Origin of the sequence: Pontibacter saemangeumensis, assembly GCF_039541895.1 — a bacterium.
Taxonomy (GTDB): Bacteria; Bacteroidota; Bacteroidia; order Cytophagales; family Hymenobacteraceae; genus Pontibacter; species Pontibacter saemangeumensis.
The window spans coordinates 579,065-635,308 of sequence record NZ_BAABHC010000014.1 but is presented as its reverse complement, the minus strand read 5'-3'; the positions used below and the strand labels follow the sequence as shown (position 1 = coordinate 635,308).

Below are 56,244 nucleotides of genomic sequence, written 5' to 3'. Positions count from 1 at the left end.
AGCTTTTGCTGCTGCCCCTGGCGCTGCTGCTGTTTTTCTGCAACGGCACCAGCAACTCCGCTCAAACCACAAAAAGCCCGGACCAGGTGGAACAAAGCAAGGCACAGGAGCAACAGGCTCCCTTAGAACAAGGCATCGCCGGAAAGGTGCTGTGGCAATCCGGTAACCAGATGCCGTCCCCGGATGCACCGCCCAGTAAAGGCAAAGGCGTACAGCGCACGGTATATGTATACCAACTCACCAATGGCGCCCAGGCCAGCACCACAGACGGTGTTTTCCATACCAACATCCAAACTGATTTAGTGACCCAGGTGCAGACAGACGCGAACGGCAATTTTGCGGTTAGCCTGAAGCCCGGCAGGTATAGCCTTTTTACGAAAGAAGAGAAGGGATTATACGCCAACCTGTTCGACGGGGAAAACAACATTTACCCGGTGGAGGTGGAGGAGGGGCAGGTAACCAGCGTGGAATTCCTCATCAACTACGAGGCAAGTTACTGACAGGCGTTGCCTATAAAGCGTTTCTGTTGATTCTTCCCCCCCCCTTTTTATATATCATAGTAAATCTATATTTATATCCGCCACGCGTTATATATAAGTTCATATCCCTATATTTGTGCGGCGCGTGATGAAGGGCCTTTGGCTGAAGAAGTTACGCCTTAAGATATTGCTGTCGCCCGCGAGATGTTATTTTCGAAGCCGAGCGACTACCGTTTTAGATATTACTCAGTTAATTTATCACCTGCAATGTGTGTTATTCAGGATGACTTCATGGAGATGGCGTATGAAGGCGCCCGGAATATACTGAGCGTGAAATGGTCGGATGAGCTGAGTGTGGAGTCTTCCCGTTTCTTCCAGACCATTGTCTCCCTGTTTGCCGTCATTCAGGAAAGGAAAGTGACGAACCTGATGATCGACTCCGGCATCCCGGCCGGCGGGGTGCTGACCGAGGAAATCATCGAGTACTTTATCCAGCACATCCCCCACACCCCCCTGAAGAACATCGCCATCCTGGAGTCGCCGGATTATCTCTGGGACAACAACCTGTACCAGGTCATCAGCCTGCTTATCACGAGCTACCAGCTGCCCATTGGCCTTAAGCTGGTAAAGAGCCGTGCCAGTGGCCAGGAGTGGTTTGCCCGGCCAGTGCCGTCGAAACCTCCGAAGAAGAAAAAGGTCTAAGGCTATATATAGCAGTAGTATTTTTCGTTTGGCCCAGGAACACCGGCTTCCTACCCGAGCCTTGTGCTCGGCATATAGCCTGCTTTTATTTCCCGCCCTGTAGCGGCGGGGCCTTGTCTCCCTCCGGTATTCCATATTAACCAACGCTTTCTAAATCAGTTGCTTCGCGGTTCTGCCTTTCTTAACCAAACATGTTGTACCTTTGCAGGCCGGTAGCCGAAACGAACCATTATGGTCTGCTGAAGGTTGTTAATCGATTGTAGCGTATTTCAATAAACAGATAGAAGTAAGTGAAAGTAAGAACACTTAAGAAAGATAAAGTAAACGTCATCACGCTGGGTTGCTCCAAAAACCTCGTGGATTCGGAAGTGCTGATGGGGCAGCTGCGCGCCAACGAGTTCGAGGTGGCGCACGAGTCGGAAAAAGACGATTCCAACATCATCATCGTGAACACCTGCGGCTTCATCGACAATGCCAAGCAGGAGTCCATCGACACCATCCTGCGTTACGCCGAAGCCAAGGAAGCCGGCCAGATCGACAAATTATATGTCACCGGCTGCCTGTCGCAGCGCTACAAGGAGTCGCTGGAGGAGGAGATCCCACAGGTGGATGCCTACTTCGGCACGCTGGAGTTGCCGCAGCTGCTTAAAAAGCTGGAGGCGGACTATAAGCACGAGCTGATCGGGGAGCGCCTGCTCACCACGCCTTCGCATTACGCTTACTTCAAGATCGCTGAAGGCTGCAACCGCCCCTGCTCATTCTGCGCCATCCCGTTGATGCGCGGTAAGCACGTGGACCGTCCAATCGAGGATTTGGTGAAGGAGGCGAAGCGTCTGGCCAGCATGGGCACGAAGGAACTGGTGCTGATCGCGCAGGACCTGACCTATTACGGCTTGCAGCACTACGGTGAGCGCAAGCTGGCGGACCTGCTCCGCAACCTGTCGGATGTGAAAGGCATTGAGTGGATCCGGATGCAGTACGCGTACCCGTCGCAGTTCCCGATGGAGGCTTTTGACGTGATGAACGAGCGCGACAACATCTGCAAGTACCTCGACATGCCGCTGCAGCACATCTCCGATAACATGCTGAAGACGATGCGCCGCGGCATCAGCAAGCGCCGCACTATTGAGCTGGTGGACCAGATCCGGCAGCGCGTGCCGGACATCGGCTTAAGAACCACTCTGATTGCCGGCCACCCGGGCGAGACAGACCAGGATTTCCGGGAGCTGTATGACTGGGTGGAGGAGACCAAGTTTGACCGTTTGGGCATCTTCACCTACTCCCACGAGGACAACACACACTCCTATACCCTGGAGGACAACGTGCCGGACGAGGTGAAGCAGGAGCGCGCAGACGCGATCATGGAGCTGCAGCAGGGGATTTCGGTGGAGCTGAACGAGGCGAAGATCGGCCAAACCTACAAAGTGCTCTTCGACCGCAAGGAAAGCGGCTATTTCGTGGGCCGCACCCAGTACGATTCGCCGGAGGTAGACAACGAGGTGCTAGTTGCCGCCGATACCACCTATATTCGCCTCGGCGATTTCGCCAACGTGAAGATCACCGGCTCCTCGGATTTTGATCTGTATGGGGACGTGGTAGCGTAAGACCTCCCCCTGCCCCCTCCTAAAAACAGGAGGGGGTGTAGAAAAAATCAAATAGCAGAAGCCTTGCTCTAATAAAGAGCAAGGCTTCTGCTATTTATGGAACAGACTTGATGTACAAAGATGTTAGCTTGCAAAACTCAAGCTTATGCGGAAGGACCAGTTACACAGCATCCCAATCTTACGGCAAGAACGGGCAGCATTGCGCAGTGATATGACGCCCGCAGAAGAAGAGCTGTGGCGGCTTCTTCGAAAGCATAAGTTGAGCGGCCGTAAGTTCAGGAGGCAGCATAGCATTGGCAGCTACATCGTAGACTTTTATTGCGCTTCTGATAAGTTAGTGATCGAGGTAGATGGCGCTGTGCACGATACAGCGGAAGCCAAAGCAAATGACCACGTGCGAGACGAAACGCTACAACGCTTAGGATATAAAGTTGTTCGCATCAGGAACGGCGAGGTGTTTGAAGAACCGAAACTGGTGCTACAACGAATAGCCGCAGCTTTCAATCAATCCTGAATCACCCCCTCCTGTTTTTAGGAGGGGGCAGGGGGAGGTCATTTCAGCACAAACCGGCTCAGCACCCGATAGGCCTCGTTGATGTTGTCGCCCTTGCGGAAGTCCTGTTTGATGGTGGGCGTGGTCTCGCCGGTCAGCCATATCTTCAGCTCCGCATCCAGGTCGCCGATGCCGGCGCTTTCCATGGAGAAGGTTTTGATGCTGCCGTAGGGGATGCTCTGGTAATCCACCTTGGAGCCGGTGAGGCCCTGCTTGTTCACCAGGATGAGGCGCTTGTTGGTGAACACCAGCATGTCCCGGATCAGGCGGTACGCCCGCTCAATGCGTTCCTCCTCTACCATGATCGGTTGAAATTCCTTTGTGATCTTCTCGATAGACACTTCCGAGGCGTGTCCCATCATGCCGCTTAATAATCCCATAGTTTTAAGGTGTTGGTTGTGACTACTTATGTACGTTTAACTTCGGATATGTTTAGGTATAGGGCCGTTGCTTGCTGCGAGCGGGCCTCCCGCACCGGCAGCGCACACTACTACGTCTGTAAAGGGGTTGTAGCGCCTGCCTGTATATACTGCCGCTTATCCTTTGCTAGCTGCTTTCTATCGCATCATCTGCAAATCAGGAAATAAAGCCGTTACTTTGTGCCGCAGCGGGCAAAATGATAGCCCACTGCAACACATTTCCGGGATAGCTGTTTAAGAGGCTATACCCCAGGCAAACACCCAGATGGACGTTTCTACCATGAAGATCACCAAGATGGACTACGCCGCCACCGGCGCCTTCTCTCAAACGATAGCAGATTACCTTAGTCGCGGCGAGCAGCTGCGCGCTTTTTATAATCACTTCCCGACCGTAGCGGCCTTTGAAGCCCAGATCAAAGAGAAAAGCTTCAGCGAGGCACAGCGCCACACCCTGCACCAGGCGCTGCAGGAGCAGTACCAATCCGTGGCCGACATCCATCCTAAGGTGCAGCAGAACCTTGACCTGCTGCGGCAGCCTAACACCTTCACCATCATCACCGGCCACCAGCTCAACATCTTCACCGGCCCGCTGTACTTTATATATAAGATCATCACGGCCATCAACACCTGTGCCCAGCTAAAGGAGAAGTACCCGGACTACAATTTTGTGCCGGTATACTGGATGGCCACTGAAGACCACGACTTCGCCGAAATCAACCACTTCAGCCTGTTCGGGAAAAAGTATAGATGGGAGACGGCGCAGACGGGTGCCGTCGGCCGGTTCACAACAGAAGGCCTGGAGCAGGTGCTGGAAGAGTTGCCGGAAGCCTATCCCATGTTTGAGGACGCCTACCGCCACAGCAAAAACCTGGCGGATGCCACCCGTGTCATCACGCATGCGCTGTTCGGGGCATATGGCCTGGTGAGTGTGGACGGTGACCACGCGGAACTGAAAAAGGCGCTGACACCGGTAATAGAGAAAGAACTGACCGAGCAGCTGTCGAACAGGCTGGTGGAGGAGGTGAACGCGCAGCTCGAAAAGCTGAACTACAAGCAGCAGGTGTACTCCCGCGAGATCAACCTGTTTTACCTGACGGACAGGCTGCGGGAGCGCATTGTGCAGGAGGACGCTATATATAAAGTGCTCAACACGAACATCAGCTTTACCCTGGAGGAAATACGGCAGGAGGCCGAGGAGCACCCGGAGCGTTTCAGCCCGAACGTGATCCTACGCCCGCTCTACGAAGAGCTGATTTTGCCGAACCTGGCCTATATAGGCGGCGGGGCCGAGGTGGCGTACTGGTTCCAGCTGAAGAAGCTGTTCGAGGCATATAACGTGGCGTTCCCGGTGCTGATGCTGCGTAACTCGGGGCTATATATAAACAAGGGCAACGCAAGCCGCATGCACAAGCTGGGCCTGCAGCCGCAGGATATGTTTATGGAGTACCAGGAGCTGAAGAAGCACCTGTCGGACCAGCTGCACGAAGAGGAGATAAACCTGGAGCCGCAGCGCACTACCGTGGCCGCCGCCTTTGCCGAGGTAGAGAAGCTGGCTGGGGACGTGGACCCGACGCTCGTGAAAGCCGTGGGGGCCGAGGCGCAGAAAGCGCTTAACTCGCTGCAGATGCTGGAGAAGAAGATCGCCAAGGCCCGCGACAGCAAGCACGAGCAGACGTTTAAGCAACTGGAGAACCTGAAGGACAAGCTGTTCCCGAACGGCACGCTGCAGGAGCGCCACGACAACCTGCTCACCTACAAAACCAACAACCCCGATTTTATACCGGCCCTCGTGGATGCTTTTGATCCATTCGAGTTCAAGTTCACGATACTGGAGGAGGAGTAATGCATAAGGCGGAGCTACGCAAACAGATGCTGCAGCAGCGGCGGGCGCTGCCGCCGGAGGAGGTGCAGCTGCGGAGCCAACGCATCGCCGATCAGTTTTTCCGGCACTTCCCGCTACAGGCGGGCCAGACAGTGCATGTGTTTCTGCCCATCCTCAAAAACAACGAAGTAAATACCTGGCTCATCATCGAGCGGCTGCGCCGGGAGCACCCGGAGGTGCGGGTGGCCGTGCCGGTGACGGATGCGGCGCAGCACGTGCTGACGCACCACCACCTGACCGACAAAGCCGTGCTGGTGGAAAATGCGTGGGGCATACCGGAGCCGCAGGATGCACACATCATATATGCCGAGGAGGTGGACGTGGTGCTGGTGCCGCTGCTGGCTTTCGACAAGGCGGGCCACCGCGTAGGCTACGGCAAAGGCTTCTACGACCGCTTCCTGGCCGAGGCGCGCCCGGATGTGCTGAAAGTCGGGTTATCTTTGGAGCCGCCCGTGGCGCATATAGCGGACCCGAATGTATTTGACGTTCCGCTGGACGCCGTGGTGATGCCGCAAGGGGTGTGGCCCGAAAAGCCGTAGTTATTTATTCTTCTCCCGGGCCTCTTCAAAACCTTCCTCTATCATTTCGGAGGCTTCCTCCTGCGTGTCTTCGTCGGCCTCAGGCTCTTCCTGCTCGTATTTGTTTTCCGGGGCGAAGCTCAGCCTTATGAAAATAGGGAAGTGGTCTGATTCCACATCAGGTAGCCTTTCTATCTGCACCAGCTTAAAATGATCGGAGTGGAAGATATGGTCGAGGGGCCAGCGCAGCAACGGGTAGTTGGCGTTAAAGGTGTTGTAAAACCCCCTGCCTACCCGCGGGTCCAGCAGGCTGCTGACCTCCTGGAAAAGCTCCGTGGTGCGCGACCAGGCCACGTCGTTGAAATCACCGGCTACCACCACCGGGTACTTTGATTCAGCAATGTCCCTGGCTATCATCACAATCTCGGCGTCCCTTTTTTTGGAGTTAGGGTCTTCGGTGGGCACAGGAGGCTTGGGGTGTACCGCATGCAGCGCTACCCATATGCCGCTCCGTAGTTTCACAAACGTTTTAATGGAAGGGATATCCTCGTCAAGCAGGTAACTTACTTTTTTCTGGCGCAAAGGCAACTGGCTGTAGAGGTGCATGCCATAGGTGTTTGAAAGCGGTATCTCTACGCGGTAAGGGTATTTCGTTGTAACAGGTGCCAGGGCCTCCTGCCATACCGCGTCAGACTCCAGCAGCAGCAAAATGTCCGGGTTCTTTTCCTGGGCAAGGGCAATCAATCTGTCGTGTTTTTTATTTGTCATGAGCACGTTCGAGACCATGATGCTGAGCTCGTTCTCCTGGGTGCTGTCCTGCTCTGCCTGTTTCACCTGCACAGGTGCCAGAAAGGTATAGGGGAAAATACTGATAGCCTGATAGGCGATCGCAACAACTAACCCGGCGAGGAGGGCCTTGTCGCGCTTGCGGTGCTTGGTGCCCAGCCATATATAAAGTAGCAGGCTGAGCAGCGCTAAAGAAATAAGCTGCACGCGGGGGTAGTCAAACACACGTACGTACCACTCTTGCAGGGTAAGCAGTGGCAAAGCTGTGGCAAGTATAGCGAAGGTTCCTAATGCTTGTACAACAATGATGGCTGCTTGCTTCATGTACGCGGGTCGATTATAGGATGCAGAAGATATATAAATATAGGTGAAGGTAGTTATTTCTGTTGTAATAGTACACGCCGCAGGCAGTGTAGTTGTGCTCTGTAAGTATAGGAAAGTCTCAGCGTAAACTGCTTAAAGCAAAAAAAGGCAGCCCCTATATATAGGGGCTGCCTTTTTATATATATCATGCCGGGTTTACACCTTCTCCGGTTTCACCAGTTCCAGTTTGTTCAGCTCTTCGGTGATAAAGCTGATCTCGTCCGGGCTCAGTTTCACTTCCAAAGCCTTGGCATTCTGGGTGGCCTGCTCCGCGTTGCGGGCACCGACCAGCGCGATGGTGATGCCGGGCTGCTCCACGGTCCAGCGGATGACCAGCTGAGACAGCGAGGCCTTCTTCTCGTCGGCCAGCGGCTTTATCTTCTGCAGAAACGCGTTGGTGCGCTTCAGGTTCTCGTCCTGGAAGAAGTACAGGTTCGCACGGTGGTCGCCTTCCCCGAACTGGTAGCCGGGCTTCATCTTGCCCGTGAGCAGGCCCCGCTCCAGCGGGCTGTAGGCTAAGATAGACTTGTTATGCTCCAGGCAGTACGGCACCACGTCCTTTTCGATGTCGCGTTTCACCATGCTGTAAGGCACCTGGTTCGAAACGAGGTTCACATACTTCTCCGCCTCCTGCATCTGCGCCACGTTGTAGTTGCAGACCCCGGCGTGGCGCACCTTGCCTTCCTTTATCAGCTGGGCCACGGTCTCCATCGTCTCTTCAATCGAGGTGGTCACGTCGGGCCAGTGAATCTGGTACAGGTCGATGTAGTCTGTGCCCAGGCGGCGCAGGCTGTCTTCGCACTCCTTGATGATGCTCTCCCGGCCGGCATATTTATATATGTCAATGTCTTTGCCGCTGTTGTCCTTGCTCTTGAAGCCGAAGTCGCCTTTGGCCACGTCCCAGCGCATGCCGTACTTGGTCAGGAGCTGCACCTTGTCGCGCGGCAGGCCTTTGATAGCCTCGCCCACGATTTCTTCGCTTTCGCCCTGGCCATATATAGGCGCCGTGTCGATAGAAGTCACGCCGAGGTCATAGGAGGCTCTGATAGCCTGTACGGCGTTTTTTCGCTCTGTTCCGCCCCACATCCAGCCGCCGGCTGCCCAGGCGCCAAACGTCACGACTGATACGCTGAGGTCCGATGTGCCTAATTTTCTGTATTCCATGTTTGTCTTGTATGATAGGTTCTGTCTTTCCCGCTTTTCCTTTACGGAAGCAGGGTAAGGTTAAAAACGCGCACCCGGGCTATAGGGTTGGAGGCGAGAGTACGAAAAGGTGCCTGCAGGCTGTGCGGCAAGGTGTTAAAGCGCTGCTGATTTTGTGAATTTATATATAAACCGCTGACCAGTGAGGCAAAAAAGAATCGCCTCCCGGTAAACCGGGAGGCGATTGCAAGGCAGGGGTTGCCGCTGCTATTTGTTATATACTATTTTGAATTTCCGGAGATCCTCCACAGGCCCGAACTGGGTCCGCTCAATGGTTTTGTTTCGTAAGTACACGCGGCGGAGGTGCACTTCGGCAGGAGCCAGGTTTCTTGTATAATCAGAAGAAACTACCTTGCCATAGAATTCCTTCGCCTCCCTCGACTCGCCTCTGCCAAAGCTGTGCTTCGACTCATTTTTGCTCACCGGGCGGCCCGGAATGATCTGGTAGGTAGTAAACACAACTTCGTACTTGGGCTTGCAGGCTTTGACAACTTTTCTAAGCAGCGTTTTCATATAGGATTAATTTAGTTAAGGATGCTCTTCCTGCGGATAAAGGAACAGATTTATATATAAAATAACTAATATATGGCTGCTTTAATATGAGTAGTAAACAAGATTCCTTTTGGTATATAAAGTAATATGGGTTATATACTATATAATCTCGCTCTTAAAGTATGAAAGAGAAGGTTATGCCGGGAAAGTGCTATGTGGGTGAGGTTGCTAATCTTTCTCTTCCGCTTTCTCCCTTGCTTTGCCTGCCTCATCTTCCAGGCTCTTGTTGAAGGCGTCGATGAAGGCATGCCGCAGGACGTTCACAAACGTTGTCCAGGTATCCGTGTCGGGGTCATTGATCGAGCCTGAGATGGGCACCTGCGTGGCGATCTGGTCTCTTTTCTGGTTTTCGGCCGCCTCCGCGAAAAGCCCGATCACCGCTTCCTTGGCGGCGTGCAGGAAGCCGTCCTCTTTCTTGTCCTTCTTCCAGTTCAGGATCTTCACCTCTTCCAGGAAAGGCTTCACAAAACCGTCTAACCGGCCGTCTGTCAGGGTTACCTTGCTGTACATGTCCAGGCGGCCCCTTTCCACGTCAAACTTCCCGTTGGCTTTGATAATGTCGTTCAGGCTAGTCAGGTCCACGCCGGTCAGTTGCAGGCGCATATCCAGGTCCGGCAATTTTTTGAGGAAGTTGCCCCGCATATCTACCTTCAGTTGGCCGCCCCCAACCGACCGGCCCGAGGCGGTGACGGCAGAGGGCAGGGCGGTGGTGGAGTCCTCCACATTGGCCAGGTTCAGGGCCACCAACTGCATCCGTTCTATGTACATGTCCACGTTCGGGTCAGCCTTGAAATCGAGGTAAGCCACCCGGCCGTTGTTTACCACGAAGCGGTTGATGGTGATGGGCATCAGGTCCTTCATCACCTTGGTCCAGTCGTCCTGCGTGGCCTGCTGCGCGGTGTCCGCTCCGTCGGGCGCTGCCACAATGTTCATGGTGGGGCGCGCCATCACCACTTCCCCAACCAGCTCCCCTTTCAAAAGCGACTTCCACTCTACAGACAGATCGGTTTGGGGGATGCGCAGAAAGGGGAACCTGGGGTTGCCGTTTTCCTCTACCAGCACCAGGTCGTCGATGGTGTAGGCGCCCCTGTACAGGTGCAGGTCGATGTCGGCCACGTGGCCGGTGTAGCCCGGCAGCTCATCCAGCGTTTTGTTGACATAGTTCTTCACGATATATGGCAGCGCCACCCTGACAGCGATCAGCAGGAGAACGACACCGGCCACCATATAAAACGATCTTGTGAAGCGCATGGCAATACAGCAAAACATGGGCGGCAGCAGGGGCTGTGGGCAAGCCGGAGCTGGCGAAAACCCTGAAACTGCAAATGTTTTTACGTATGCGGGGCGGTGCCCGGTTAAACCTGGCGGTGGGAAAGAGAAGTAGGGGAATCAGGCATTCGTGAAGCCCAGGGCTTAGCTGCGCTGCTTTGCCAAGAGTTCCTCCACGTAGGGTGCCAGTTTTTCTGGTTTGGTGATGGGCGCGAAGCGTTTCACGGGCTTGCCGTTCGCATCGATGAGGAATTTGGTGAAGTTCCACTTGATGCGGCTGCCCAGGATGCTGCCGAGCTCCGACTTGAGGTACTTGAACACCGGATGGGCGTTGTCGCCGTTCACATCCACTTTGTCAAATATCGGGAAGCTGACACCGTAGTTGATCAGGCAGCCTTCTTCTATCTCCTCCTTGCCACCGGGCTCCTGGTTCCCGAACTGGTTGCAGGGGAACCCCAGCACCACCAGGCCCTCGTCCTTGTGCTTGCGGTAGAGCGTTTCCAGTCCTTCGTACTGTGGGGTAAAACCGCACTTGCTGGCCGTGTTCACCACCAGCACCACCTTGCCTTTAAAATCCGCCATCGGTACCTCTTTGCCCTGCAGCGTTTTCGCTGATAAATCGTAAAATTCTGATGTCATGCGTGTGGGTATATAAAAAATGGTACAACAGGTTAGACGAAGCGGGCAGCCGCAGGGTTGTTTACCTGCTGTTGCGGCCACAGGCGTGCCGGGTAAAACAGGGGAAGGGGCGTGTGAAACAGGCGCCGGGTTATATCACCACCGGCTTCACGCCGCGCGTCATCTCGCGTTTGCCCGGAGGGCCGGGCAATGCCTCCACCTCAAAGCCCGCCGCCTTCAGGCTGCGCTTAAAAGAGCCTTTGGCGCAGTACGTCACCAGCACGCCGCCGGGGCGGGTGGCCTTGTACAGCTTCTCGAACATGGCGTCCGTCCAAAGCTCCGGCTGCTTATCGGGGGCAAAGGCATCAAAATAAATAACGTCGTAATACGAGCTCGGCACGAGAAACTCTTCCAGCGTCTCGTGTATCTTCTGCAGCGTGAAGTAGGGGATAATATCCACGGGCTCGTTCCAGGGGCTGTTGTGCAGCTGCCGGAAGTAACCCAGCAATTCCGGGTTCAGGATAAACTGCTCGAAATGCAGCTGCTGCACCACCTCCTCGGTCAGCGGGTGCTTCTCCAGCGTGTCGTACTGGATAAAGGCTTTCTGCGCCAGAGCCACCGGGAAAGTCAGGATGGCGTTGAGGCCCGTGCCGAAGCCGATCTCCAGCACTTTTATATCCTTTTTCTGCTCCAGCACATGCTCCAGGCCGTGCTTGATAAAAACATGCTGCGACTCCTGCAAGGCTCCATGCACGGAATGGTAATGCTCATTCAGGTCGGGCACAAAAAGGGTATTTGAGCCGTCTTTTGTCTGTCGTATTTCGAGGTGCATCTTTTTTATGTTACTTTACAAATGTACGCATTGTACGAGGCTGTCTGCAATAGCTTGCAGCGGAATATGCTACTATTTTCATTTTAAACAGCACTGCTGAGTGGCCAAATGGGTAAATTGCCGGAGGGCGGTTGATTTTTCGCACCCGATCTCCAACCATCGGGCTGTTTACCCATACACGTATCAAGCCGTTTCGCCCTTAAACTAATTATATATATGGCAAGAGTAAAGGTAGACATACCGGCCCATGTGCACTTCGAGGCGCATATTCCCATTCGCATCACCGACCTGAACTACGGGGCCCACCTGGGCAACGATGCCCTGCTCTCGATGCTGCACGAGGCGCGGCTGCAACTGCTGAAGCGCTTTGGCTACGATGAGATGAACATAGGCGGCGCCAGCCTGATCATGGCTGATGTGGCGATCAGCTACAAGGGCGAAGCCTTCTACGGCGACACGTTATATATAAAAATGGCCTTCGATGAGCTGGACAAGTACGGGTTCGACATCACATACCACGTCCTGAACCAGCAGGGCAAAGAAGTGGCGCGCGCCAAAACGGGCATGCTGTGTTTTGATTACAAGGAACGGAAGCTGGCGTCGCTGCCCCAGGAAGTCAGGGCCAAAATCGAAAGCAACGCCTAAAGGAGATATAAAGCGGGGGTGCAAAGCAGAGGTTTTAGCCGGAGGTCAGCGTTCTGCCGCTCTTTGCCCCTTCAGGGATTGAATTTAATGATGCTTTAGTTAAATTGAACAGCAGACCGACCCCGTGTACCAAACGTACACAAGAAATGCCCGCGTTTCGGCGTAAGGGAGTAAGGAACTTAGTGAATTGCCAAAGCATGATGCGACTGATCAGACACCTATTGCTGCTAACAATCCTGCTCCTGGGCTCCTGCGTCACCCCCAAACAGGTGAAGAACTACCTGGCCAAAGAGAAGAACAAGCCTGCCGCCGAAGCCATCGTTACAGAATGGCTGGAGCGGAACAGGGCGTGGTACGCCGCCAAAGCCGCCAAAGATTTTCCGGCCGGGGAGCACCCTGCCATTGCCGACACCGCTACCACAGCGGAGGAAACCGCCGTCGCACCGGCTGAAATACTGCCTCTGCCTCCCACCCGGAAAAGTGATCCTGTCGCTGCCCCCCCTGAGAAGACCCGGCCAAGAACAGCTCAGAAACGAAGCCCTGCGGTGGAATACCCAGATATGTCCGGCTACGAGAAGACGATCAGGGAAAAGGACCTGGTAATACAGGAGAGCACGGCAAAACTGGGCGCCGCGCGCGCAGCACTGCGCGAGGAGCGGCAAGCGCACGGCGCGACAAGGCAACAGTTGAAGGCCACAGCGGCAGACCGCGACTATTACAAGGAGAAGAACCGCAAAAAAGTGTGGGCGCTGGTGGCAATGGGGATTTTTGCCGCGCTATATATTATCTTCAAAGTGGCTGCATCCCGGGTGCGCACGTCATAGCTGCTCGTTGTGCTGGCGCCCAGGCGGTAAAAGCGAGGAGGTAATAAAAAGGCGCTTCAGGGATTTTCGGCGATAAGGCGGGGCGGCGGTGAACGAAAGCCCTTTAATTATGTTTACCTTTGTGGGGGTAAAAGCCACGAATGGCACCGTTTCCCGCAACACTTCGCATGCAATGCGAAGGCGAAACCGGGATCGGTATATACAGGTCGATCGACCACCCGATTAATTTTTAGTGATACAGAACGGTACGTTTGCATATGACGCTGATTGCAGATATAGATATATTGAATAAGAAAGACATCCGGAAGCTGACGCTGGACGACCTGAAGGCGTGGCTGGTGGAGCAGGGGGAGAAGCCTTTCCGGGCGAAGCAGGTGTACGAGTGGCTCTGGAAGCACGCGGCGCAGTCGTTTGCCGAGATGAACAACGTGAGCCTTGCGCTGCGCGAGAAACTGGAGCAGCATTTCGCCATCAACGGCGTGCAGGTGGCCACGCAGCAGCTGAGCAAAGACGGCACCATCAAGTCTGCTTTCAGGCTGTATGACGCCAACATCGTGGAGGGCGTGCTGATTCCGCACAACGAGCGCAAGACGGCCTGCGTCAGCAGCCAGGTGGGCTGCTCGCTTACCTGCAAGTTCTGCGCCACCGGCTACATGGACCGTGTCCGCAACCTGGACGCTGCCGAGATATATGACCAGGTGGTGCGCATCAACGAGCAGAGCCTGAAGCAGTACGGCGAGCCGCTGAGCAACATCGTGTATATGGGCATGGGCGAGCCGCTGCTGAACTACGCCAACGTCATGAAGAGCATCGAGCGCATCACGGCGCACGATGGCCTGGGCATGGCCGCCCGCCGCATCACGGTGAGCACGGCAGGCATTGCCAAGATGATCCGGAAGATGGCCGATGACGGGGTGAAGGCGAACCTCGCGCTGTCGCTGCACGCGGCAAACGACGAGAAGCGCAACCAGATCATGCCCATCAACGAGACCAACTCGCTGGAGGCCCTGACGGACGCGCTGCGGCATTACCACGAGGTGACGGGCCGCAAAGTAACGTACGAGTACATCGTGTTCAATAACTTCAACGACACGCTGCAGGATGCGGAGGAACTGCTGCGCTTTTCGAAGATCATCCCTTGCAAAATCAACCTCATCGAGTACAACCCGATTGAGAACGCGGATTACGAGAACACCAATGAGGACCGCTGGCAGGACTTTATCTACTACCTCGCCGACCGCGGGGTGCAGGTGAACGTGCGCCGCAGCCGTGGCAAGGACATTGACGCCGCCTGCGGGCAACTGGCCGTAAAGGAGAAGCAGCCCGCGTAAAGCAGTCGGCTATATATAAAAAGAGCGCCCTGCCATATATGGCAGGGCGCTCTTTTTATATATAAGCTCCACGGGTTGGCATATGTTGCATCATGCCTTCGGTTCGAAGCGGCCTTGTGGCCTTGGCCGTCCACTGCTGGTGTCATGCGGCTCGTCGCGCACCTCGCGCATCTCCACGAACACCGCGTGCGCCTTCGGCCGGATGTGCTGGCCAAACTTATCGGCGTACTGCTGTGCCAGTTCTGAGCCGAAGAAGATGATCAGCGACGAATAATAGATCCAGACCAGGATCACGATGATGGAGCCTGCGGCACCGTAGGCCGAGCCCGGGTCGCTGGTGCTGATGTAGAAACTGATCAGGAACTTGCCCAGCGCAAAGAGCAGCGCCGTGACAATGGCGCCCACCCAGACATCCTTCCAGCGGATGGTGGCATCCGGCAGGTACTTATAAATCAGGGCAAACAGCACGCTGATGATTCCCGCCGATAACACAAAATCAAGCAGGCGGATAAAAAAGACGCCTATACCGGGAATGATGCTGGTGAGGTAATCGCTGAGGATGGAGATAACGGTGCTCAGCACCAGCGAGACCAGCATCAGGAGCGCGATGCTCAGCACAATGCCGAAGGAGAACAGGCGCACTTTAAGCATTTTCACGATGCTGTTGGTCGGCTTCGGCTTCAGGTTCCAGACGCTGTTCAGCGACTCCTGCAGGGTGGCGAAGAAGGTGGTTGACGCGAAGATCAGCACCCCTATGCTTATCCAGAAGGCTATGCCGCCCGACTCGTTTGTGGCCGCGTTCTGCACAATGTTTTCCACTTCCGTGGCGGCCCCGGCCCCAATGGCGGCTTCTATCTGTTTGGACAGCTCCCCGGAGACGGCTTGCTCGCCCCAGAAATACCCTGCGGCCCGGATAATGATGATCAGGAGCGGAGGGATAGAGAAAATTGCGTTAAACGCCAGCGCCCCTGCCAACCGAAATGAATTGTTATCCATAAACTCGGAAGCAGAAGTCTTGAGCAGGGAAAATATACTACTTACATTGATTTCAGCCATACCATTGCCTGTTGCTTTGTTTGTTTTCCAGACACAACCTTCTGATACGGCTTCCTTTTTATATAGGTTAATACACAGCCCTGGCGAAACGTGCGATAATCTGGTGCAACAGGGCTATCCGCGCCATGAAGGGCAGATGTCAGGCTGCGGATATTAAAAGTTATATATGCAGCGGGCTACGCGCGCTCGGTGCAGGCTTTCGTTGCTTCAGAATATTATTGTGCAGGAGGCCCGGCTTCGCATACCGGCCCCTGCTGAGACCTCTTTGCTGAGAGGCTGGCGTTAGAACGCTACAACTTGTCCACGGTGGCGGTCAGGGTGCCGGTAGCGTTCACCACGGCTTTGATGCCCTCCGGAGTCAGGTAAATGTTTTCAGGGACGATATCCTGTATGCTGCCGCGCAGCAACAGCGACTCGTGCACGCGTGCCTGCTTGTCGAGTGTGGCCTGCAGCATTTTTTTGGTGTTGTTCAGCTGCTGTTGCACCGGTATGTTCACCTGCTGCTGGATTATATCGATAAACTTGTTTTTGGCCATCCAGCTGGCAGTGTTCAGCAGCTTGTCTCTGGTGTCCAGGTCGTAGTCCACGTCGCGCACCCTGATGGAGCCGGTTGCGGCATCGTAGTAGGGCGTGCCGCGCAGGTATATTTTCCCCGCCAGCTTCTTCGTGAAAAGCCCCGCCTTGGTCTTGCCGTCTATGTCCAGCATCAGCACCAGCTGCTCCCCGCTGGGCGTCATGGCCGCATCTTTTATCGTCACCTCACTCTTCCCGTCGTCAAATTTATAGGTCTGGCCAGCCACCTGCCCGTGCAGCAGCTGGCTGGCCTGCGCGTATGGTGTCACAGTCGTTAAACCCACCTGGATGTCATCTGAAAGGCGCCTGTCTATGATCAGCCTCGGCAAGTGTCTGTTCAGCTCCACCTGGGGCCTGCCATCTGTTGTTACGGTTATATAGGATGTGATGCCGAGGCGGGTGCTCAGGCTGCCGTCCCGGGCATGCAGCGGCGCCATCCGCACTTCCTGCGGCACCACCGTGAGCCAAGCGTCCATGGCCTCGTCCAGCTTCACGGGCTCCTGCAGCAGCACCCAGGCGTCGGCCACATATTTCTTCATGTTGAGGTGCTGTTGCAGCTCCTTGTCCAGCTGCTTGGAGAGGACACCCATCTGCTGGCGCAGGGCCGGCTCCACGAAGCGGGCCAGGCCAATCCTCAGCGGGCCCAGTTCGATCGTCGGTTTAGTGCTGCCCCACTCGAAGTCGCCGCTCGTGACGGTGCTGATGCGGTAATCCTCCGTCAATCCGATTGTGCTCTCCGTTTTGATGACCATGTCGAAGCTGGTGTCCTCTGTTTTGTCGATGGCGGGGCACAGCTTGCACGGGTCCCATTTCCAGCGGCCTTTGGCATATATATGCAGCGGCACACTGAAGTAGATTTTGTTCTGCCCGGCGCTCACGGTCATCCGGCCCTTCTTCGTGACGGTGACGGCCACGTTGTCGTCGTTCAGGTTTGTGTCTTTATAGAGCACCCCGGCCACCTCCTGGTTCAGCCGGCTTTCCAAGGCGGCGATAGAAACGGAGATGGGCACCGTAATGGAGGAAAGCTGCGGTTTATAGAGAGGCGCTGCCGAAGCGGCGGCGGCAGGGGCCTCCGTATGCAGTTTTTTTGTGCTGGAGCAGCTTTGCAGGGTATAGCCCGAGGTGAGGGTAAACACCAGGAGGGCAAATAATTGTAGGGTCGGTTTCTTCACGGATCCGCTGAATTTCAAAAAGTGGCGCAAGTTACCACACCTTTTTCATATCAGCTATAGCGGGCAGACCAAATACCGTAAATTATAGAGCTGCCGGCTATCTGAGTTGGTCGAGCAGGGCCTTTATCCCTTCTTCGGTTGCCACCACGCCGCACTCGCGCAGGGTTCCGTCGCGGTAGGTGGCAAAAAACGGGGTGCCCGTCAGCTTCACCTCCTGGCTGGAAACCGGGTTCTCAGAGGCGTGCATCCGCACGAACGTAACATCGCTGTAAGTGGGGTCGGAAGAGAACCTGGTGAAGCAAGGGGCCAGTTGCCGGCACACAGCGCAGGCCTCGTCCACGAATTTTACGATTACCTTCTCTTTCTCAAATATCAGCTGCCTCAGTTCGTCGTCGTTCGATTCTTTGATGGTCATAGGCATCGGGTAAAAGGTGTGTTCATGCTCTCAATATAGACGGGTATGAAGAGGGTTTGTTTTGAGGAGGCGCTGAAACCAAAGCCAACTGGTTTTGCAAGGCGCTATTTGCCCTATCCGGTATATAGAACTCAGGTAGCGCCCAGCATCCACGTTTTAAATTCGGGCTTCGCCTGGCGCAGCGCCCTGGCCAGTTCCTGGTCGTTTTTGAATTGCAGTTGCTCCAGCACCCGGTACTCCACCTGCACCTGCACCTGCTCCGGGGCAAATGGCCAGGGCTCTGCGTGCAGCAGGCCGTTTTGCAGCTGCTTTATAAAATAGGTCTCACCGTCCGGCCCTGCTGTGATCTCCAGGGCGCGCTCGCCGGCGGGCAGCTCGTTGCGGCACAGGATCAGGGAAAAGCGGTCGCACCACTGCATGATGGCGTAGGCGCGGTCGGCCTCTTTCCGGCTGATGCCCAGGCTCCGGCGGCTTTCCCGCTGCAGCGCCTGCTGTTCGTCCAGGAAAGTGGCGGCGCTTTTCTGTTCTCTGCGGCGGCTCTCATACAGGAAGCTCATGTGCATGGAAGTGAGCAGCGTGACCCAGCGGCCCTGGAAGCGCACCGCGTGCATCAGGTCCTGCGCCTGCTCCAGGGTGGTGGGCAGCAGCGTGAAGTCGGCGGGAGCACCGGCCGGCGTAAGGCCATCTTTCCCGCGCCAGGTCTTCTGCCGGTTGTCGTGGTTGGCAATGGCGATGATGGTCTCCACCCAGTGCCGGCACTGCAGCTCCGGCTTCAGGTGATATGCCAATTGTGCCGCCAGCACGCCGTGCGCCTGCTGATATATGATTTCCCAGCCTTGCGGCACCGTATTCACGATCATAAAAAAATGTGCTGTTCCTGCTATATAAACTGGTTTTCCGGGCGAAGGTTAAGGAGCACCTGCGCTCTTTTGGTTTTCTTCATCTGAAGGAATGTAATATAGGAAACTCCCCTCCTGTATCTAAAAGGAGGCCCTACACCCACAGGAGGGGCAGGGGTGGTTTAGAAGAAGGCCACGAAGCAAAACGGTCGATGCTACTGCATCGACCGTCCTATATATATGCTTTTTAAACCTAAACCGCCTGCGCGGCTTGGAGCTTTTTGAGGTTGGAGAGCATGTCCGCGGTCATCGTGTCCAGGGTGTAGGCAGGTTGCCAGCCCCAGTCTTTGCGAGCCATGCTGTCGTTGATGCTTTTTGGCCAGGAGGCCGCGATCTGCTGGCGGGCGTCAGGCTTGTAGATGATGTTGAAGGAAGGGATGTGCCTGCGGATAGCGGCGGTAATCTCTTCCGGGGAGAAGCTCATGGCTCCCAGGTTATAGGAGTCGCGCACGCTGATCTGCGCGGCCGGGGCATGCATCAGGTCAAGCGTGGCCTTCAGGGCATCCGGCATGTACATCATGGGCAGGTAGGTGTCCTCGTTCAGGAAGCACTCAAAGGTTTCGCCCTGCAGCGCCTTGTGGTATATATCCACCGCATAGTCTGTGGTGCCGCCGCCCGGCAGCGACTTATACCCGATCAGGCCGGGGTAACGGAGGCTGCGCACATCCAGCCCGAATTTGTGGAAATAGTATTCGCACCAGCGCTCCCCGGCCTGCTTGCTGATGCCATACACGGTGTTGGGATCCATGATGGTGTGCTGCGGCGTGTGTTCCCGGGGGGTGTGTGGGCCAAACACCGCGATAGAGCTCGGCCAGTACACCTTCCGCACCTGCTGCTCCAGCGCCAGGTCCAGCACGTTGAAAAGGCCTTCCATGTTCAGGCGCCAGGCAAACTTCGGGTTCTTTTCGCCGGTGGCGGACAACACGGCGGCCAGGTGGTAAATCTGCCTGAACTTATATTTGGAAACCAGGTCCCCGAGCACCTTTTTGTCCAGCACATCCACGAGCTCAAAAGGCCCGGAGTCGCGCAGGTCGGCTTGCTTAGGCGGGGCAACGTCGGCAGCCACCACACTGGCGGCTCCATATAGGTCGCGGAGTGCCAGTGTAAGCTCAGAACCCAATTGCCCGGAGGCGCCAATCACTAGTACCGTTTCAGGGGTGTTTGCCATCGTTTTTGATAAAACTTTGCGCAAAGTAACTTATTTCGGTGCAATCCTAAAAGTGGCGGCTGTTAGAATGGCAGAAGGCGTGCGCCGTGTTTACAGAAGAGCCTCAGTACACGAAGCGAGATTAGCAACCAGATTTTTCCATCCTTGCACCAAAGCCGCGGTGGGTAGTATAGGGATGGGAAAAGAGCCCCGGTCGGGTTGAAAATTTGATAATGCTGCGCGCTCCTGCGGCGGCGAGCGGAATTTCTTATATTTGTAGAGGGCGCGGGCGTTTTTACGGGAGAGCGCTGCATATATGCCCGAAGCCCGTAACTTTGCAGGGCAAAAGCAGGTAGGCAAAGCCTTTACAGCATGACGTTCGAAGAATACCTGATAAAGAAGCGAGTGAACCGGGCGGCCTTCGCAGCCGGCGAGCCGGCGCGCTATGCGGCGTGGCAGGAGATGTACGCGCAGATGCACCAGAACAGCTTTTATATAGCCGTGAAAATGCAGCTCAATAACGTGCGCCTGCGCTACCACCTGGCAGAGGAGGATATCCCGAAGCCTGCGCCGGCTACAGCCACAGAGGCACCGCGGCCTGCCGCCCGAAGGGCAATGCCCGCCCGCCCTGCTGCCCCTGCGCCAGCCGCTCCGCCCGAAGCAAACGTTCCACAGGAAACATCTGAAGAAAAAGAACTTAAGCCAAAACCAAGGCCGGTTATCAGGCGGCCGGCCACACGCCAGGAACCAGCTGCTGAAGGCGAGGCTCCCGCGAAAGCAGCAGAAGAACAGGCTGCGGCACCAGCTGCCCTAGCAAGGCCGGTTGTCAGGCGGCCTGTTATACCCAAGCCTGCCACGGAAGATGCGCCTACGGCAGAAAATGATGCCACGCCACCTGCAGCAGGAGACAAGCCCGCTCCAAGGCCAAGGCCGGTGATAAAAAGGCCGGCGGCGCTACAGCCACCGAAGGAGGAGGAAAGCGGGGAAGAGGCCAGTGCCCCTGCTCCGGAGCAACCCACGACAGAAAGTGCACCGGCTGCCCCTGCTCCGCGCCCAAGACCCGTGATGAAGCGGCCCGCGGCTTTGCAGAAGCCACCGGAGCAGGTAACTGAACCTTCAGAACCCGCGCCAGTCTCTGAAGATGCGCCTAAACCGCCCCGCCCGCGGCCGGTCATCAAAAGGCCTGCTGCGGCGCAGCAACCTCTGGAGGAAAAGCAGGAACCACCACAGGCAACAAAGGCAGGGGAGGCTCCCGCTGTAGCGGAGGAAGCCCCCCGGCCGCCCCGGCCGCGGCCGGTGATGAAACGCCCGGCGGCGCTGCAGAAGCCACCTGCCAAGACACCCGCGCCGGAAGACACGCCTACCGCGGCGCCGGAGGGTGCGGCAGCACCGGACCAGCAGCCGAAGCCACCGAGGCCGCGGCCTGTTATCAAGCGCCCCGCGCCCCCGGCACAAGCTGCAGGGGAGAAGGAGGAGCCGACTACGCCGCCTCCGGCACCGGAGGCCCCTGAAGAGCCGCAGCAGCCGAAGCCGCCGCGTCCTAGGCCCATCATGCGCCGCCCACCGCCAAAGCCGGAGGAAGGCGCTTAGCAGTTTATATCATAGCGAAAAACGAGTAACGAAAAACGATCAACGAACATATGTACGAAACTTTAAAAGCAGACCTGGAACAGCAACTGGCCGAGATCCAGGAGGCGGGTTTATATAAGAAAGAGCGCATCATCACCACACCGCAGGGGGCTGACATCGACACGACGGTGCAGCAGCATGTGCTTAATTTCTGCGCTAACAACTATTTGGGCCTGTCGGCGCACCCGCGCGTGATAGAGGCAGCGAAAGAGGCCATCGATACCCACGGCTATGGCATGAGCTCCGTGCGGTTTATATGCGGCACACAGGACATACACAAGGAACTGGAGCGCAAGCTCTCCGAATTTCTCGGCACCGAAGACACCATTTTATATGCCGCCGCCTTCGATGCCAACGGCGGGGTGTTTGAACCGCTCTTCGATGCGGAGTCGGCCATCATATCGGACGCCCTGAACCATGCCTCCATCATAGACGGCATCCGCCTGTGCAAGGCCCAGCGCTTCCGCTACGAGCACAACAACATGGCCGACCTGGAGGCGAAATTGCAGGAGGCGCAGGGAGCGAAGCACCGCATTATCGTAACTGACGGCGCTTTCTCGATGGACGGCACCGTGGCCCAATTAGACAAGATTGTGGCCTTGGCACACCAGTACACGGCCCTTGTGATGATTGACGATTGCCACAGCTCCGGCTTTATGGGCAAGACCGGCCGCGGCACGCACGAGTACCACCACGTGATGGGCGAGATCGACATCATCACCGGCACGCTGGGCAAGGCACTGGGCGGCGCGATGGGGGGCTTCACCTCCGGCCGCAAAGAGATCATTGAGATGCTGCGCCAGCGCTCGCGCCCCTACCTGTTCTCCAACTCGCTGGCGCCGTCCATTGTGGGGGCCTCCATCGCGGTGCTCGACCTGCTGAGCTCCACCACGGAGCTGCGTGATAAGTTGGAGTGGAATACGAAGTATTTTCGGGAGAAGATTACCCAGGCCGGTTTCGACATCAAGCCAGGCGACCACCCGATTGTGCCCGTCATGCTATATGACGCCCCACTGGCGCAGGAGTTCGCGGCCCGCATGCTGGACAAAGGCATCTACGTGATCGGTTTCTACTACCCGGTGGTGCCAAAGGGGCAGGCGCGCATCCGGGTGCAGCTCTCGGCTGTGCATGACAGGGAGCACATCGATAAATGCATCCACGCTTTCGTGGAAACAGGCAAGGAGCTTGGCGTGGTGAAATAGGCGATACTGCCGCCGAAGCTGAAGCAAAGCCGCTCCCGGATTTGGGAGTGGCTTTGCTATTTTATATCTTGAACCTGCAAAACAGTGAGGGCACAGCGATGAACAATATAAAGATCAAACCGGGGCAAATGTTGATAGGCACGGTGCTGTCGTGGCTGGTGGTCTCTTTCCTGGCTTACTCTACCGCAGGCATGCGCGGCGAGGCATATATAATCGGCACACTGTTGCAGATCACGTTCTACTTCTCGCTGCTGCTGTCGGCGGAGGCTTATATCAGTATGCTGCTAAACCCGCAGTGGACGCGCGTGAACTTCGGCATGGTGCTGCTGCTTTGCGCCCCTGCGCTGCTTTACCTGATGTGGTTCGTAGGCGAGACGCTTTTTTAACCGACAAGCAGCCAACCCTCCCATGGACCTCTTCGAACACAACCCCCTTATCACCTTACTGATCGCGCTGAATTATGCCTTGGTGGCCGTTTCGCTGGTGCACCTCATTTTCCGGACGAACTACACCGTGGGGCAGCGGCTTACCTGGGTGGTGGTGCTGTGGGTGTTGCCGGTGCTGGGGCCTGCCGCTTACTGGTTCTTCCGGCTCCGGGGAGATTGATGTAATCCCCGTATGCTGTGCATGCATATACCTGTCGCCCAAGTAAACGATCCTCCTTCATCCTGTCGCTTCTGCGGCTTTCGTGTTGCTGTACTATATAGCCGCGTTCACTGCCGCTTATATCCTTCCTCAAGGGGAAGCATAACATTTCTGAAAACTGTACCGGAAGGGATGGGGGCTGCAAGTGCCTTTTGTTGGGGCGCGGGCTTATTGGCTGTGCTACCTCCTGCAGCGCCTTGACAGGGAAGGCTATATATAACCGATCCGGGAGGCAATATCCTGCTAAGGCCTCACTGCCTACGCTGCACTGGCTGATTTTTCGGAGGCCGGGGCTGGTGCGGCGCGCTGGTCTGTGTCGAACAGGAACTGGTTCAGTTTGAGGCGCAGGTCAGCGGAGGAGAGGTTGCGGTAGGCTTCGCCGTTGCGTACGAGGGCAATCTGGCCCGTTTCCTCCGACACCACCAACACTATGCTGTCTGTGATCTCGGTGAGGCCAATGGCAGCCCGGTGGCGCAAGCCCATCGAGGCCGGAATGTCCTGGTTCTCGGAGACAGGCAGGATGCAGCGGGCTGCCTTGATGCGGTTGCCCGAGATGATGACGGCCCCGTCGTGCAGGGGGCTGTTTTTGTTGAAGATCGCCATCAGCAGGCGCTTTGAGATCACGGCATCGATCAGGTCGCCTGACTCGGCGTAGTACTTCAGCTCAGAGCTTTTGGAGAAAACAATGAGGGCGCCGGTGTTCTTGCCCGCCAGCGACTTGGCCGCTTCGATAAACGGCGTCAGGCTGAGCTTCTCGGCCTGTTCGCGGCGCCACGGGAAACCCCGGAAAAAGCGGTCGTTGTTGAAGGCGGTGGTCTTCCCGATCATCAGCAGGAAGCGCCGTATCTCGGGCTGGAACAAGATAATGGCGGCCAGCACACCCACGCCCATAAACTGGCCCAGGATAATGCTGAGCAGCTCCATGCCGGCGGCGCGCACCACCAGGTACAGCAGGTAGATAGAGAGCAGGCCCAGGAAAATCTTCAGCGCCACACTGCCCGTCAACAGTTTGTACAACTGGTACAGCAGCACCGTCACCAGCAGGATATCGATGATATCGAGCAGCTCAATCTCTAAAAAACCTATGCTGAATAAAAAGATCAAAGTATTGTTTTCTTGTATAGTTCTACTGTTTGCTTCGTTTCTTTTACGTCGTGCACCCGCAAAATGGCTGCACCCTTCATCAACGCCACCATGTTCAGGGCTATTGTGCCGGTGAGGGCGTCCGCCTGCGCAATGCCCAGCGTTTTATAGACCATCGACTTGCGCGAGAGCCCCGCCAGAACCGGCAGCCCGAACACGCGGAGCTCGTCGAGGCGGCGCAGCAATTCAAAGTTCTGATCCACCGTTTTGGCGAACCCGAAGCCGGGGTCCAGGATAATGTCTTTCACGCCCAACTGCTTTAACCGCGCTACCTGGCCCTGCAGCTCGTCCACTACCTCCACAGCGATGTCATCGTACTTAGCCAACGTCGTCATGGTCTGCGGCGTTCCACGCATGTGCATGAGTATATAGGGTGCCTGTAGCCTGGCCACCGTCGGGAACATGGCCTCGTCTAAATTTCCGCCGGATATATCGTTTATGATCGCCCCGCCAGCTGCCACCGCCGCCTCGGCCACTGCCGCCCTGAAGGTGTCTACGGAGACAACCGCCTCCGGAAAATTCCGCACGATGGCCTCAACGGCCGGGGCCACCCGGTCCAGCTCTTCCTGTACAGGTATATCGGCGGCGCCCGGGCGCGAGGAGTAGCCGCCAATGTCCAGTATATCAGCGCCATCCTGCAGCATCGTTTCGGCCTTCTGCAGCACTGCTTCTACAGTGCTGAGGCGGCTGCCGGCGTAGAAAGAATCGGGGGTAACATTCAGAATGCCCATCACCAGCGGAGCCTCCAGAGACAGGAGCTTTCCGCGACAGTTGACTGTGGTTTTTGTGCTAAAAAGCGTATCTTTCGCTCCCAAAGTTGGCATATACGTCTGTTGATTTTAAAATTAAAGCTAAAAACTTGATTAATCAAACACTTCAGGAATATGATCTGGTAGTGCAGCGCTGCAAAGACACCTTTGTGAACAAAACGAAGGATTATGGCACCGCCTGGCGTATATTGCGGCTCCCTTCCATCACCGATCAGATCTTCATCAAAGCCCAGCGGATCCGCTCCATTCAGGAGAAGGGAACGCAGCTGGTGGCGGACGATATCAACGGGGAGTTTGTGGGCATCATCAACTACTGCGTTATCGCGCTGATGCAGTTGCACCTGCCCGCCGACGCGGATATGAATCTGCCAGCCGAGGAAGTGGAACGCCTGTATACGCACCATATAGAAGAGAACATCAAGCTGCTGAACGCCAAGAACCACGATTATGGTGAGGCGTGGCGCGATATGCGCGTGAGTTCCATCACCGATATCATCCTGATGAAGCTCTACCGCACCAAGCAGATCGAAGACAACGAGGGGCAGACGCTGGTCTCGGAGGGGGTGGAAGCCAACTACCGCGATATGATTAATTACGCTGTGTTCGCTTTGATAAAATCAGGGTTTGCGGGGTGAGAAATATACAACCACCCTTCCTTGTCTGAGGAGGGGTGTCTGCCTTAAATAAGGCAGCGCAAAAGCTCTGTAGCTATAGTTTTGTTTGCAAGAGTTAAAATGCATTAGAGGCTGAGGTAGCAGGGGAAAAGCCCCTCCTTAGACAAGGAGGGGCAGGGGTGGTTAGACCCGGAACTCTGACACTATATTAAAACATCAAACAAACAATGAAGTATATAAGCAAGTTCTGCTGGCTTTTTGTAGGGGTGCTTTTCATCTTTTCGGGGCTGATCAAGATAAACGACCCGGTGGGCACTGCCATCAAGCTGGAGGAGTATTTTGAAGTGTTCTCCACAGACATATCCCCCATTTTTAAATCGTTCGAGCCGTACTCGCTGTTTCTGTCCATCTTTTTGAGTGCGGCGGAAATCGTGCTGGGTGTGGCGCTGCTGGTGCGCTGGCAGCTGAAAGCCGTTATATGGGCGCTGCTGCTGATGATCGTGTTCTTCACCTTCCTCACCTTTTACTCAGCCTACTTCAACAAAGTGACGGACTGCGGCTGCTTCGGCGATGCCATTAAACTAACGCCCTGGGAGTCGTTTACAAAAGACGTTGTGCTGCTGGCCATGATCCTGGTGCTCCTGTTCACACAGGAGCACCTGAGGCCGGTTATGCGGCAGGCGTCGGGGGCTGTCATTACCATCATCACGGCAGCCATCTCCATTATGGTGGGCTGGTACGCCTACGAGCATCTCCCATACATCGACTTCCGCGCCTACAAAACAGGTAACAACATTCCGGCGCTCATGCAGCCGTCGGCCCCGCTGCGCTACAAGTACATCATGGTGAAGGACGGGCAGCAGCAGGAGTTTGAGGAGTACCCGACTGACACGAGTTTCACTTTTAAGGAGATGGTGGCGGTTAACCCGGAGGACGGGCCGAAGATCACGGATTTTAACGTGTGGAACGACACCGCCGACTTTACGCAGGAAGTGTTGACAGGCAAGAAACTGCTGATACTGGTGCAGAGTGCGGAGAAGGCCGAGAGGGCTAACTTCGATGCGATCAACAAGCTGGTGAAGGCGGCAGAGCAGCAGGGCATCACGCCCATGGTGATCACGAGCAGCAGCGGGCCCGATTTTGAAGTGTTCCGACATGAGGTGAACCTGGCCGCCCCCTATTTTTATGGCGACGGCACCGTGCTGAAGACCATTCTCCGCTCCAACCCCGGCATCCTGCTGCTGCAGGATGGCACCGTGAAAGGCAAGTGGCACCACAACGACACACCGGATATTGAGGAGGTGAAGGAGTTGCTGGTTGCCGAGTAACCTTATTGCCTCTGGCGCATTTTATAGCAGGAGGCAAAATCATATATAGCCGTTCGCCTTCCGCATAATTTTTCAGGAGCTGTTCTCCTCTCAAATTCATAATCTTTACTTGAAGAAAATGAGAATTTTCTTAATCGGCATGATGGGCAGCGGGAAAACCACGCTGGGCCGGCAACTGGCGTCCCGGTTGCAGTACGCTTTTGTAGACCTGGACGCATACCTTGAGGAGCGGGAGGGCCGCAGCATTGCCCAATTGTTTGAGCAGGAGGGGCAGGAGCGGTTCCGGGAACTGGAGCGGGAGGCGCTGGAGGCGGTGGTGCAGGAGTACGGGCAGGCCGTTATCTCCACGGGCGGCGGCGCGCCCTGTTTCTTCGACAACATCGGCTTCATGAACAGGCACGGCAAAACTTTTTTTCTGGATGTGCCCGTCGAAGAAATTTCCCGGAGGCTGCTGGCTTCCGATTTGCAGGTCCGGCCCCTGTTGGCGGGCAAGACGGAAGAGGAGGTTAAGGCTTTTCTGCTGAATACCTTAAGCCACCGCAGGCAGTATTATGAGCGCGCCGGAACCACCCTGCATGGGGAGAGCATAAGCGTTAAGCTGTTGCAACAATTACTCAACAATAACTGAGGAGGCGCGTTAATAAGAAGGTATCCGGCGCTGCGACACACCGCGGCATTCAAAAATTCAGTAATTTTGCAGCATATAAAGTAGAGCAAAATACCACTATGAAACCTAACCACAAAGGACGCGCTCAGATTTTTGAGAACCCCGTTCTTGAACGACTAACAAGAACGCATATAGCCCTTCCGATTTCCATTTTCATTGCCATTGCCACGGGCCTGATTTACTATGGCATCATGCATAGTTTTATCGGCGTGCTGGAGGCCGTCACCCTGTTCTTTACCGGCTGGCTGCTTTTCTCCCTGCTCGAGTATATAGCGCACCGCTTCCTTTTCCATATGGAGACGGACACGCCCGCCAAAGCAAAGATACAATACACGTTTCACGGCAACCACCATGATTTCCCGAAAGACAAGGAGCGCCTGGCGATGCCGCCGATCCTGAGCGTTTTCATCTCTTCACTGCTGTTTTTCGTTTTCAAGCTGGTTTTCGGCCAGTTTGTTTTCGGCATACTGGCGGGGGTATTGTTTGGCTATGCTATGTACCTGCTGGTGCACTATGCGGTCCATGCCTATGCTCCGCCTAAAAATTTCCTCAAGACGCTCTGGATCCACCACAGCATTCACCATTACAAAGACCCGAACGTGGCGTACGGTGTTTCGTCGCCGCTCTGGGATTACGTGCTGGGGACGATGCCCAAGCGGTCAAGGTAACGCAATGAACATACAGCTATATAAAACAGAAAGGGAGCCGGTACCGGCTCCCTTTCTGTTTTATATAGCTGTATGTTCTTATATCCGCGGTCCACGCGGGCCTCTGAACTTGCGGAAGAGCCAGAAGAGAAGCACCACCACCAGCACAATAACGATAATGGCAGTATAGGCGCCTGCTTTAAATATGCCTCCGATAACGTCGCAGCTGCTGAGCGTCAGGGTTAGCAGCACGAGCAGCGACATCACGTAAAGTCTTATATTTTTCATTTTCTTAGATGTTAAATTCAGGACTGATCTTTTTTATGAGTGTGGCAAAGTATCGTCAGTCGTTTATATGATAATATTGCCATGTTAGCTATTTACTGGTGCAGCGGCAAAAAGGTTGGGCGTAGGCCGCCGGCAGGCAGTTCGAAGGAACGCCAAAAGTGAGAAACTGCCAGCAGTCCCCTGTTCAGGGGCACCAGTGGGCGGCTGTTACGGCAACGCTCCAGCAAGCTTTGTTGATGCTGCCAATTTCACTTTTTAAGGAAAGGCGGCTGTGAAAAGAAGGCAGTGCAGCAAAGCCCGCAACCCCAGCGACAGGGGCAGCCGTTTACATATAAAAGCAGCGTACAGAAGAAGCGGCCCAGACAAATTTCCCGCCTCCGGAGAGAGCGAAGAAAGGAGCCGTCTGCACCGTTCACCAACCTGAAAGCCAGCTCTTAAATCCGAAGCGGGTAGCCTCCTGCCTGAACATGAAGCAGGAACGGCGGTTACCTTGTATGGTGTTGGCATTTTGCTGCAGGGGGAGTAGGTATATACAGGTTGTAGGCCTCTTATGGGGCCGGGAAAACCTCTTGCTTTTAGCCGCTATGCTTTAAATTTGCTGTTGCAGCGAGCGCAGAATCAGGTGAAATTGTGCGCCGTTCGCGCGCAAAATATCGTACGCTTTTTTATGCTTTGAAATAATTATATCAACTGAATTGTCTTTACGGATTTATATATGATGAACAATAGCAATAACTCTGCAGGCCCTGATGTGGTGTTGATCGGTGCTGGCATTATGAGTGCCACGCTTGGTGTGCTGCTTAAGGAGCTGCAACCTGACCTGACCATAGAGATATATGAGCGGCTGGATATGGCCGCGGCAGAAAGCTCCGACGCGTGGAATAACGCCGGAACGGGCCACTCCGCCTTTTGCGAACTAAACTATACCCCGGAGCTTGCCGACGGGTCCATTGAGACGGCGAAGGCTGTTAAAATAGCGGAGTCCTTTGAAGTGTCGAAGCAGTTCTGGGCCTACCTCATCGAAAACAACCTTATCCAGATACCGGGTAACTTTATCAGGAGCATCCCGCACATGAGCTTTGTCTGGGGCGACGCGAACGTGCGCTTCCTGAGCGAGCGCTATAAGTCTCTCACCGATTGCCATCTTTTTAAGGGGATGCAGTACACAGAGGACCCGAAGCAGTTAAAGGAATGGATGCCGCTGATCATGGAAGGCCGCGATACGTCACAGAAAGTGGCGGCCACCCGCATGGACATCGGCACCGACGTGAATTTCGGGGAGCTGACACGCTGTATGTTCAACCACCTGCAGGCGCTGGATGGCGTATCGATGCATTTCAACCACGAGGTCCGGAAGCTAAAGCGGCAGCCGGATGGCAGTTGGCGGCTTAAGGTAAAAGACCTTGCATCCGGCAACAAGCGTAAAACCTATACCCGGTTTGTGTTCATCGGGGCGGGAGGCGGCTCTTTGTCGCTGCTCGAGAAGTCGGATATACCCGAGGGCAAGGGGTATGGCGGCTTCCCGGTGAGCGGGCAGTGGCTGAAGTGCACAAACCCGGCTGTGATCAAAAAACACCAGGCGAAGGTATATGGCAAGGCGGCGGTGGGCTCTCCCCCTATGTCTGTGCCGCACCTCGACACCCGGATGATCAACGGGAAAAGAGAGCTTCTCTTCGGCCCATATGCCGGGTTCTCCACCAAGTTCCTTAAAAAGGGATCTTACTTTGACCTGGCCCGGTCGATTAAGGTAAACAACCTGCGCCCCATGATGGCGGCGGGCATCAAGAACATCCCGCTCACAAGGTACCTGATAGACCAGGTGCGCCAGTCTCCTGAGGACCGGATGGCTGCCCTGCGGGAATATTTCCCGAATGCCAGAAGAGAAGACTGGGAACTGGAAATGGCAGGCCAGCGGGTGCAGGTCATTAAAAAAGACCCGAAGCACGGCGGGGTGCTGGAGTTCGGGACCGAAGTGGTGAGTGCCGCCGACGGGTCCATCGCGGCCCTGCTGGGTGCCTCGCCCGGAGCTTCTACCGCTGTGTCTATTATGCTGGGCCTGTTGGAGCGCTGCTTCCCAAACAGGATAGACTCCGAAGCGTGGCAAACGAAGCTGAAGCAGATGATTCCCTCTTATGGGGAGCCGCTCGGGGAGGATGCTGCTTTGCTGGAGGAAGTCAGGGAGCACACCAGCGAAGTACTGGGGCTAAAGAATATCGAGCAGCTGCACTAAGACGGGCAAATCAGCGGCTCCCTGCGGTATAGGAGAATGCATCGACGTGCTTCTACACCGCAGGGAGCCCTGTTTATATAGGTCTGATCGTGAGGGACTTGAAGAGTATAGGAGCCTCTGTGATTTCCGCCAACCTGCTTGCAGATGCTTATTCTGCGCTCGCGCGCATCTCTTCCGGCACAGTGCTGGCGTTAAAAAGACGCAGGAATTCTGCAGGGCCAGCCTCGTAATATTCTTTCTCCAGGTTATGCGCCGCTTTGAGGTGCTTGCAAATCCGGGCTTCATTGGCGAAGGGCATCTGGAATCGGATCACATGCTGGTCATCCACCACAAGCGAGCTTACTATAAACAAAGCGTTGTTTCTGTACCAGTGCTTTTTGCTGATGGCGAACCGCACGCTGTTCTCGAAGTAATGGTCGATCACGGTGTTTCCCCTGCCGGTGTATACCTCAAAAAAATTAGTAACCTCCAGGTAATGCGTCTTCCCGTCTTTGGCATCCACAATGGCCCGGATCGCCTCCAACTGCCCCTGCGTAAAGTGCACCACCTGTTTCTCGTCCGGTATGTCCACCACCAGCAGAAACCAGGGAGCGTCTTTGTAAGTAACTGTTACCGGGCGGATCGCCTGGAGAACGGCGCGGCTCTCGCGTGCATTTGATGCGAAGGGGGCCGCACCCGTCTCGCCCTCAGTGCCTGACGAAGCAGTAATGTAGTCGAAATTTTCCTGTGCCGTGGCGGTTGTGGCTGTCAGCAGCAAAGCGAGCAAGTGGAGAAAGCATGTTTTCATAAGCAGGTTCAGGCTTGTGGCAGAAGGTTTATGGAGCGAACTGCTGGCCAGACGGCCTCCTCCGGCGAGGCAAATCACAAGAGTTAAAGCATTGTGCGAATATATAAAATTGTTTATATATAGTTTAATGTATATATAAATTTCTCTCCTGTTACAGGCCTAATTCATGCCCTGTTTTGCAAGCAACCAAGGGCATTGACAAAGTGGCAACTTTCTACCGCAGGTTGATGGGGAGAAGGCAGCGGACTGCCAGGAAAAACATGTAATTGCAGTCTGTCTGCTCCCCGGCAAGATTAAAATGATAGGCGGAGGAAAATAGCCGGACGTTTGGGTGCGAAATATGCAGCCAGCCAGTACCTGGTTTGTATATTTGGGAAGGGTATATGGGTGCTATGCTTCTGCTTCCATGCTTGTTTAACCAGAAAAAGATGTGGTTTTCCAAATCAATAGAAGAAGTTCTGAAGGAACTTAAAGTAGATCCAAAACAAGGCCTCTCTGACGCAGAGGCGAAGGCCAGGCTGGAAAAGTACGGGCCAAATATACTGAAAGGGAAAGCGAAGAAGAGCATCTTCCGGATGTTGGTGGAGCAGTTGCAGGACTGGCTTATATATGTTTTGATTGCGGCCGTGGTAATCACCCTGTTTATGGGAGAATACGTAGATGCCGTCATCATCCTGGTGGTGATTATTCTGAATGCGGTGCTAGGTGTGGTGCAGGAGGTGAAAGCCGGAAACGCCATCGAGGCCCTCCAGAAAATAGCATCGCCTAAGGCGCTTGTCCGGCGGGGCGGCGTGGTGAAAGAAGTGGGTTCCGAAAGCGTAGTGCCCGGTGATGTGCTTGTGCTGGACGCCGGGCGTTTTATCGCGGCCGACCTGCGCTTGATCGAGTCCGCCAACCTCCAGATCGAGGAGTCAGCACTCACGGGCGAGTCTGTTCCATCCAGCAAGGACGCAACCCTTACGCATACAGATCCGCAAACTCCTGTCGGGGACCGGGCAAACTCGGCTTTCATGTCCACGCTGGTTACCTATGGCCGGGGTCTCGGGGTTGTGATCGGAACCGGCATGGATACCGAAGTCGGTAAAATCGCGAAAATAATCGACACCGAAGAAGAGTCGCAGACCCCGCTGGAGGTTCGGCTTGAAAAGCTCGGGAAAACACTCGGGAAGCTGGCAATCGGCATCTGCGTTCTGATATTCGGGGTTGCGATGCTTCAGGGCAGAGACCTGGCAGAGATGTTCCTTATATCGGTGTCCCTGGCCGTTGCCTCCATTCCCGAAGGCCTGGCGGCCATCGTGGCCATCGTGCTCTCTATCGGCGTCACCAGTATGTCCAGGCACAACGCCATCATCCGGCGGTTGCCTGCTGTGGAAACCCTTGGCTCTGTCAATATCATCTGCTCAGACAAAACAGGCACACTGACGCAAAACAAGATGACGGTCATCCAGTACTTCAGCACGGCAGGGGAAGTGACGGTTGGGCGGGAGAAGCGCAACGGCGCGACAGAAGATGCGAAACTGCTCGCCAGAGCTATGGTCCTTTGCTCCGACGCCACATATGAAGATGGAGAGGCAACAGGAGACCCGACCGAAATAGCGCTGCTGCTCTTCGCCGATGACCTAGGCCTTGAGCGCAAAGCTCTGAACGCGGCAAACAAACGCGTAGGAGAGTTTGCCTTCGACTCAGACCGGAAGCTCATGTCGACGCTGAACGAAGAGAACGGCAGGTTCACGGTCTATACCAAGGGGGCCATCGACAACCTGCTCAACATTTCCACGCATGTGTTGGAGCACGGGCAGGTGGTGCCGTTAACCGACGCACATAAACAGCAGTTTTACGCGGCCACGGATAACATGTCGGGCAAGGCGCTCCGCACGCTGGGGGTAGCCTACAGGCCGGTAGATTCCGTGATCGGCACTTCTGAAATGGAGAAGGACCTGATCCTGCTGGGGATGGTCGGGATGATTGACCCGCCCAGGATTGAAGTGAAGGCTTCTGTTGAAAAAGCCCGGAACGCTGGCATTACCTCCATGATGATTACCGGAGACCACAAGAATACCGCATATGCCATTGCGCACGAACTGGGGATAGCCGAAAATATCAGCCAGGCCATTACAGGGCAGGAAATCGACGCGTTCACAGAGCAGGCGTTCAGTGAAAAGGTTTCCGGCTTCCGGGTGTTTGCACGCGTTTCCCCGGAGCATAAGGTCAAGATCGTGCGTGCCCTGAAAGCGCATGGCAACATCGTATCCATGACAGGCGACGGCGTGAACGATGCACCTTCCCTGAATGCGGCTGATATCGGCGTGGCCATGGGCATTACGGGCACCGACGTTGCCAAAAGCGCTTCCGATATGATCCTGACCGACGACAACTTCGCCACCATTGTATCCGCCATTGAGCAGGGGCGCAATATTTATAACAATATCAGGAAGGCTGTTATCTTCCTCCTGACCTGCAACCTGGGCGAGGTGGTCGCCATGTTTATGACACTGCTGATAGGCTGGGAGGCGCCTTTGATCGCTACCCAACTGCTTTGGATCAACCTCATCACAGACTCCCTGCCGGCAGTGGCCCTGGGCATGGATCCCGGGGACCCGGATGTGATGCAGGAAAAGCCGCGTGACCCGGAAGAAAGCTTCTTTGCAGGTGGCGCAGGCATACGGGCGGTAGGAGGTGGCCTGCTGATCGGGGGCCTGACGATCCTCGCCTTTTGGTTTGGCTATTATGAGCACGGCTACAGCCCCTTCGATGATGTTGTACCGGTAGACACGCTGGAGAATGCCCGCACGCTGGCTTTCATGACGCTGGTTGCCTGCCAGCTTTTCTACTCGCTGGCGATGCGGAACCCTGTAAAGTCTATTTTCCGGATCGGTGTGTTCTCGAATAAGTACCTGCTCGGAGCCATTTTGCTTGGGCTTGTGCTGCAGTTGGTCGTCATCGGCATCCCCTTTATGCAGGAGGCCTTTAATCTGCAGATGCTCGATGTTCAGGGCTGGGTGATGGTCCTTTTCCTGGGCCTGGTTCCGCTGCTGATAAACGAGCTGTTCAAGATATTTCTTCGGGTACGCCAGCGAAAAGCCTTGGCCTGAGTTCCTGCTGCCGTAAAGTCTCGCGCGGCTGCATTTGCGTTGGCAGCGGCAGGCTAATGTGGGCGTGTGCGTAGGGCAGTCGCATTCCTGCGCGCTAAAAAGCCAGCCTGGTGCCAAAGCCAAAGAAGTTTATCGGAAGCCTCTGGCAGCCGCTTCCTGATGCTGCAGCCTTGCACGAGTCCCCTTTTCATAATTGCTTCGGTTAATTTTACAGAATATGTTTAAAAATAAAAAAGCCACTTAACGATATTACTCGTAAGTGGCTTTTTCAAGCTCCCCCTCCTGGGCTCGAACCAGGGACCCCATGATTAACAGTCATGTGCTCTAACCAACTGAGCTAAGGAGGAATTTTACTATATCAGCGGCTTTTCTGCTGATTGATGGTGCAATATTACGGCAGTTTTGCTTATCACGCAAGTAGGCACCGCTAAAATTTTTATGACAGCTTCTAAATTATTGAGAATCAAATTAAAAAGATTAGTTCTTTATATACAGCACAGAGCCCATTAAGGCTGTCTGGTACTGCCGCAGGCCATATACGGCTGGTCCGCCCGTTACCTCTCCCTGCAGGTTAAACTGTGAGCCGCAGCAGTCGTCCACGATAAACAAGTTCGATGCGTCTACTTTAATCTCTGAGCAGGAGGCGGTGGGGTCGTAGGGGCAGGCGCGCTCGAAGGCATAGTACTGGCCTGCGTTCTGGCGCACGACCAAAAGGCCCTTGTACCCGCCGGGTATATAGGCATAGCCGCCGTCCTGGCGCAGCATAGGAAACAGCTGGCTGTTTACGTTTATCTGCTCATCCACCACCACATCCGGTATGCGTGGACCGGCACCGTTGCTGTCGCGGCAGGCCGTAACAAACAGGAGCAGGAGCGGGAGCAGCGCCCAACGTTTACGCATAGGTATAAAAGCCTTTGCCCGACTTGCGGCCGTGGTGCCCGGCGTCCACTTTTTGCTGCTGTATGCGGCTTGGTCTGAATTTAGCGTCATAATGGAATGCCTCGAACATGGAGGCAGTTACTGCATAATTAGTATCAACACCGATCAGGTCCATGAGTTCAAAAGGCCCCATTTTAAAGCCGCTCGCCTGCATTAGTTTGTCGATGGTTTCTACATCCGCCACACCTTCCTCGAGCAGTTTCAGACCCTCCACGTAGAAATGCCGCGCCACGCGGTTCACAATAAAGCCAGGGGAGTCTTTTGCCATTACGGCAGTCTTGCCAAGCTTTTCGGCCAGCGCCTTTACCGTTTGGGCAGTGGCAGGGGAGGTCGCTGCACCGGAGATCACCTCTACCAGTTTCATGATATGGGCCGGGTTGAAAAAGTGCATGCCCACCACGCGCCCCGGATTTGATATGCCGGAGGCGATCCGCGTGATCGGGATAGAGGAGGTATTGGAAGCAAGTATGGTGTCTGGGGTGTTGATGCTGGCCAGTTCCTTGAAAATGCTTTGTTTCACCTCCAGGCGCTCCACCACGGCCTCGATAATCACATCGCAGCTTAGCTGCAGCGTGTCGCCGGTAAAGGTGAGAAGTTCCAGCGCGGCCTCCTTGTCTGCGGCTGTCAGTTTGCCGAGCGCGAGGCCTTTGTCCAGTTGCTGCGAGGTGGTTTTCTTCGCCTTCTCCAGCACCTGCCCGTTTATATCAAACAGAAACGTTTTAAAACCCGCCTGCGCACAAAGCTGCGCGATGCCCTGCCCCATCGTACCGGCACCTACTACCCCGATTGTATTGATTTCCTCCAGCTGCATGGCTTGATGGTTAGATTGCTAAATGATTGAATAATTATGATATAGGATTATGACTTTACCGTCCTCTTTGGAAGAGAACGACATTATACCGCCTGAAGTGTTCAACTCAAAAGGAAATTGCTATATGGCTGAATTGCCAGCTAGCTGCGGAGCCATTTAACCATATAGCAATACAGCCTTTAGATTACCCCCTCAAACTGGCGCAGGAAGCGCACGTCGTTTTCGGTGAAGAGGCGAAGGTCTTTTATCTGGTACTTGAGCATCGTGATGCGCTCGATGCCCATGCCGAAAGCAAAACCAGAGTACACTTCCGGATCAATGCCGGAACTCTGGAGCACAGCGGGGTCTACCATGCCGGAGCCCCCTATCTCTACCCAGCCTGTGCCCTTGCAGATGTTGCAGCCTTCGCCTTTGCAGATGAAGCAGGTGATGTCGATCTCGGCGCTTGGCTCTGTGAACGGGAAGAACGACGGGCGGAAGCGGATCTGCGTGTCCTGCCCGAACATTTCCCTGGCAAAGTAATACAGCGTCTCTTTCAGGTCTTTGAAGCTCACGCCCTTGTTCACGTACAGGCCCTCTACCTGATGGAACACCATATGCGCCCGTGCCGATATAGCCTCGTTGCGGTACACGCGGCCAGGCATGATGCTGCGCAGCGGTGGCTGGTTATTCTCCATCAGGCGCACCTGCACCGTGGAGGTGTGGGTGCGGAGCAGCTTGTCTTTGTTCTCGCTCAAAAAGAAGGTGTCCTGCATCTCGCGGGCCGGGTGGTTCTCCGGGAAGTTAAGGGCTGAGAAGTTATGCCAGTCGTCCTCCATCTCCGGGCCTTCGGCCACGTTAAAGCCGATGCGCTCGAAAATGCGCACGATCTCCTGGCGCACCAGCGAAAGCGGGTGGCGGGTGCCCAGGGTGTTGGGGATAGGGGGCAGGGTGAAATCGAAGCCGGTGTCTCCTGCGGTGTCGGCAGTGCTGCTGAGCTGCTCCTGCGCCTGGTCGAAGCGCTCCTGGGCGCGGTTTTTCAGCGTATTCAGCTGTTGGCCCACCTCACGCCGCTGCTCCGGCGCCACCTGCTTCAGGTTGTCGAAAAGGTTGGCAATACGGCCTTTGCGCCCTATATAGGCAATACGGAACTGCTCCAACTCGGCGGCGTTCGTGAGCGGTGCCGCCTCTATCTCGTGTGCTATGTGTTGTATGTTGTCCACCATCATATGCAAAGATAATAAATTGGCGCTTTCTGATTCGATTTAACCACTTATGAGTTGGTACGCATACAGGTGGTGCTGGCATGGCAGGATTATATGCCGATCTTGTGGGGCGGGCCGTAGCCTGTCCCTGCAGTAGCCGATGCAGAAACAGCTGGTTCGGGAACGATGCGTACAGGTCGCAACTTGTCCCTGCGAGGGAATAAACTTTTCGGATTCGTGTGAGATGGGTTGCAAATCAGCGTCAGCAGTGCTGACTCCCCGGTTTATATGTTCCTTGCGTTGTGCAGCGGGGCTGTGGTGCAGAAGTGCAGCTGCCAGAGCGTGAAGGGTTTTGCGTACTGTGTATTGCAGAGGCGTGCTATGCTCCGTAGTTTACCGACTCAAACCGGCAGCTTACCGACTTCTATGTCTCGTTTGCCTATCTGCTGTAGACGCGTGGGTCTGTTTGTAGTACATTTGATCATCATCTTAAACAAAACAGGCAATGGAAAATCAGGAACAAAGACCGAAAAACCCCTACGGCGGCAACATGGGAAGTCCCCGGCAGGGCGGGGGAGGTAAGATCATGGCCGGCCTGCTCCTGGTCGCAGTGGGCGTCGCGGTGCTGGTGGCGAAACTCAATATCTTCTTTTTGCCTCACTGGATATTCTCCTGGGAGATGCTGCTGATCGTGCTGGGCCTTTTCCTTGGTTTCCGGCACAATTTCCAAAGGCCCGCCTGGATCATCCTGGTGCTGATAGGTACCGTGTTTTTGGTCGAGGACATGGTAGAGGGCTTTGATTTGCATATATACTTCTGGCCTATCATGCTCATCGGCCTGGGGGTGTGGATGATGCTAAAGCCCCATCGGGACTATCCCCGGCGCTTCGGGCGAAGGAGAGAAGTAGGGGGAGACGCCACCACGGGCACAGCACAGGATCAGGGCTTCAGCACAGCCTATGCCACAGATGGTGCCCAGTCTGGGGAGGAGGTAGTGGACGTGACGGCGATACTGGGCGGCATCAAGAAGAACATTATCTCCAAGAACTTCAGGGGCGGCGAGGTGGTGAGCGTTTTTGGCGGCACGGAGCTGAACCTGACCCAGGCCGACATGCAGCAGCCTGCCGTGCTGGAGGCCACACAGATCTTTGGCGGAACCACGCTCATCATTCCGCCGCACTGGGAAGTGAAATCAGAGATGGTGGCGATCCTGGGCGGCATTGACGACAAGCGTCCTATCCTGGCCAGTGGCTACGACCCGAACAAGGTGCTGATCCTGAGGGGCACCACACTCTTCGGCGGGCTCCAGATTAAAAGTTTTTAAACCGCAACGCGCATGCACCCCTTTCGCATTATACTGGTTTACCTGGGCTGGTCCCTGTTCTGGAGTGCCGTGCAGGCCGCGCTGCTGCTGTCGGTGGGGGTGCGCCTGAGCGCAGCCCTCACCGATGCGCTGCTCACAAACGCGCTGCTGGTGGGCGGGGGGTATGCGATGGGCACGTGCCTGCGGTTCTACCAGCCGGGTATAAAGCAGGGCGCCTACCTGCTGGGGTGGAGCCTGGGCCTGGCGGGAATCAGCATGCTGCTCTTTAACTATTTAGCAGGCAGGATCTTCAGGGCCGATGAAGCTTACCTCGCTTTTGTGGATGCCACGCTGCCGCTCCGGGTCGTGTTTGCCTGGCTGATGATCCTGCTCGTGCTGCTGCTGAACTGGATGTGGTACTACACCCGCGAACGGCAGCAGGACGAGGCGCGGAAGACCGATGCCGAGAAGCTGTCGCGCGAGGCGGAGCTTCACACCCTGCGCCAGCAACTGCAGCCCCATTTTCTGTTCAACAGCCTCAATTCTATCTCGGCGCTGGTGGGGGCAAGGCCCGAGCAGGCCCGCCGCATGATCATGCAACTCTCCGATTTCCTGCGCGGCACCCTCCGCAAAGGCGATCAGCAGCAGGTAAGCCTGTTAGATGAACTGCAGCACCTGGAACTGTACCTGGAGATCGAGAAAGTGCGTTTCGGGCACCGCCTTAGAACGGCTGTTGATGTGCAGAAAGAAGCATTGGAGATGCGCCTGCCGGCTCTTTTGCTGCAGCCTGTGGTGGAAAACGCCATCAAGTTCGGCCTCTACGATACCATCGGCGACACAGTGATCAGCATTACAGCCACTGCCCGCGACCATCACCTGCAGCTGCAGGTGCAAAACCCTTACGACCCCGCCACCGCGCAGCCACAGCAGGGCACCGGCTTCGGCCTGAGCTCGGTGCAGCGCCGCCTGTACCTGCTCTATGCCCGCCACGACCTGCTACAGACCCGGCAACAGGAAAACCAGTTTATCACCAGCATTAAAATCCCGCAGAAACTATGATGAAATGTTTGATTATAGATGATGAGCCCCTGGCCCGCGGCATGGTGGCAGAGTACCTGCAGCGCCACCCCGACATTGAGGTGGTGCAGGAGTGCGGCGATGGGTTTGCCGGGGTGAAAGCCATCATGCAGCACCAGCCCGACCTGATCTTCCTTGACATCCAGATGCCCAAGATAAATGGGTTTGAGATGCTGGAACTGGTAGACAGGGCACCGGGCGTAATCTTCACCACTGCGTTTGATGAGTACGCCCTGAGAGCATTCGAGGCCAACGCCGTGGATTACCTGCTCAAGCCCTTCAGCCAGGAGCGATTTGATGCCGCCCTGAAGAAATGGCTGGAGAACCGCCAAATAAGACCTGCAGAGGACAAAGCCGCCGACCTGAGCGAGGTGCCGGCCAAGCAGCCCGAGGAGCAGCAGCGCATCGTCGTGAAAGCCGCCAACGACATCCGCATCATCCCGGTGAAAGACGTGCTGTACCTCGAGGCTTATGACGATTATGTGAAGGTGCACACCGGCAACGGGCTCTTCCTGAAAAAAAAGACTATGGGCTACTACGAGCGTGTGCTGGACCCGAGCCAGTTTGTGCGCGTGCACCGCTCTTACATTATTCCGCTCGCCCAACTCACCCGCATCGAGCCACTGGAGAAAGACAGCCATATAGCCCTGCTGAAGAACGGCGTGCGGGTGCCCCTGAGCCGGACCGGCTACAGCAAACTGCGCACTGTGCTGGGGATATAATTTAAAAAAAAATTATATATAAATCTGCCGCCTTGGCGGCGTCTTATATACTATCGTATGGCCGGATTTTGCTGGACATCAGGAAGGCTTTTGTCTATATAACACTCCTGTTCATCGACGCTCTGCCCCTGAACCCTGTTCCTGTGAGATCGGTGAGCGATCTGTAAATGCTTGTATTTTAGTCAGAAACAAACATTATAAGAGGTGCTGTGTTAACCATTTGATAACACGGAAACTTTTGAAATGAAAAATGTTTCCATAGTTTTGCTCCTACTTATGGATATGGAAACAGCAGAAAGAACAGAAGCGAAAGATAAGATACTGCAGGCAGCCTTCGGCATGTTCTGCCAGTGCGGCATCAAAAGCGTGTCGATGGACGACATTGCGCAGCGCCTCTCGATGTCGAAGAAAACACTCTACAAGTGGTTCCGGAACAAGGACCAGGTGATATATGAAGCCATGGAAGCTTACCTGGGCAATGTGCAGCAGGATTGCGAGTGTTTCATCGAAACTTCCGGGAGCGCCATCGAAGAGCTCTTCCAGGTGGTGGAACTTACAAAGAGGGTCTTCTCCAACATGCACCCTTCCATTTTCCACGACCTGCAGAAATACCACCCCGACAGCTGGGACCTGTGGATGCAGCACAAGAACGGCTATATACTCGAGAAGGTGAAGGCGAACATCAGGCGGGGGATGAAAGAGGGGCTGTTCCGGCAGGGGCTGGATGTGGACGTCATGGCGCGCATGCGCCTGGTCCTGATCGAGCTGCCTTTTAACCAGGCGGTTTTCCCGCCGCACCAGTATGACGCCAGGCGCGTGCAGATGGCCGTGCTGGAGCACTACATGCTGGGTATCGCCACCTTGAAAGGCCACAAACTGATCAATGAGCTGAAGCATATAAACGAAGAAGAATAACCACTAGCTACCACCAACCTATCGGATTATGAAAAAAAGATTAAACCTGGTCATCGCCCTGCTCGCGCTGTGGGGCACAGGCTACGCGCAGGGGCAGGAGCCGATGCGGCTCAGCCTGCAGGAAAGCATCAACTACGCGCTGCAGCACCGCCCCAGCCTGCAGGCCACGCGCAACGAGCAGAAGATCGCCAAGGCGCAGGTGGGCGAGATCAGGGCCATGGGGCTGCCGCAGATAGATGCCGCCGTAGAGGTGGGGAACAACTTTGTGCAGCAGAAAACCCTGCTGGACCCAAGCGCCTTCGGCGGGGCTCCTGATGAATTAGACCCCTTCATAATCACGCCGGAGCAGCTGGCATCCGGTCAGCCCATTACCCTAACGCCTGCCTACTCCACGCCCGAGCCGCAGCCGGGCGACGGCGGCCTGCAGGCCATTACCTTCGTGCAGCCCTACACCGGCAGTGCCGCGATAACAGGCAGTCAGCTGCTTTTCGACGGCTCCTACCTGATCGGCCTCAAAGCGGCGAAAACATATACGGAACTGTCGCGCAAGTCTACTGTGCAGAGCGAGATTGAGGTGGCAGAGCAGGTGAGCAAAGCCTACTACGGCGTGCTGGTGAATGGCGAGCGCATGGAACTGCTCACGCAGAACCTCATCCGCCTCGACACGCTGCTTTTCCAGACCGGCGTGATGTTCGAGAACGGCGTGGCAGAGAAACTGGATGTGGACCGGCTGCGTGTGCAGCTGAATAACCTGAAGGTGGAGCGCCAGAAAGCGGAGCGCCTGATGCAGCTGAGCGAGAACCTGCTCAAGTTCCAGTTGGGCCTGAACCAGAGCCAGCCCATCCTGCTAACGGACAAACTGGCGGAGGTAGAAGTGGATATGAGCAAGGTAAACCCGCAGGATTTCAATTACAACAACCGCATCGAGTACTCGCTGCTGGAAACACAGCGTGACCTGGCGGAGCTGGACCTGCGCAACACCAAATCAGGCTATCTGCCAAAAATGTACCTCAACGCCCGCTACGGATACAGCGGGGTGGGCTCTACCTTTTCTGATGTCATGGATGTGCGCGCCGGCAGCAACAACACCACCAACCGCAACTGGTTCGACTTCGGCTACGTGGGGGCGCAGCTGCAGGTGCCCATTTTTGACGGCCTGCGCAAACACTACCAGGTGCAGCAGGGCAAGCTGGCGCTGGAGAACACAAAGCTTGGTTTTGAGTCGTTGCGCCAGAGCATAAACCTGGAGCTGGCGCAGGCTTCTGCGGAGATCACAAACGCGTTGGATGTGCTGGCATCGCAAAAAGAGAACATGGCGCTGGCGGAGGAGATCGCCCGCGTGGCCAAAATCAAGTTTCAGGAAGGCGTGGGCACCAACTTAGAGGTGGTATCCGCGGAAACCGACCTGCGCGAGGCGCAGACCAACTACTACGCTGCCATGTACGACGCCCTGATTGCCAAAGTAAACCTGGAGAAGGCTACCGGCACTTTACTGACTAATTAAAAACTACCGAAATAAACTGTGAACAAGACCATGAAACGAAATATCGGAATATATGCCGTGGCTCTTATGCTCGGCCTGGCAGCATGCGGCGAAAGCACCGACAAAGAGGCGCAGCTGGCCGAGCTGAAGAAAGAGCGCGAAAGCTTGGAGGAGCAGATCGCCGCCCTGGAGGCAGACCTGAAGGCCGGCGGGAAAACAGTGGCGACCGAAAAGAAGACGGTGCCGGTAAGCGTGGCCACGATGGCGCAGGACACGTTCCGGCATTACCTCGAGGTGCAGGGCCGTGTTGATTTTGACCAGAACGTGTTTGTGAGCCCGAAAGTGGGCGGCGTGCTGACCAGCATGCGCGTGAGCCGCGGCGACCGCGTTTCGAAAGGGCAGACCATGGCCACCATCGATGCGCAGGTGCTGGAGCAGAACATGGCCGAGCTGCAGACACGCCTCGACCTCGCCCGGATCGCCTTCGAAAAGCAGCAAAACCTCTGGGACCAAAAGATCGGGACGGAGATGCAATACCTCACCGCCAAAAGCAACAAGGAAGCCTTGGAGCGGAGCCTGGCCACCCTGCAGCAGCAGCGCGATCAGTTTAACGTGAAAGCCCCCATCAGCGGCGTGGTAGACGATGTGGTGCCGAATGCCGGGGAGGCCGTGATGCCGGGCATGGGCATTATCCGGGTGGTGAACACGCAGGGCGGGAAGATCGTGGCCGAAGTGTCGGAGGCTTACCAGGCGAAGATAAACGAAGGCGACAATGCCATGGTTTATTTCCCTGACCTGGACAAGGAGGTGGAGATGACGGTGGATGTGGTGAGCCGGTTTATTGACCCGACCAGCCGTGCCTTCACCGTGGAGCTACGCTTTAAGAACGGGAACGACATGACGCTGCGCCCGAACATGGTGGCCGTCGTGCGCATTCTGGATTACAGCAAGGCGGGTGTGGTGGTGCTGCCGGTAAACCTCGTGCAGCGCGACGAGAACAAGGCATATATATACATCGCCCAAAAAGAGGGGGACCGCTATGTGGCGGCACGCAAGGAGATTGAGACAGGTATGAATTACGATGGCAAGGTGGAGGTGCTGAGCGGGCTCTCCGGGAACGAGCAGGTGATCACGGCGGGCTTCCGGGACCTGAACGAAGGGCAGCCGGTGGTGTTTGCGCAGGAAAGCCTCAGCCAGAAGTAAACCACTTAGAAGCACAAGACTATGAAACAGTTTAAGCCAACCAGCTGGTCCATCGATAATAGAACGAGCGTCTATATCATGACCATTATCGTTACCCTGGCGGGGATCTTTTCCTATATAAACCTGCAGAAAGAGAACTTCCCGGACATCGTGATCCCGACAGTTTTCGTGGGCACCATATACCCGGGCACTTCCCCCGCCGATGTGGAGAACCTGGTGACGCGGCCCATTGAAAAGCAGCTGAAGGCGCTCTCCGGCGTGAAGAAGGTGACCTCCAACTCTATCCAGGACTTTTCCATGATCACGGTAGAGTTTAACACGGATGTGGACGTGACGGCCGCCAAGCAACTAGTGAAGGACGCCGTGGACAAGGCCCGCACCGACCTGCCGACAGACCTGGACCAGGACCCGGACGTGCAGGAGATCAACTTCTCTGAATTCCCGATCATGTACGTCAACGTGTCGGGTAACTACAGCCTCGACAGGCTGAAGAGTTACGCCGAGGACCTGAAGGACCGCATCGAGTCGAGCCCCGAGATAACGCGGGTGGATATGGTGGGCGCCCTGGACAGGGAGGTGCAGGTGAACGTGGACATGTACAAGATGCAGGCCGCCAAGGTGACATTCAACGATATCTCGAATGCCATTGCGCGGGAGAACATGACGATTTCCGGCGGTAACGTGACCGTGGGCGAGATGAAGCGCTCGGTGCGGGTGGTCGGGCAGTATGTGGACCCAAACAAGATCGGTGACATTGTGGTGCAGTCGGTGTCGGGCGGCAACATCCGGCTGGGCGACATCGCGGAGGTGAAAGAGGGCTTTGAGGAGCAGGAAAGTTACGCCCGCCTCGACAATGCCCCCGTTATCACCCTGAACGTAATCAAGCGAAGCGGCGAGAACCTGATCGAGGCCTCGGACAACATCCACGAGACGATAGAGGAGATGCAGGGCTCTGTGCTGCCCGACGACCTGCGGGTCACCGTCACCGGCGAGCAGTCGACCATGACAAGGCACACCCTCAACGACCTGATCAACACGATCATCATTGGTTTTGTGCTGGTAACACTCATCCTGATGTTCTTCATGGGCACCACCAACGCTATTTTTGTGGGGCTTTCGGTGCCGATCTCCATGTGCATCGCCTTTATCATCCTTTCGTTCTTCGGCATCTCGCTCAACATGATCGTGCTGTTCGCTTTCCTGCTGGCGCTGGGTATTGTGGTGGACGACGCCATCGTGGTGATAGAGAACACGCACAGGATTTATCACAACTCCAACCTGACCATCGACAGGGCGGCGAAAGAGGCGGCCGGAGAGGTTTTTCTGCCCGTGCTGGCGGGCACACTCACTACCATCGCTCCTTTCTTCCCGCTGCTCTTCTGGCCTGGCATAGTAGGTAAATTCATGCAGTACCTTCCCATCACGCTGATTATAACACTGGTGGCGTCGCTGCTGGTGGCCTTTATCATGAACCCGGTGTTTGCCGCATCCTTCATGAAGCGGGAGCGGGAGCAGCAGGTATCACCGAAAGCCCGCCGCAGGTTTGCCATCATCAACGGGGTGGCGCTGGCCGTGGCGGTGCTGGGCTATAGCATCGGGTGGTACGGCACTGCCAACCTGATCGTGCTGGGGGTGTTGCTGGTAGCTTTGAACAAATACGTGTTCACGCGCATGATCAACGGGTTCCAGAACAATACGCTGCCCCGCTTTATGCGCGGCTACGAGCGCCTGTTGCGCTGGATGCTGGTGGCAAAGCGGCCTGTTTGGGTGTTCGTAGGCATATGGGCGTTGCTGATCCTGTCTTTCTTGCTGATCGGGATACGCTCCCCAAAGGTTGTGTTCTTCCCGGACTCTGACCCCAACTTCGTGTATACTTACATCAACATGCCGGTGGGTACAGACCAGGCCGTGACAGACTCGGTGACAAAGCTGGTGGAGAGGCGCATATATGGCGTGATAGGGCAGGACAACCCGGATGTGGAGTCGGTGATATCGAACGTGGCCATTGGCGCCGGGGACCAGAACGAGCGAAGTGTGACGCCTCAGTCGCATAAAGGGAAAGTAACGGTGGCCTTTGTGGAGTTCATGGACCGGACCGGGGAGCAATCCTCCGCGGAGTACCTCACGGAGATCCGCAAGGCCATGCAGGGCATCCCGGGCGCAGACATTACCGTGGACAAGGAGCAAAGCGGCCCGCCGGTGGGCAAGCCAATCAGTATAGAGGTGTCGGGGGAAGATTTCCCGGAACTCATCAGGCTCTCGAAGCAGGTGGAGGAGTATATACAGCAGCAGAACATTGGCGGCATAGAAGAGCTTCGCTCTGACCTGGAGGACAGCAAGCCCGAGATCGTGATCAACGTGGACCGCGCCCGGGCCAACCGCGAGGGTATCAGCACCGGGCAGATCGGCTCGGAGATACGGACGGCCATATTCGGCACAGAGGCATCCAAGTTCAAGCGCGACGAAGACGAGTACCCGATCCAGGTGCGCTACGCCGAGCCTTACCGCGAGAATATCGACGCCCTGCTGGGCATGCTCATCACGTACCGCGATATGAATTCGGGCCAGGTGCGGCAGATCCCGCTCTCCTCAGTGGCCACCATCGAGTACTCCACTTCGTACGGCGGCATCAAGCGGAAAAACCTGAAGCGCGTGGTGACGATGGAGTCTAACGTGCTGGCGGGTTACAACCCCAACGAGGTGGTGCAGCAGATAGAAGAGTCGCTGCAGAACTTCCAGACGCCGGAGGGTTTCGAGGTGAGCATGGGTGGACAGCAGGAGGAGCAGCAGGAAACCATGCAGTTCCTGCTGGTGGCGCTGGTGGCGGCCTTCTGCATCATCTTCATGATCCTGGTGACGCAGTTCAACTCGGTGTCCAAGCCGTTTATTATCCTGTCGGAGGTGCTGTTCAGTATCACCGGCGTGCTGCTGGGCTTCTCTATCTTCGGGATGGATGCCTCCATTGTGATGACGGGCGTGGGAATTGTGGCGCTGGCCGGTATTGTGGTGAAAAACGGTATACTAATTGTGGAGTTCACGGATGTGCTGATGGGGGAAGGCATGCAGCTGAAAGATGCCATTGTAGAGGCAGGCAAAACCCGTCTGAACCCCGTGCTGCTGACGGCCACGGCCACCATCCTGGGACTGATTCCGCTGGCGCTGGGTATAAACCTGAACTTCTATACCCTTTTCACGGAATTTGAGCCGCACTTCTTTATGGGAGGGAACAGCGCCGCCTTTTGGGGGCCATTGGCCTGGACCATTATTTTTGGCCTCGGTTTTGCCACCGTCATCACACTGCTGATTGTGCCGGTCATGTACCTGCTCAATGAAAAGATGAGAGACAGGCTGCGGGGTAATAAAAAGAAAGAAACAGAGTTGAAGCAGGAGGAGCCTGCCCGAAACGAAAAAGTAAGAGAATATACAGTTTAACGACCTATGCCCATGTTAACTAAAAACAGAGCTATTGAGAAGGAGGTTATCCGTATCATTAGCAAAACGAAGGAGATCAGACCTGGCCGCTTGCAAGCTGATAAGCGCCTTTTCCAGGATTTTGGCTTTGACACGGTAGACCTGGTGGATATCATCCTGGAGCTGGAGAAAAACTTCAGCATCACGATCCCGGATGAGGTGCCGATCGACACGGTGGGCGACTTCATTGATTATGTGGCGATGCATACCATTCCGAAATCCGAATAACCCATCAAGAACTATAGCAGGAAACTATACAAAACAGAAAAGCGGGGAGCCATACAGGCTTCCCGCTTTTTTTATGGTTCTCTACAGGCCATAGCCTAAGCTGCAGCAGCCGGTGGTGCTTTGCCTTAGATGAAGCCTGTAAATGAGTGGTTATGTAAAGTTTGGTCGATAGCGTGCTGTTAATAGATGGAGATACGGAAATCTTTCAGTTTTTTATCCAAGTTTCTGGAGTCGCCGCAAATGCTGTCGAGCAGGTTCCAGAAGTGCGGGCCGTGGTTTTTCTCCACCGTGTGCGCCAGCTCATGCAGGATCACGTAATCGCAGAGCGCGTCTGGCAGGCGCATCAGGTGCAGGTTCAGGTTGATGTTGTTGGTATAGGAGCAACTCCCCCACCTCGACTTGGCATTCTTGATGAACACGCTCTGGTACTCGAACCCGAATTTCTCGGCAAAGTAGGCTACCCGTTGCGGCAGGTGCTGCTTCGCCTCTTTCCGGTAAGCCTCCTCAATGGACTTTCGGATGAACTTCTGCACGTCGTTGTCGCGCACGTCTTTGAAGGCCGGGAAAAACACGTTGATGTAGCCATCCTCTACCAGGCAGCGCATGTCGTAGCGTGCGTGGGTGAGCAGGCGCAGGGTGTGGTGCTTTGTCCTGAACTCTGAGTCGTGGGTATACACAGTCACCTTCTCTTCCTGCTGCTCCATACGGGTCTGGTGCTCCCGTATCCAATCGGCTTTGGTGTAGATAAGCTGTTCTGCTTTCTCGAAACTAATGTGCGGTGGCACGGCCACCCGCACTCCCTTCAGGGGGCGCACACTAATGCTCAGGCGTTTTGCTTTGTCGCTACGCTCAAACAAAACTTTCCCGATTCCATCGATGTGCAGGTTAACGGAGGTAAGACGAAGAAATGTTGAATACACTTTGGCTAAGAGTTAAAGTACAAAATCTCATGCTCAAATATATAGAATTATTTTCTTAAAAAAAGTCTAACTATAAATGATTTAAAAGATTTAATTTAAATTAATGTATTCGTATTGTGCTATATGTTAATAATCCGGGCTTGCTGTAAATGTATCATTATCTGCAGCATCGGCCTGTGAGGCGTAGCAAAGAAGTGCAAAAAGCAACGGCAGGCTTTGTAAAAGCCTGCCGCCGTTGTAACATTATATATAATATTGGATTAACGCACATTTCCGCCCGTGGGGTTCTCGTCGTTGCTGTTTTTCGGGACGCGGCTGCTGTCGGTGGTGGCGCCGCGCAGGGTGGGTTCGTGCGTGCTGGTGCCGGTGCCCTCTCCTTCGGTGGCGTGCCCCTGCGACGAATGGTATTTTGCAGGTTTGTTGCCCTCATGGCTATCCGCAGCCTTTTCTTCCTCAGAGTGGGCATCTGTCTCAGCGTCTGCTGCGTGGGCGCTTATTTTAAGTTTTTTCCAGCCTTTTTTATCATCCGTAGCCATACCATTTTATTTAGATGTCCTGTCGCGGACCTGTTTCCACCTCCCTGCCTGTGCTGTCGCTGTACTTGGGGGTACCCCACGAGGTATCAGCGTTGTGCGGCTCGGATGCGTGCTCCGTTGCCACGGGGGCCACGTTGATCGGCCGCGTCATCTCCCACTCCTTGTACTTGTCCAGCTCGGATTTGATGCTGGTCATAAACCAGGCCAGCAGCGTGGCATCGTCCAGCAAACCGATCACCGGTATCATGTCCGGGATAAGGTCGATGGGCGTGATGAAGTAGATCAGCACGGCCACGCCGCCCACCAGCGTGGAAGACGGAATGCCTTTGTACTCTCCGGCCATGGCGGCTTTGATCATGCGTGTCAGGAGTTGCAGGTTTTCCCACACCTCGCTGGCCAGGGCGCCCACGCCTTTTTTAGACGAGGCCTTCTTCAGGGTGTCTGATATAAGCTCTGCCACCCGCGACGGGTGCTTAAGATATACCTCTGCTTTCTCCAGGATCTTTTTAAAGAATGGGCTCTGCGCTATGTTCCTGCCTTCTTGTCTCTGATTGTCCATATGCTATGTATGCTTGTGCTTTTTATATATACGATAACTGATGTGGCACCATATAATGGTTTGGGTGCAATTTGCTCAAACAATGGTAACCCTTCTATACTTGCTGCCACTATTTTTGTTATGGTGTGGGCAAACAAAAAGGCCCTGGAGCTTTGCTGCAGGGTCTTTGGGGGAGTCTGTAAAGCTTAATTGATGCGGCCGGCGGCATAAAAGTTACGGCTGTAATAGGGCTCTTTCAGCGAGCTGACCATCACGCCGCCGCTGGTGGCAGAATGTATGAACTTGTTGTTTTTAAGGTAGATGCCTACATGGTAGATCGGGCTTTTAGGGCCGCGGCGGAAGAAGACGAGGTCGCCGGTGCGCATCCTGTCTTTTTTCACCCGCTTTACATCCCGGAACATGGAATGGGAGCTGCGGCTGAGGGAGACTCCATACACATCGCGGTAAACGCGGGTCACGAAGCCGGAGCAGTCAGTGCCTTTTTTAGAGTTGCTGCCGTAGCGGTAGGGGGTGCCGATCCAGCCGGATGCCGTTTCCACCAGTTGCCTGTAGTCGGGGTTGCGGAAACGGAGCCCCAGCTTTTTAACGTAATACTCCTCCGGCAGCGGTGGCTCCGGCTTGGTGTCCGCCGGAGGGCTTAGCGCCATCACCCGCACCATATCCTCGGCCGAATTTATGGCGTAGGGAGTAACAGGGGGGAGTGCTTCTGCAACTGCCGCCGGTGCGGTTGACCGGTTCGGGCTGATTTCGTAGAAGTAAGACAGTGCCAGCGAAAGCATTGCCAGCACGCTCAGGATAATAGACTTTGTCATAGGGTTTGGCTTGTATACAGCTGCCGCGGCAGCTTCACAGTTTCACCTTTTGGCGAACAACCGGGCTCCGAAAAACAGTTTCAGCGAAGCTCGTTTGTGCTCCCCGGCGCGCAACTGCGCCCCAGAGAACTGGTAAAAATAAGTAAACTATCCAAAGCGCCCAAATAAAAAAATCGGTATCGGCTTATGAATGTGGCGTTTGTGCAGCTTCCGGCTGTTTGTTTTCGCTTAAAATATACTTAGATGCCTGCTTCTATAGGCGGCAGGCGCGTCATTTTAAACGTTTAAGCTATGAATTATAAAGTCGTAGAACGCTCGCCTTTCGCCAGAATTGCCCGCATGGTGCTTAAAAGCGGAAATGTGGCCATGGTGCTGGGCAGGAGCATACACCTGAGTGGTGTGAGCCGCGACACCTTCCTGAAAGACGAGGGTTGGGTGGCGCACGAACTGTGCCATATCCGGCAATTCCAGGAGCACGGTTTCTTCCGGTTTCTGTGGCTCTACCTGCGCGAGTCGATGCGGGTAGGGTACTATAACAACAAATACGAGGTGGAGGCCCGCGTGGAGGGAATGAAGCACCAAAAGCACATGAGCCCGGCGAAGCGCGCCAGCAACACCATCAGCCCGACAGGTTTACCGCTCCCCGCAGACAGCCAGCGGGAGGAGGGCTGAGCAGGCAGGAAGTTGCCCGTAAAAGAGCAGGGCTATATATAAAGTGTATAAAGATGGTTCCGGCATCTTTTCTTATATACCTTATATATATAGCAGCGGCCCTTTGCCAGATCCTCTGGCTGCTGTCTAAGGCAGAGCTTTCAGTCCTGGTGGGTGCATCTCTTAACAATTTGCCGCCTTGCCCGTTCTTTATCAGAAGACCAGATTGTAAAACACGATAACAAACTTAACAATGGGTGACAAACTAAAAGGAAAAAAGATAGCCATATTAGTAGAGGAGGGATTTGAGCAGGTGGAGCTTACCAAGCCGCTGCAGGCGCTGAAAGACGAGGGCGCAGAAGCCCACATCATCTCTCCGAACAAGAACAGCGAGATCAAAGCCTGGAACCACACTGATTGGGGTGAGAAGTTTAAAGTTGATAAAAAGCTGAGCGATGTAAAAGCCGAAGACTACAACGCCCTGCTGCTTCCGGGGGGCGTGATGAACCCGGACAACCTGCGCACCAACCAGGATGCCGTAAGCTTTGTAAACAGCTTTATGGAGTCCGGGAAGCCGGTGGCGGCCATCTGCCACGCCCCCTGGACACTGATAGAGACCGGTAAAGTGAAAGGCAGGAAAATGACCAGCTACCACACCCTGAAAACAGACCTGAAGAACGCCGGGGCAGAGTGGGTCGACCAGGAGGTAGTGGTTGACAAGGGGCTGGTGACGAGCCGCAACCCGGGCGACATCCCGGCCTTTAACAAAAAAATGATCGAGGAATTTGCCGAAGGGAAACACGACCGCTAGGCGGTGCCCCATATACCTTGCAGTAGCGGCCGCGCCGGAACTTTTCCGGCGCGGCTTTTTTGCCTCATCTACACATTATACCCCTATCAGTTGTTTCATGCGCATTGCAATTTGCCTGTCTGCAGATTCCCCTCCTCGGAGGGGCAGGGGTGGGTTCTATAGAACAGCTGCGTGCGCAGTATTCAGTTGATAATGGTATGAAGTAAGCCATATATACCAACAGGTAAGTCATGCGGCCGGGATTAGCCGGAGCAGCTGCCCTGCATAGGACTCCAGCACCACGACCAGCACCAGGTCCAGCACAAACAGGAAGAGGCCCTGCAGCACCAGCGACTGGCCCCAGCCTTGCAGTTGCTCTGTTTTCGGGGAGTTCCGCGACCGCTCCTTCAGGTAAGCGCCCAGCACAACATAGGCCACGTCCAGGCCCACGTTCAGGTACAGGACCTTCTTATACCATATATGGAGCTTCAGGCTTTGTAACAAGGTTGCCACGGCCGGGTCTCTTGAGAAGATGCTGTACAGGGCAGCGGCGGCGATCATCAGGTTTACGATGTTCCAGTACAGGTTCATCTGGAAGAAAAATTTCCGGCTGCGGGTGGCTTTCGTCAGCTTAAAGCTCCCGACCAGTATGTTGAGGATGGCCCAGCCGCCTAAAACCAGCATGCCTGTTTTTAGTGAAGCTGCCTGCTGCTGGTTAAACGCCTGCAGCGTGGTGCTTTGGGCAGTGGCGGTGAGGCCTAGGAACAGCAGTGGTAGCAGGCACCAAAATTTTTTCATATAAATGCTTTCGTGTTTGAATAGGAACGCACAAAACAGGCGCTTCGCATATATAACGGAAAACGCCGTCCCGTGTCTGAGGCCGGTTGCTAAGGTGCGGAGACGTAAGCGGCTGAGGGTTAATTGTCCTCGGGTTTCGCCACAAGGTCAATCCCGATGTTAACTTCAGGGTAAATTGTCTTGTTGCCCAGCGATTTGTCCGATCGGTATACCAGGCCCCATTTGGTGCGGTCGATGTTGAAGTTGGCCTTGGCGCGGAGCAGCGTGTCCAGGGTGACGCGGGCCGGGAAGGAAACGCTTTTGGTTTCCCCTTTGATAGTCAGGTTGCCTGTGATGCGGTGGGTCGGGTTTTTTATACGCAAATCGTCGCCGAGGGCAGCCGGGGCCTTTGCCTCTTCGTCGCGGGCCTTGTCGCCTGTGCTGTCGAGGCGGGCAATGCCCACCATTTCGAACGCGGCAGTCGGGTATTTCTCCACGTCAAAAAAATCAGCGGAGCGCAGGTGGGTGGTTAGCTTCTGGTTGCTCTCAGCGTCTATGGTCTTGTCTGCGGAAACCGTGTTCGCCACATCCATCACAAAATTACCGCCCGTCAGCAACCCGTTGCTCATATATAGCTCGCCGCTCTTCAGCCTGAAAACGCCGTTATGCCGCCCCGTCACCTTCGACCCGATCCAAGTAATCTCGCTACGGGCTGTGTCTACCACAAAAATGTCTGTGGGGGCGGGCGTTTTCTTATTAACCACGGCATCGGCAATCACCGCCTCGTCGGTTTTAATGGTGGTGTCGCAGGCTGCGGCAAGCAACAGCAGCAGGCCCAACAGTAGCCGGGAAAGTGGGTGTAGGTGTGGTTTGCCCATCATGTTTTATAAAGTGGAACAAAAGAAATGGCAGTCCCCTGTTTCAGGAATACGCTTCAAAAGCAGAAAATGATATAGGGCTACGGTGCAGCCTTTAGAAACAGCGATGATTCATTGTGCCGGGGTGGGTTCACGATGGGGTTTCTCCCGCCGGTATGGCTTCGCTAAAAAGCTACGCCGAGGTACACCTGCACCACGCTGTTCTTGATATCCTCGTTAATAGGTTCTCCGGCCCCGTCTTCTTTGCGCAGGTCCTCGAGGCTGTGCACGTAGCGGGCCCCCAGCCTGAACCGGTTGAGGCGTCCCTCCAGCCCGGCGGCGGCTCCATAGCTGAACGTGTTGTATGGCTTAAGGTCTACCTCCTTGCCGTCCTCTTTGGCAGCAATCATAATGCCCGCCTGGGGGCCGAGGTGCACGCTAAAGTTTTCAGAGATGCTGAAAACCGCCAGCACCGGCACATCAAAGTAGTTCATCCGGAAAGTAGAGTCGTTGCGCTCGTAGCCTTTCCGGGAATAAAGCACCTCGGGCTGTACCGAGAAAAACTCACCGAAAGCGATTTGGGCGAATACTCCGGCGTGGAAGTTCGTGTGGCCGCTCACATCACCCAGTATATCCTTGTCGCTGCCGTGCAGGCTCGCAAAATTCACGCCTCCTTTGATGCCTATTCCGGCGTTGGGCGCGTCGAGGCCGCTAAGCAGGTTGTGGTCCTGCTGCACCCGGGTTGGGCCTTCCTCTTGTGCAAAAGCAGTCAGGCTGCAGAGCAGCAGCAATGTCAGTAAACGTAATTTCATCATAGTTCTGGGTTTTTGAGTGTCATAAATAGGTTGAGCATCCTGCTGCTGCTGAGCACCTCAACCTTAGTAGGATCGTTATATATGCTTATACTGTTTTTAGGGAACATTATGTTGCACCACCGCCACAGCGCGAGCTTGCAAGCCGCCCCGCGCGCTCTTTATTATATATGATTTAATATATGTATAGCTTCCTTCAGATTCCGGACTGCGACTTATGAACTGATATTCTGAATGAAATTACGCGGATGCTATTGTGATAAATAGTAAAACCGCTTCTGCGGGTATTGGATTATTCTTTTAAATGGAGTGGTGATGAAGCGATTGGCGCCAACGTTAATAATCTTAGCCAAATTCCCTTTTTCTGTGGTTGCAATATGAAATTGTGAAGAAAATTGCCTGCTTTTAACCTACAGTTAACATGGTTTGGTGGACAACTATGGGTTGTCCACCATGGTTATCCACAAATGTCCACATGGGAAAAGGTGAAAGGCTGCTGAATTGTGGAAACTCTCCCCACTTATCCACCGCCTGATTTTTGCTGCTAAGGCTCTTAGTTTTTGCACTGTCCGGGTATGCGCATCTTTAGCACGCCCGCTTGCAGTAGCATGAATCTTCAGAACATGTACCGTCCGTTTCTTGTTAGCTTTGTGTTATGCTAAAAATTGCCTGGACCGACATTTTTGCCCATAGCCTCCCGGAAGGTCACCGCTTCCCGATGGCGAAGTACGACCTGCTGCCCGAGCAGTTGCTGTACGAAGGCACCATATCGGCAGAAAACCTGTTCGCTCCGGATCCGCTGCCAGCGCAGTATATACTGGACACGCATGACGCCGCTTACTGGCGGCGGCTCAGCGAGTTGCAGCTCACCGCCGCAGAGATCAGGAAAACGGGCTTTCCGCTGTCGGAAGAGCTGGTGCGGCGCGAGGTAGTGATTATGAACGGCACCCTGCAAGCCACTTTGTTCGCGCTAGAGTTCGGCATCGGGATGAATATCGCCGGCGGGACCCACCACGCTTTCACCGACCGCGGCGAGGGCTTCTGCCTGCTCAACGACATAGCCATTGCCGCCAACTACCTGCTCAAGCACAAGGGTTTTCAGAAGATACTGGTGGTGGATCTGGATGTGCACCAGGGAAACGGCACGGCGCAGATCTTTGCGCAGGAGCCGCGTGTGTTCACCTTCAGCATGCACTGCGGGCACAACTACCCCTTCCACAAAGAGCGCTCAGACCTGGATGTGCCGCTCGCCGCGGGCACGGACGATAAAGCGTACCTGCGGCAACTGAACCACCACCTGCCGCGCCTCC

General features: G+C 55.2%; 56 protein-coding genes and 1 tRNA gene (2 of these 57 only partly in view). 30 read left to right on the top strand and 27 right to left on the bottom strand.

Annotated elements, in window-relative coordinates:
• The 4 genes from ABD920_RS13560 to ABD920_RS13545 form a co-directional block, all read left to right on the top strand.
• On the top strand, positions 1-500 hold the 3' portion of the coding sequence (locus ABD920_RS13560; protein WP_345159749.1) for a peptidase associated/transthyretin-like domain-containing protein. Its footprint begins 7 nt before the window's first position; only the last 500 of its 507 coding nucleotides appear in the window; its start codon lies off the left edge, out of view; it ends in the stop codon at positions 498-500.
• Positions 501-746: 246 nt separating this feature from the next.
• The gene (locus tag ABD920_RS13555) at positions 747-1,181 is read left to right on the top strand and encodes a hypothetical protein (RefSeq protein WP_345159747.1); all 435 of its coding nucleotides are present in this window, start codon (positions 747-749) and stop codon (positions 1,179-1,181) included.
• Positions 1,182-1,471: 290 nt separating this feature from the next.
• Complete coding sequence (gene rimO, locus ABD920_RS13550) at positions 1,472-2,785, top strand: 30S ribosomal protein S12 methylthiotransferase RimO (protein ID WP_345159746.1); 1,314 nt, start codon at positions 1,472-1,474, stop codon at positions 2,783-2,785.
• A 145-nt stretch (positions 2,786-2,930) separates the two neighbouring features.
• Positions 2,931-3,299 (top strand): endonuclease domain-containing protein, encoded by a 369-nt coding sequence (locus tag ABD920_RS13545; protein ID WP_345159744.1) that lies wholly within the window; start codon positions 2,931-2,933, stop codon positions 3,297-3,299.
• A gap of 38 nt (positions 3,300-3,337) precedes the next feature.
• On the opposite strand, the gene ABD920_RS13540 is transcribed toward ABD920_RS13545, so the two are convergent.
• Positions 3,338-3,718, bottom strand: coding sequence for a PH domain-containing protein (locus tag ABD920_RS13540; RefSeq protein WP_345159742.1), 381 nt, complete (start codon positions 3,716-3,718; stop codon positions 3,338-3,340).
• Positions 3,719-4,022: 304 nt separating this feature from the next.
• Here ABD920_RS13540 and bshC point away from each other — a divergent pair, with 304 nt between their 5' ends.
• Entirely contained in the window at positions 4,023-5,600 is a 1,578-nt protein-coding gene (bshC, locus tag ABD920_RS13535) for a bacillithiol biosynthesis cysteine-adding enzyme BshC (protein ID WP_345159741.1), read from the top strand.
• On the top strand, positions 5,600-6,178 hold the full coding sequence (locus ABD920_RS13530; RefSeq protein ID WP_345159740.1) for a 5-formyltetrahydrofolate cyclo-ligase: 579 nt from the start codon (positions 5,600-5,602) through the stop codon (positions 6,176-6,178). The genes bshC and ABD920_RS13530 overlap by 1 nt, the downstream gene beginning before the upstream one ends.
• Here ABD920_RS13530 and ABD920_RS13525 read toward each other — a convergent pair whose 3' ends face one another.
• The 6 genes from ABD920_RS13525 to mnmC2 all read right to left on the bottom strand — a co-directional run bounded on the left by ABD920_RS13525 (position 6,179) and on the right by mnmC2 (position 11,780).
• Complete coding sequence (locus tag ABD920_RS13525; protein WP_345159739.1) at positions 6,179-7,267, bottom strand: endonuclease/exonuclease/phosphatase family protein; 1,089 nt, start codon at positions 7,265-7,267, stop codon at positions 6,179-6,181. It abuts the gene before it with no gap.
• Between the two features lie 195 nt (positions 7,268-7,462).
• Positions 7,463-8,470, bottom strand: a complete 1,008-nt coding sequence (locus tag ABD920_RS13520) for an aldo/keto reductase (RefSeq protein ID WP_345159738.1) — start codon at positions 8,468-8,470, stop codon at positions 7,463-7,465.
• A gap of 246 nt (positions 8,471-8,716) precedes the next feature.
• On the bottom strand, positions 8,717-9,022 hold the full coding sequence (locus ABD920_RS13515; protein ID WP_345159737.1) for a hypothetical protein: 306 nt from the start codon (positions 9,020-9,022) through the stop codon (positions 8,717-8,719).
• A gap of 207 nt (positions 9,023-9,229) precedes the next feature.
• Positions 9,230-10,312 (bottom strand): DUF748 domain-containing protein, encoded by a 1,083-nt coding sequence (locus ABD920_RS13510; RefSeq protein WP_345159736.1) that lies wholly within the window; start codon positions 10,310-10,312, stop codon positions 9,230-9,232.
• 162 nt (positions 10,313-10,474) lie between these two features.
• Positions 10,475-10,969, bottom strand: coding sequence for a glutathione peroxidase (locus tag ABD920_RS13505; protein ID WP_345159734.1), 495 nt, complete (start codon positions 10,967-10,969; stop codon positions 10,475-10,477).
• A gap of 130 nt (positions 10,970-11,099) precedes the next feature.
• Complete coding sequence (mnmC2, locus tag ABD920_RS13500; protein WP_345159732.1) at positions 11,100-11,780, bottom strand: tRNA (5-methylaminomethyl-2-thiouridine)(34)-methyltransferase MnmC2; 681 nt, start codon at positions 11,778-11,780, stop codon at positions 11,100-11,102.
• A gap of 216 nt (positions 11,781-11,996) precedes the next feature.
• Between mnmC2 and ABD920_RS13495 the strand changes: the two genes are divergently transcribed.
• The 3 genes from ABD920_RS13495 to rlmN all read left to right on the top strand — a co-directional run bounded on the left by ABD920_RS13495 (position 11,997) and on the right by rlmN (position 14,580).
• On the top strand, positions 11,997-12,425 hold the full coding sequence (locus tag ABD920_RS13495) for an acyl-CoA thioesterase (RefSeq protein ID WP_345159731.1): 429 nt from the start codon (positions 11,997-11,999) through the stop codon (positions 12,423-12,425).
• Between the two features lie 197 nt (positions 12,426-12,622).
• Positions 12,623-13,249, top strand: coding sequence for a hypothetical protein (locus ABD920_RS13490; protein ID WP_345159730.1), 627 nt, complete (start codon positions 12,623-12,625; stop codon positions 13,247-13,249).
• Positions 13,250-13,506: 257 nt separating this feature from the next.
• Positions 13,507-14,580: a dual-specificity RNA methyltransferase RlmN gene (gene rlmN / locus ABD920_RS13485; protein WP_345159729.1), complete on the top strand. Its 1,074-nt coding sequence runs from the start codon at positions 13,507-13,509 to the stop codon at positions 14,578-14,580.
• Positions 14,581-14,670: 90 nt separating this feature from the next.
• Here the strand turns inward: rlmN and ABD920_RS13480 are convergent, their stop codons facing one another.
• The 5 genes from ABD920_RS13480 to ABD920_RS13460 all read right to left on the bottom strand — a co-directional run bounded on the left by ABD920_RS13480 (position 14,671) and on the right by ABD920_RS13460 (position 19,863).
• Positions 14,671-15,636 carry a YihY/virulence factor BrkB family protein gene (locus ABD920_RS13480; RefSeq protein WP_345159727.1) on the bottom strand — a complete coding sequence of 322 codons (966 nt, stop codon included), beginning with the start codon at positions 15,634-15,636 and terminating at the stop codon, positions 14,671-14,673.
• A gap of 290 nt (positions 15,637-15,926) precedes the next feature.
• Positions 15,927-17,381, bottom strand: a complete 1,455-nt coding sequence (locus ABD920_RS13475; RefSeq protein WP_345159726.1) for a DUF4403 family protein — start codon at positions 17,379-17,381, stop codon at positions 15,927-15,929.
• 97 nt (positions 17,382-17,478) lie between these two features.
• Positions 17,479-17,796, bottom strand: a complete 318-nt coding sequence (locus ABD920_RS13470) for a thioredoxin family protein (protein ID WP_345159724.1) — start codon at positions 17,794-17,796, stop codon at positions 17,479-17,481.
• Positions 17,797-17,927: 131 nt separating this feature from the next.
• On the bottom strand, positions 17,928-18,656 hold the full coding sequence (locus ABD920_RS13465; protein WP_345159723.1) for a DUF3891 family protein: 729 nt from the start codon (positions 18,654-18,656) through the stop codon (positions 17,928-17,930).
• 232 nt (positions 18,657-18,888) lie between these two features.
• A complete protein-coding gene (locus tag ABD920_RS13460) occupies positions 18,889-19,863 on the bottom strand; it encodes an NAD-dependent epimerase/dehydratase family protein (protein ID WP_345159721.1) in 975 nt (324 codons plus the stop codon).
• A gap of 351 nt (positions 19,864-20,214) precedes the next feature.
• Between ABD920_RS13460 and ABD920_RS13455 the strand changes: the two genes are divergently transcribed.
• The 4 genes from ABD920_RS13455 (at position 20,215) to ABD920_RS13440 (ending at position 23,279) form a co-directional block, all read left to right on the top strand.
• Entirely contained in the window at positions 20,215-21,432 is a 1,218-nt protein-coding gene (locus ABD920_RS13455) for a hypothetical protein (protein ID WP_345159720.1), read from the top strand.
• A gap of 50 nt (positions 21,433-21,482) precedes the next feature.
• A complete protein-coding gene (gene kbl, locus ABD920_RS13450; protein ID WP_345159718.1) occupies positions 21,483-22,673 on the top strand; it encodes a glycine C-acetyltransferase in 1,191 nt (396 codons plus the stop codon).
• 98 nt (positions 22,674-22,771) lie between these two features.
• Positions 22,772-23,059 carry a hypothetical protein gene (locus tag ABD920_RS13445; RefSeq protein ID WP_345159716.1) on the top strand — a complete coding sequence of 96 codons (288 nt, stop codon included), beginning with the start codon at positions 22,772-22,774 and terminating at the stop codon, positions 23,057-23,059.
• Between the two features lie 22 nt (positions 23,060-23,081).
• A complete protein-coding gene (locus tag ABD920_RS13440; protein ID WP_345159715.1) occupies positions 23,082-23,279 on the top strand; it encodes a PLDc N-terminal domain-containing protein in 198 nt (65 codons plus the stop codon).
• A gap of 297 nt (positions 23,280-23,576) precedes the next feature.
• On the opposite strand, the gene cdaA is transcribed toward ABD920_RS13440, so the two are convergent.
• Complete coding sequence (gene cdaA / locus ABD920_RS13435) at positions 23,577-24,422, bottom strand: diadenylate cyclase CdaA (RefSeq protein WP_345159714.1); 846 nt, start codon at positions 24,420-24,422, stop codon at positions 23,577-23,579.
• Positions 24,419-25,285, bottom strand: coding sequence for a dihydropteroate synthase (gene folP / locus ABD920_RS13430; protein WP_345159713.1), 867 nt, complete (start codon positions 25,283-25,285; stop codon positions 24,419-24,421). Before folP ends, cdaA begins: the two co-directional genes overlap by 4 nt.
• Positions 25,286-25,320: 35 nt before the next feature.
• Here folP and ABD920_RS13425 point away from each other — a divergent pair, with 35 nt between their 5' ends.
• From ABD920_RS13425 to ABD920_RS13410, 4 genes are all read left to right on the top strand, one after another.
• A complete protein-coding gene (locus tag ABD920_RS13425; RefSeq protein ID WP_345159712.1) occupies positions 25,321-25,866 on the top strand; it encodes a DUF1599 domain-containing protein in 546 nt (181 codons plus the stop codon).
• A 206-nt stretch (positions 25,867-26,072) separates the two neighbouring features.
• The gene (locus ABD920_RS13420) at positions 26,073-27,173 is read left to right on the top strand and encodes a BT_3928 family protein (protein WP_345159711.1); all 1,101 of its coding nucleotides are present in this window, start codon (positions 26,073-26,075) and stop codon (positions 27,171-27,173) included.
• Between the two features lie 118 nt (positions 27,174-27,291).
• Positions 27,292-27,801, top strand: coding sequence for a shikimate kinase (locus ABD920_RS13415; protein WP_345159709.1), 510 nt, complete (start codon positions 27,292-27,294; stop codon positions 27,799-27,801).
• Between the two features lie 98 nt (positions 27,802-27,899).
• On the top strand, positions 27,900-28,508 hold the full coding sequence (locus tag ABD920_RS13410) for a sterol desaturase family protein (RefSeq protein ID WP_345159707.1): 609 nt from the start codon (positions 27,900-27,902) through the stop codon (positions 28,506-28,508).
• Between the two features lie 78 nt (positions 28,509-28,586).
• On the opposite strand, the gene ABD920_RS13405 is transcribed toward ABD920_RS13410, so the two are convergent.
• Positions 28,587-28,775 carry a hypothetical protein gene (locus ABD920_RS13405; protein WP_345159705.1) on the bottom strand — a complete coding sequence of 63 codons (189 nt, stop codon included), beginning with the start codon at positions 28,773-28,775 and terminating at the stop codon, positions 28,587-28,589.
• A gap of 715 nt (positions 28,776-29,490) precedes the next feature.
• Between ABD920_RS13405 and ABD920_RS13400 the strand changes: the two genes are divergently transcribed.
• The gene (locus tag ABD920_RS13400; protein WP_425568618.1) at positions 29,491-31,005 is read left to right on the top strand and encodes a malate:quinone oxidoreductase; all 1,515 of its coding nucleotides are present in this window, start codon (positions 29,491-29,493) and stop codon (positions 31,003-31,005) included.
• Positions 31,006-31,153: 148 nt separating this feature from the next.
• Here the strand turns inward: ABD920_RS13400 and ABD920_RS13395 are convergent, their stop codons facing one another.
• Positions 31,154-31,792 carry a hypothetical protein gene (locus ABD920_RS13395; protein WP_345159703.1) on the bottom strand — a complete coding sequence of 213 codons (639 nt, stop codon included), beginning with the start codon at positions 31,790-31,792 and terminating at the stop codon, positions 31,154-31,156.
• Between the two features lie 428 nt (positions 31,793-32,220).
• On the opposite strand from ABD920_RS13395, the gene ABD920_RS13390 reads away from it, so the two are divergent.
• Positions 32,221-34,884: a cation-translocating P-type ATPase gene (locus tag ABD920_RS13390; protein ID WP_345159702.1), complete on the top strand. Its 2,664-nt coding sequence runs from the start codon at positions 32,221-32,223 to the stop codon at positions 34,882-34,884.
• A 273-nt stretch (positions 34,885-35,157) separates the two neighbouring features.
• Here ABD920_RS13390 and ABD920_RS13385 read toward each other — a convergent pair.
• The 4 genes from ABD920_RS13385 to pheS all read right to left on the bottom strand — a co-directional run bounded on the left by ABD920_RS13385 (position 35,158) and on the right by pheS (position 37,839).
• A tRNA-Asn gene (locus tag ABD920_RS13385) sits at positions 35,158-35,231 on the bottom strand.
• A 130-nt stretch (positions 35,232-35,361) separates the two neighbouring features.
• The gene (locus ABD920_RS13380) at positions 35,362-35,784 is read right to left on the bottom strand and encodes a Rieske (2Fe-2S) protein (protein WP_345159701.1); all 423 of its coding nucleotides are present in this window, start codon (positions 35,782-35,784) and stop codon (positions 35,362-35,364) included.
• Complete coding sequence (locus ABD920_RS13375; protein WP_345159699.1) at positions 35,777-36,634, bottom strand: 3-hydroxyacyl-CoA dehydrogenase family protein; 858 nt, start codon at positions 36,632-36,634, stop codon at positions 35,777-35,779. The genes ABD920_RS13380 and ABD920_RS13375 overlap by 8 nt, the downstream gene beginning before the upstream one ends.
• 179 nt (positions 36,635-36,813) lie before the next feature.
• A complete protein-coding gene (pheS, locus tag ABD920_RS13370) occupies positions 36,814-37,839 on the bottom strand; it encodes a phenylalanine--tRNA ligase subunit alpha (protein WP_345159836.1) in 1,026 nt (341 codons plus the stop codon).
• A gap of 484 nt (positions 37,840-38,323) precedes the next feature.
• Between pheS and ABD920_RS13365 the strand changes: the two genes are divergently transcribed.
• The 8 genes from ABD920_RS13365 (at position 38,324) to ABD920_RS13330 (ending at position 48,220) form a co-directional block, all read left to right on the top strand.
• Positions 38,324-39,142 (top strand): LiaF transmembrane domain-containing protein, encoded by an 819-nt coding sequence (locus ABD920_RS13365; RefSeq protein WP_345159698.1) that lies wholly within the window; start codon positions 38,324-38,326, stop codon positions 39,140-39,142.
• A 12-nt stretch (positions 39,143-39,154) separates the two neighbouring features.
• Positions 39,155-40,180, top strand: coding sequence for a sensor histidine kinase (locus ABD920_RS13360; protein ID WP_345159696.1), 1,026 nt, complete (start codon positions 39,155-39,157; stop codon positions 40,178-40,180).
• Complete coding sequence (locus ABD920_RS13355) at positions 40,177-40,920, top strand: LytR/AlgR family response regulator transcription factor (RefSeq protein ID WP_345159695.1); 744 nt, start codon at positions 40,177-40,179, stop codon at positions 40,918-40,920. The genes ABD920_RS13360 and ABD920_RS13355 overlap by 4 nt, the downstream gene beginning before the upstream one ends.
• A gap of 282 nt (positions 40,921-41,202) precedes the next feature.
• Positions 41,203-41,835, top strand: a complete 633-nt coding sequence (locus ABD920_RS13350; RefSeq protein ID WP_345159694.1) for a TetR/AcrR family transcriptional regulator — start codon at positions 41,203-41,205, stop codon at positions 41,833-41,835.
• A 28-nt stretch (positions 41,836-41,863) separates the two neighbouring features.
• Positions 41,864-43,339, top strand: coding sequence for a TolC family protein (locus ABD920_RS13345; RefSeq protein WP_345159692.1), 1,476 nt, complete (start codon positions 41,864-41,866; stop codon positions 43,337-43,339).
• A gap of 30 nt (positions 43,340-43,369) precedes the next feature.
• Positions 43,370-44,521 carry an efflux RND transporter periplasmic adaptor subunit gene (locus tag ABD920_RS13340; RefSeq protein ID WP_345159691.1) on the top strand — a complete coding sequence of 384 codons (1,152 nt, stop codon included), beginning with the start codon at positions 43,370-43,372 and terminating at the stop codon, positions 44,519-44,521.
• Positions 44,522-44,542: 21 nt separating this feature from the next.
• On the top strand, positions 44,543-47,953 hold the full coding sequence (locus ABD920_RS13335) for an efflux RND transporter permease subunit (protein ID WP_345159690.1): 3,411 nt from the start codon (positions 44,543-44,545) through the stop codon (positions 47,951-47,953).
• A 12-nt stretch (positions 47,954-47,965) separates the two neighbouring features.
• Positions 47,966-48,220 (top strand): acyl carrier protein, encoded by a 255-nt coding sequence (locus ABD920_RS13330; RefSeq protein WP_345159688.1) that lies wholly within the window; start codon positions 47,966-47,968, stop codon positions 48,218-48,220.
• 179 nt (positions 48,221-48,399) lie between these two features.
• On the opposite strand, the gene ABD920_RS13325 is transcribed toward ABD920_RS13330, so the two are convergent.
• The 4 genes from ABD920_RS13325 to ABD920_RS13310 form a co-directional block, all read right to left on the bottom strand.
• Positions 48,400-49,140 (bottom strand): M48 family metallopeptidase, encoded by a 741-nt coding sequence (locus ABD920_RS13325; RefSeq protein WP_345159687.1) that lies wholly within the window; start codon positions 49,138-49,140, stop codon positions 48,400-48,402.
• Between the two features lie 260 nt (positions 49,141-49,400).
• Positions 49,401-49,676, bottom strand: a complete 276-nt coding sequence (locus tag ABD920_RS13320; RefSeq protein ID WP_345159685.1) for a hypothetical protein — start codon at positions 49,674-49,676, stop codon at positions 49,401-49,403.
• A 10-nt stretch (positions 49,677-49,686) separates the two neighbouring features.
• Entirely contained in the window at positions 49,687-50,235 is a 549-nt protein-coding gene (locus ABD920_RS13315; RefSeq protein WP_345159683.1) for a YkvA family protein, read from the bottom strand.
• 185 nt (positions 50,236-50,420) lie between these two features.
• Positions 50,421-51,047, bottom strand: a complete 627-nt coding sequence (locus ABD920_RS13310) for a C40 family peptidase (RefSeq protein ID WP_345159681.1) — start codon at positions 51,045-51,047, stop codon at positions 50,421-50,423.
• A 291-nt stretch (positions 51,048-51,338) separates the two neighbouring features.
• Here ABD920_RS13310 and ABD920_RS13305 point away from each other — a divergent pair, with 291 nt between their 5' ends.
• Both ABD920_RS13305 and ABD920_RS13300 read left to right on the top strand, forming a co-directional pair.
• Entirely contained in the window at positions 51,339-51,719 is a 381-nt protein-coding gene (locus tag ABD920_RS13305) for a hypothetical protein (protein ID WP_345159680.1), read from the top strand.
• Positions 51,720-51,951: 232 nt separating this feature from the next.
• Entirely contained in the window at positions 51,952-52,509 is a 558-nt protein-coding gene (locus ABD920_RS13300; protein WP_345159679.1) for a type 1 glutamine amidotransferase domain-containing protein, read from the top strand.
• Positions 52,510-52,737: 228 nt separating this feature from the next.
• Here ABD920_RS13300 and ABD920_RS13295 read toward each other — a convergent pair whose 3' ends face one another.
• From ABD920_RS13295 to ABD920_RS13285, 3 genes are all read right to left on the bottom strand, one after another.
• On the bottom strand, positions 52,738-53,286 hold the full coding sequence (locus ABD920_RS13295; RefSeq protein ID WP_345159676.1) for a DUF6992 family protein: 549 nt from the start codon (positions 53,284-53,286) through the stop codon (positions 52,738-52,740).
• Between the two features lie 119 nt (positions 53,287-53,405).
• A complete protein-coding gene (locus ABD920_RS13290) occupies positions 53,406-54,146 on the bottom strand; it encodes a YceI family protein (RefSeq protein ID WP_345159675.1) in 741 nt (246 codons plus the stop codon).
• 161 nt (positions 54,147-54,307) lie between these two features.
• Positions 54,308-54,937, bottom strand: a complete 630-nt coding sequence (locus ABD920_RS13285; RefSeq protein WP_345159673.1) for a porin family protein — start codon at positions 54,935-54,937, stop codon at positions 54,308-54,310.
• Positions 54,938-55,589: 652 nt separating this feature from the next.
• Here ABD920_RS13285 and ABD920_RS13280 point away from each other — a divergent pair.
• Positions 55,590-56,244, top strand: the 5' portion of a protein-coding gene (locus ABD920_RS13280; RefSeq protein WP_345159671.1) for a histone deacetylase family protein. Its footprint extends 248 nt past the window's final position; only the first 655 of its 903 coding nucleotides appear in the window; its start codon is at positions 55,590-55,592; its stop codon lies beyond the right edge, outside the window.

Coding starts and splice junctions, on each gene's coding strand:
- ABD920_RS13555 (WP_345159747.1), top strand. CDS start 747: ATGTGTGTTATTCAGGATGACTTCATGGAGATGGCGTATGAAGGCGCC.
- ABD920_RS13545 (WP_345159744.1), top strand. CDS start 2,931: ATGCGGAAGGACCAGTTACACAGCATCCCAATCTTACGGCAAGAACGG.
- ABD920_RS13540 (WP_345159742.1), bottom strand. CDS start 3,718: ATGGGATTATTAAGCGGCATGATGGGACACGCCTCGGAAGTGTCTATC.
- bshC (WP_345159741.1), top strand. CDS start 4,023: ATGGACGTTTCTACCATGAAGATCACCAAGATGGACTACGCCGCCACC.
- ABD920_RS13530 (WP_345159740.1), top strand. CDS start 5,600: ATGCATAAGGCGGAGCTACGCAAACAGATGCTGCAGCAGCGGCGGGCG.
- ABD920_RS13525 (WP_345159739.1), bottom strand. CDS start 7,267: ATGAAGCAAGCAGCCATCATTGTTGTACAAGCATTAGGAACCTTCGCT.
- ABD920_RS13520 (WP_345159738.1), bottom strand. CDS start 8,470: ATGGAATACAGAAAATTAGGCACATCGGACCTCAGCGTATCAGTCGTG.
- ABD920_RS13515 (WP_345159737.1), bottom strand. CDS start 9,022: ATGAAAACGCTGCTTAGAAAAGTTGTCAAAGCCTGCAAGCCCAAGTAC.
- ABD920_RS13510 (WP_345159736.1), bottom strand. CDS start 10,312: ATGCGCTTCACAAGATCGTTTTATATGGTGGCCGGTGTCGTTCTCCTG.
- ABD920_RS13505 (WP_345159734.1), bottom strand. CDS start 10,969: ATGACATCAGAATTTTACGATTTATCAGCGAAAACGCTGCAGGGCAAA.
- mnmC2 (WP_345159732.1), bottom strand. CDS start 11,780: ATGCACCTCGAAATACGACAGACAAAAGACGGCTCAAATACCCTTTTT.
- ABD920_RS13495 (WP_345159731.1), top strand. CDS start 11,997: ATGGCAAGAGTAAAGGTAGACATACCGGCCCATGTGCACTTCGAGGCG.
- ABD920_RS13490 (WP_345159730.1), top strand. CDS start 12,623: ATGATGCGACTGATCAGACACCTATTGCTGCTAACAATCCTGCTCCTG.
- rlmN (WP_345159729.1), top strand. CDS start 13,507: ATGACGCTGATTGCAGATATAGATATATTGAATAAGAAAGACATCCGG.
- ABD920_RS13480 (WP_345159727.1), bottom strand. CDS start 15,636: ATGGCTGAAATCAATGTAAGTAGTATATTTTCCCTGCTCAAGACTTCT.
- ABD920_RS13470 (WP_345159724.1), bottom strand. CDS start 17,796: ATGACCATCAAAGAATCGAACGACGACGAACTGAGGCAGCTGATATTT.
- ABD920_RS13465 (WP_345159723.1), bottom strand. CDS start 18,656: ATGATCGTGAATACGGTGCCGCAAGGCTGGGAAATCATATATCAGCAG.
- ABD920_RS13460 (WP_345159721.1), bottom strand. CDS start 19,863: ATGGCAAACACCCCTGAAACGGTACTAGTGATTGGCGCCTCCGGGCAA.
- ABD920_RS13455 (WP_345159720.1), top strand. CDS start 20,215: ATGACGTTCGAAGAATACCTGATAAAGAAGCGAGTGAACCGGGCGGCC.
- kbl (WP_345159718.1), top strand. CDS start 21,483: ATGTACGAAACTTTAAAAGCAGACCTGGAACAGCAACTGGCCGAGATC.
- ABD920_RS13445 (WP_345159716.1), top strand. CDS start 22,772: ATGAACAATATAAAGATCAAACCGGGGCAAATGTTGATAGGCACGGTG.
- ABD920_RS13440 (WP_345159715.1), top strand. CDS start 23,082: ATGGACCTCTTCGAACACAACCCCCTTATCACCTTACTGATCGCGCTG.
- folP (WP_345159713.1), bottom strand. CDS start 25,285: ATGCCAACTTTGGGAGCGAAAGATACGCTTTTTAGCACAAAAACCACA.
- ABD920_RS13420 (WP_345159711.1), top strand. CDS start 26,073: ATGAAGTATATAAGCAAGTTCTGCTGGCTTTTTGTAGGGGTGCTTTTC.
- ABD920_RS13415 (WP_345159709.1), top strand. CDS start 27,292: ATGAGAATTTTCTTAATCGGCATGATGGGCAGCGGGAAAACCACGCTG.
- ABD920_RS13410 (WP_345159707.1), top strand. CDS start 27,900: ATGAAACCTAACCACAAAGGACGCGCTCAGATTTTTGAGAACCCCGTT.
- ABD920_RS13405 (WP_345159705.1), bottom strand. CDS start 28,775: ATGAAAAATATAAGACTTTACGTGATGTCGCTGCTCGTGCTGCTAACC.
- ABD920_RS13400 (WP_425568618.1), top strand. CDS start 29,491: ATGATGAACAATAGCAATAACTCTGCAGGCCCTGATGTGGTGTTGATC.
- ABD920_RS13395 (WP_345159703.1), bottom strand. CDS start 31,792: ATGAAAACATGCTTTCTCCACTTGCTCGCTTTGCTGCTGACAGCCACA.
- ABD920_RS13390 (WP_345159702.1), top strand. CDS start 32,221: ATGTGGTTTTCCAAATCAATAGAAGAAGTTCTGAAGGAACTTAAAGTA.
- ABD920_RS13380 (WP_345159701.1), bottom strand. CDS start 35,784: ATGCGTAAACGTTGGGCGCTGCTCCCGCTCCTGCTCCTGTTTGTTACG.
- ABD920_RS13375 (WP_345159699.1), bottom strand. CDS start 36,634: ATGCAGCTGGAGGAAATCAATACAATCGGGGTAGTAGGTGCCGGTACG.
- pheS (WP_345159836.1), bottom strand. CDS start 37,839: ATGGTGGACAACATACAACACATAGCACACGAGATAGAGGCGGCACCG.
- ABD920_RS13365 (WP_345159698.1), top strand. CDS start 38,324: ATGGAAAATCAGGAACAAAGACCGAAAAACCCCTACGGCGGCAACATG.
- ABD920_RS13360 (WP_345159696.1), top strand. CDS start 39,155: ATGCACCCCTTTCGCATTATACTGGTTTACCTGGGCTGGTCCCTGTTC.
- ABD920_RS13355 (WP_345159695.1), top strand. CDS start 40,177: ATGATGAAATGTTTGATTATAGATGATGAGCCCCTGGCCCGCGGCATG.
- ABD920_RS13350 (WP_345159694.1), top strand. CDS start 41,203: ATGGAAACAGCAGAAAGAACAGAAGCGAAAGATAAGATACTGCAGGCA.
- ABD920_RS13345 (WP_345159692.1), top strand. CDS start 41,864: ATGAAAAAAAGATTAAACCTGGTCATCGCCCTGCTCGCGCTGTGGGGC.
- ABD920_RS13340 (WP_345159691.1), top strand. CDS start 43,370: ATGAAACGAAATATCGGAATATATGCCGTGGCTCTTATGCTCGGCCTG.
- ABD920_RS13335 (WP_345159690.1), top strand. CDS start 44,543: ATGAAACAGTTTAAGCCAACCAGCTGGTCCATCGATAATAGAACGAGC.
- ABD920_RS13330 (WP_345159688.1), top strand. CDS start 47,966: ATGTTAACTAAAAACAGAGCTATTGAGAAGGAGGTTATCCGTATCATT.
- ABD920_RS13320 (WP_345159685.1), bottom strand. CDS start 49,676: ATGGCTACGGATGATAAAAAAGGCTGGAAAAAACTTAAAATAAGCGCC.
- ABD920_RS13315 (WP_345159683.1), bottom strand. CDS start 50,235: ATGGACAATCAGAGACAAGAAGGCAGGAACATAGCGCAGAGCCCATTC.
- ABD920_RS13310 (WP_345159681.1), bottom strand. CDS start 51,047: ATGACAAAGTCTATTATCCTGAGCGTGCTGGCAATGCTTTCGCTGGCA.
- ABD920_RS13305 (WP_345159680.1), top strand. CDS start 51,339: ATGAATTATAAAGTCGTAGAACGCTCGCCTTTCGCCAGAATTGCCCGC.
- ABD920_RS13300 (WP_345159679.1), top strand. CDS start 51,952: ATGGGTGACAAACTAAAAGGAAAAAAGATAGCCATATTAGTAGAGGAG.
- ABD920_RS13295 (WP_345159676.1), bottom strand. CDS start 53,286: ATGAAAAAATTTTGGTGCCTGCTACCACTGCTGTTCCTAGGCCTCACC.
- ABD920_RS13290 (WP_345159675.1), bottom strand. CDS start 54,146: ATGATGGGCAAACCACACCTACACCCACTTTCCCGGCTACTGTTGGGC.
- ABD920_RS13285 (WP_345159673.1), bottom strand. CDS start 54,937: ATGATGAAATTACGTTTACTGACATTGCTGCTGCTCTGCAGCCTGACT.